Here is a 56,121-nt window from a genome sequence, read left to right as displayed (position 1 = left end):
ACAAGGATCATACCGGGTGGAGTGGCGGCACGACGCGCGGCGGATTAGCGATGTCACTTGTAGGGATCCGCGGCGTCCCGCAAGCCGTCCCCGAGGAAGTTGAACGCCAAGATGACGAGAATGACCGGGAGCATTGGCAAAAGCAGCCATGGATAGAACGCGATCACATTGACGCTGCGCGCCTCGGTCAGCAGGATGCCCCAGCTGGTTGTCGGCGCCCTCAGGCCGAGCCCGAGGAAGCTCAGCGCCGTCTCGCCCAGGATCATTCCGGGGATGGAGATCGTCGCCGTCGCGATCAGATGCGACATGAAGCCGGGAATGAGGTGCCGCCGGATAATGCGGCTGCTGCTGGCGCCCATCAACTGCGCGGCCAGAACGTAATCCTCCTCACGCAAGGCTAGAAGCTTTGAACGCACGGCCCGCGCCAGTCCGGTCCAGTGGAGCAGCCCGAGGATGACGGTGATGCCGAAATAGATCAGGATCGGACTCCAGGTTATCGGCATGATCGCCGCCAGAGCCAGCCATAGCGGAATGCTGGGGATCGATTGCAGAACTTCGATTATCCGTTGAACGATCAGGTCGAAGATGCCGCCGTGATAGCCGGCCAGTCCTCCGATGACTATGCCGAGCAGGAAGCTGAAACTGATGCCGACGAGGCCGATTGTCAGTGAAATGCGCGCGCCATAGATGATGCGCGAGAACACATCGCGGCCCAGCCTGTCAGTGCCGGCCAGAAAGAGCTGGCCGTTTTCGGCAGGGCAGGCAAAATGCCTGTCACCTTCGATCAGGCCCCAGAGCCGGTAACTGTCGCCCTTGCAGAAGAAACGGATCCGCTGAACATCATCCTGTTTGTCGACGTAGTTCCGCTTGAGCGTGTCCATGTCCAGCATCATCTGGCGGCCGTAGACGAACGGCCCGATGAACTGGCCGTTGTGGAACAGGTGCACCCGCTGCGGCGGCGAATAGATATAATCCATGTTGCGCGTATGCAGATTGTAGGGCGCCAGGAACTCGCAGATCAGTATGCTGAAATAAAGCGCTACCAGGAATATGCCTGACATAAGGGCAAGCCGGTGCCGTCGGAATTTCCACCACATCAGCCGCAACTGCGACGCCTGAAAGACCTTCGACTGCTCCGGAGTCATCGCCTCGACCGACTGCAGGTCAAAGGGCGCTATGGAAACGTAGTGTTGCAGTGGAGCACCCGGAGCAGGCAGCGGCGATTGCGTGTTCATTTGGTGCTGCCGCCCTGCAAACGAATTCGTGGATCGAGCAGCGCCAGCGCCAGGTCGGAAATCAGCACGCCGATGACCGTCAGGAAGGCGAGGAACATCAGGAACGACCCTGCCAGGTACATGTCCTGGCTTTGCAGCGCCTTGATCAGCATCGGCCCGGTCGTTTCCAAAGACAGCACGATCGCCGTGATTTCGGCACCGGAGATGATGGCCGGCAGGATAGAGCCGATGTCTGAAATGAAGAAATTGAGCGCCATGCGCAGCGGATATTTGACCAGCGCCTTGAAGGGATGAAGGCCTTTGGCGCGCGCGGTCACGACATATTGCTTGTGTAGTTCATCGAGCAGATTGGCCCGCAGCCGCCGGATCATGCTGGCCGTGCCCCCGGTGCCGATGATCAAGACCGGGATCCAGAGATGGGCGAGGATCGACTTCGCCTTGGCCCAGCTCATGGGCTCGCCGAGATATTGCTGGTCCATGAGATGGCCGATGGACGTGCCGAACCAGATGTTGGCGAAATACATCAGGATCAGCGCCAACATGAAGTTCGGAATGGCAAGGCCGAGAAGGCCGAAGAAAGTCAGGCCGTAGTCGCCCCAGCTATATTGATGGGTGGCGGAGTACATGCCGATCGGAAAGGCGATGAGCCAGGTGAAGATGATCGTGACGAACGAGACCAGCACGGTGAGCCACATTCGGTCCCCGACGACGTCGCGGACCGGCAGCTCATATTCGAAGGAATAACCGAAATCGCCGTGCAGCATCCCGCCTACCCAGTAGAAGTAGCGAATGACCGGCGGCTTGTCGAAACCATATTCCTTCCGCATCATCTCGATGCGGTCGGAATCCACCGCTTCGCCTTGAGCCTTAAGCTCGGCAACGTAGCTGTCGAAATAGTCGCCCGGGGGGAGTTCGATGATGGTGAACACCAGCGCCGATATGACCAGCAGCGTTGGAACCATTACGGCGATGCGCCAGACAATATATCGAAGCACGCTCAGGACTCTCCAAGCCAGAATGCATCCGGCATGTAGACACCGAAATATGCTGTCGGGTCGTAGCCGTAGAGCGCCTTGTCAGGCAGATTGCGCAGCCGCGAGGACGCCAGAATCGGCTGAGACGTTCCGTTCACCGTGCCGATCGAAAACACCTGGTCAGTGTAGATCGACAGCATCGAATTCCAGATTTCGGCGCGTTCCGTGGCTTCGGTCGATGCGTTCCAGCGCTTCAGCAGAGCCATCAAATCGACCACGGCTGGAAGATCGGGCGCTTCACCGAGCGTGCCGTGAGACAAGTAGTGGGCACCCCAGAGCGGCCATTGCAACTGGTCGTCGGTGGTGGGGGCCAACTGGTACGGGTTCATGTCGGCGGTCGGCACGCCATTGTCGATGCCCGACCATATCGACATCATGATCTGGCCGCCAAGCGCGCGGCTGCGGAATATGTCGCGCTGCGAAGTCCGGATGAACAGGGCGATGCCGACCTTGCGCCAGTGATCGGTGATGAGCTCGAGCGCGTCGGTTTCCAGCGTACTTTCGCCGGCCGTTTCCACTATGATCTGCGCCGGGCGTCCATCGGGAAGTATCCGCAGGCCGTCATCGCCACGCGTCTGAAGCCCGACCTCGTCGAGAAGGGCATTGGCCAGGTCAGGATCATGGGCGACCCAGGCCTTCGCGAATTCCGGCCGGTAGAGCGGGCTTTCCGGCAGGACCGTATCGGCACTTTCCTGCGCCAATCCGTAGAACACGGCCATATTGATCTCGCGCCTGTCCACAGCGAGTGAAAGTGCGCGGCGCACGCGCACGTCACGAAGAAGGCCACGCCACACCTGGTCGGAACAATTCAGATTGGGCAGCAGCGCCAGCCGCGAGCCCTGTGTGCGTTTCCAGAGATGCATCTTCACCGGGTAGCGCTTCTCCGCATCCCTCAGGAAGGCATAATCGGTGAAGTCAATTCCCATGCATTGCAGGTCGCTCTCGCCCGCACCGGTCTTGGCTGAAATGATCTCCGACGAACTGACATTCATGACAACCCGGTCGATATATGGCAGTTGCCGGCCATTCTCATCCATTCGATGGAAGAACGGATTTCGCTCGAAGACGAACTGCTCAGCCGGCGGCCTGGTTCGGTTCTGCCAGGGATCGAGCGTCGGCAGTTCCGGGTTCTCCGGGCGATATTGCCGCGACATTCGGATATGCAGGAGCGTCCATTTCTTGGCCCGGTTCTCCTTCATCAGGCCGGCTAGCCGGAATGGATCCTGGTATTTTCTGTGGAACTGCTTGAGATAGGCGGCCGGCAGGACAAGCGATAGCGGCGAAGCAGCGGCGAGCTTGGGCAGGAAATCGGGATTGGGAGCGTCCCAACTATAGCGGACCGTTAATGGATCGACGATCTCGAAGCGTGGCGGCTTGCCGTCGGCCAGCAGGGCCGGGGGGAGCCCGCCTTGCGAAAGCTCATTGTTCAGCCAGACATCTTCCCAGCAATAGCGAAAATCCTCCGGCGTCAGCAGGCTGCCGTCAGACCATTTATGTCCTTCCCGTATCTTGAAAGTGAAGTCGCGACCATCCGATACGTTGAAACTTTCGAGAATGTCGGCTTGCAGTTTAAGCTTTTCGTCATAGCCGACCAGGCGAGCATATCCATAGATCGTCATCAGCCGGATATCTTTCTGGCTACCGATGATCGTGCGCAGCGTGCCGCCATACTGGCCGGGCTGCCGGCCCATCGCGGCGAGGTTCAACGCGCGCGGGCTCTTGGGCAAGCGCTCGGCGAGTGCCGGCAGCGCCCTGGCCTTCAATTGCGGCTGAAGGAATTCCGGCTCCAGATCGCCGGCGCGCGACGTGCTCGGCAGAAATGCCGAAGCCATGAGCCCAAGAACGGTGCGCCGGCTGATCAATGGCGCAGCTCGCTGACATCGGCCGAACGACGGGCCAGCACGAGGTGGCCGCCGCCAAGATCGAGCGGCGACAGCATATCCTCCTCGCCCTCGTCGCGGAATTGCGGTCCCCAAGCGCTGGTGTCGGACGCGCCGCCGAGCTTCAGCGTCTTGAAATCCATCGGCCTGTCGAGATCGGGGAAAGGCACCGCGGCGACCAGTGAGCGCGTGTAGGGGTGGACCGGTTTCCTGAGCAGGATTTCGCGCGGCGCAAGCTCGACGATACGCCCGCCGCACATCACCGCGATGCGGTCCGCCATGTAGTCCACCACCGCCAGGTTGTGGGATATGAACAGATAGGTCAGGCCCAGTTCCTTCTGCAGGTCCTTCAGAAGGTTCAGGATCTGTGCCTGGACAGAGACATCGAGCGCCGAAACCGGCTCGTCGCAGATCAGGAGTTCAGGCCCCAGCGCCAACGCGCGCGCGATGCCGATACGCTGACGCTGCCCGCCGGAGAAACTGTGCGGATAGCGCTTGATGAAGCGCGGATCGAGCCCGATTGCCTGCATCAGGCTCTTGACCGTGGCGAGACGGGACGCGGCATTGCCACGTTGATGGATTTCCAGCGGCTCGCTCAAAATATTCTCCACCGTCATGCGGGGTGAAAGCGACGAAACCGGGTCCTGGAAGATCATCTGGATTTTCGCGCGCAGCGTGCGCAACGCGTCCTCCTCGGCCTCCAAGACGTCGATCGGCCCATCGCGGCCATTGAAGGTCACAGAGCCGCCGCTGGGGGTGACGGCCCGCATGAGGATCTTGCTGACGGTGGTCTTGCCGGAGCCGCTTTCGCCGACCAGACCGAGACACTCTCCCCGCCTGATATCGAAGCTCACGCCGTCCACGGCGCGAACAGAGGCTTGATGATCCCCGCCGAACCATCCGGACTTGCGGATGGTGAAGACCTTTTTCAGATCCCTCACCGACAACAGGATGTCGTCCGGCCCTTTCGATGCTGGCGCCGGCTGCTTGCCGAGCAGGTTCCCGACATTCACCGGCACCTCGCGAAGCGCCTTCAGCCTTTCGCCGGGCTTCAGGTCGAAATGCGGAACGGCTGCCATCAGACCCTTCAGGTAAGGGTGACCCGGGCGGCGGAATATCGCCTCGACAGGTCCCGCTTCCATGATCTCGCCGTGGTACATGACCACCACCTCGTCGGCGACATTGGCGACCACGCCGAGGTCGTGCGTGATCAGCAGCATCGCCATGTTCAGCTTGGTCTGAAGCCCGCGCAGCAATTGCAGGATTTGCGCCTGGATGGTGACGTCCAGTGCCGTCGTCGGCTCATCGGCGATCAACAGGGCAGGCCGGCAGATAAGAGCCATGGCGATCATGGCGCGTTGACGCAATCCTCCTGAAAGTTCAAAGGGATACATGTCGTAGGCGCGCTTGGGATTGGGAAAGCCGACAAGGCTGAGCATTTCCTCGGTCCGCGCCTTGCGCTCCGCCCGACCTAGAGGCGTATGAATTTGCAGGGATTCGTTGACCTGGTTGCCGATCGTGTGCAGCGGCGACAGCGATGTCATCGGCTCCTGAAAGATCTTGCCGATGCGGCTGCCTCTCAACGCCCGGATTTCCGGTCCATCACGCGACATCTGCAGGATATCCTGCGTCGTGCCGGGCTTTTCAGGATCGGAAAACAGGATACGGCCGTGAACATGGGCAGTGTTCGGCAAAATGCCCATCACTGCCTGGCTGAGAACCGATTTTCCGGAACCTGACTCGCCCACAAGCGCGGTAACCCTGCCGGGCAGGACGCGAAGATTCGCGCGCCTGACGGCACGCAACGGTCCCCCGATAATGGCAAAAGAGATGCCAACATCTTCGATCCGCAGCAGATCAACACCCGAATTCATGCGCACCAGGCCCACTCTGGCGGCCTGCCGGGCGGCAGGGCCAGTAAACGAGACTATCGCATTGCCAGCCTAGAGCAACTTGGATTCGAAACGATCGCCAGTTCCCTGGCGGAACCGTGACCGGACCACATGCCAAAGGCGTTCGGATCAGATTGCGGCTACTGGATCTTCCTGGGGTCGCCCGTCGGCATCCGCGCGGCATCGCGATGAAGCAGCATGACCTGCTCGGCGTCCGACATTCGGTCGTAAATCGTCTCCAGCGCACCGTCCTCATCGAGGGCAAGAGCACCCGACAGATCGGGTGCAAGCACCGTCAGCCTATGCTTGATGCCCGGCAGTTCCTCCTTGCCGAGCGTCAACCAACTGTTGGCGCCGCAGTAGCCGGCAAAGTCTTCGCTGGCGAGAACGCTGTGCGGATATTTCTTGGTCAGGGTCTGGAGGCGCTGGACCTCGTTTACAGCCGAGCCGAAGACAGAGAATGTGAGTCGGTCGGTAAGCCCGACATTGCCGAACATCACATTACCGATATGCAGGCCGATACCAAACTGTATGTCGCTCAACCCCCGCTCCTTTCTGCGCAGGTTGAGATCCATCATGCGCGCTGAGGCCTTGTGCGCGGCCGCAAGAGCGGCTTGGCAGGCGACCTCGGACTGCGAGCGGTGTCTTTCGCAAGGGTAGACGGCAATGAAGCCGTCACCTATGAAACTCATGATCTGCCCGCCCCTGCGATTGAAAGGTGCAGCAACGGCATCGAAAAATTGGTTCAGCGTGTCGATATAGATTTCGCGGCCCGAGGTTTCGGCAAGCCTGGACGACCCACGCATATCGGCCATCACCAGTGCGGCCCGAATTGTATCGCCCTCGCCTCGCCTGATCTGACCGTCCAGCACGCGCCTGCCGGCGTCGCCGCCGAGATAAGTGGTCATCATGTTGTCGGCGAGCTTGGTGAGCACCGCCATCTTGGTTGCGATCGCGAGATGGCTCTGGATGCGCAGCAGCGCCGAAATCATGCTGTCGCTGAAGCCTGCGGCACTGTCGGTGGACCAAGACCCCAGCATGCCCTGACTGGCGTTGCCGCTGAAGGGATGGACGAAAGCCATGTAATCGGTGACGCCCATAAGCCTGAGTTCATCGAAAACAGGAAACTCCGACGGCACCGACGGATCGAGCCGACGTCGCAGATGTTCGAGCTTGTTGCTGAGCAGATGATAGTATGGGCTGGTCAGGAATCTGTCAGACGGCGCGCCGGCCTTATTGCGAAAGCCTTCCACTTCCATGCCCTGACCGCGAAGCCAGGTGAAGCCAAGCGCGTCATAAAGCGGATGAAGCATCGAAAAGCTCAAATGCACCCGCTTCAACGGCAGGCCGGCAGCAGCCAGCCGTTCGCAAAAGCCTTTTATCAACGTTTCAAGATCATTGCCCGCCAGCGCCGACTGGGTCAGCCAATCGGCAACCTTATCCATGAGAATAGTGGAAATTTCTGCTTGTGCTGTGCTCATGCTATCTCGAAACCTGTCGAAAACGAACCCATTATCCTTTGATCCGCCATATCACAGTCTGCCGACGACCCAAAGATAAGACCCGGAAGTCAACAGGACCGACTACGGCGGCGAAAGCGGTGAGAATTTCCCGGATGACTGTCCTTGCGGCCAGGAGCCAAGCGTAACTGCACCTATATCCTGCGGCATATGTGGCGAAGCTGCCGGCGGAGTGCAATCACGATCCCGACATCGGGCAAAAAATTCGCCGGCTAAGACGCCCTCAGGCCTTCACCACCGTCTCTCGGGCCAGCTCGAGGCGGCCAAAAACATTGCGTGTGTCGACGATCAGAAGGGCGTGATCAGCGATCGTCCGATAGTCGATCGCGTCGTGGTCGGTTGCGATGACGACAGCATCGAAATGCTTCAAGGCCGCCTCTGTCAATTCGACCGAGCGGCGCCCCTTGATCGCCATATGCTCCCGTGTGGTCGGGATCTCGGTCACATGCGGGTCGTGGAATTCCGCCTTGCCGCCCCATTCCTCGATGAGTTCAATGAGCCGCAATGAGGGGCTTTCGCGGATGTCGGGCACATTCTTCTTATAGGCGAGCCCGATGATGAGAATGCGGGAGCGGCTGAGCGCCTTGCCGCAGCGCCGGTCCAGCGCCTTCGCCAGTTCATCGACCACATGACGCGGCATGGCCGTGTTGATCTCTGCCGCCAGCTCGATGAAGCGGGTCGGCAGTTCGTATTCGCGCGCCTTCCACGTCAGGTAGAACGGATCGATCGGAACGCAGTGCCCGCCAAGTCCGGGGCCAGGATAGAAAGGCATGTAGCCGAAGGGCTTGCTCTTTGCCGCCTCGATCACCTCCCAAATGTCGATGCCCATCGCGCCGAGCACGACCTTCAGCTCGTTGACGAGGGCTATGTTGACCGAGCGGAAGATGTTTTCCGTCAGCTTGACCGCCTCGGCCGTGGCCGTGGTGGAAACCGGAACGACGGTCTTGACCACGCTTTGGTAGAAAGCCTGCACGAGCGTCGCCGCTTCCATGCCGTCGCCTGCCACGACCTTGGGGATCGTCGCGACTTCAAAGCTGCGATTGCCGGGATCCTCGCGTTCGGGCGAGAAGCCGAGGAAGAAATCCGTCTTCGACCGCAAGCCGGTTTCTTCCAGTATGGGCTTGATCACGTCGTCGGTGGTGCCGGGATAGGTGGTCGATTCCAGCACGATCATCTGGCCGAGACGCAGATGTTTCGCGATCGTGCCTGCCGTGTTCCTGACAAAAGAGAGATCCGGCTCACGGTGTTTCGTCAGCGGTGTCGGAACGCAGATGATGATGACATCGCAGACGGCCAGCTCGGCAAAATCCGCGGTGGCGCGGAACCGTCCGCTCGCCACCTGGCTGGCAAGGGCTGTCGACGTCACCGCCTCGATATAGGATTGGCCGTTGTTCAGGCTCTCGACCTTCTGGGCTTCGATGTCGAAGCCGGAAACCGGGAAGCCGGCGCGTGCGATCGCAACCGCCAGGGGCAACCCGACATAGCCCAGTCCGATAACGCCGACTTGCGCGGCGCGCGTCGAAATCCGGTTTAGAAGTCGGTCATATATCGATCGTGAGGCGTCCAAAAATCTGCTTTCCCGTCATTCGCACAGGCTGTCCGTTCCCATGGAGACCCTCACTTGGTCCCAAGAACAATGGCCGAGGCATATTGCGGAAGATCGATTTCCGCAAGCCGTCATCAAACCGGCACCTTCGCCTTCAGGTTTGCGGCAGCCATCGCATAGCCGCCGGCCGCGCCATCGATGAAATGAAGGTGATCGCGCTGCAGCGGCGAGGCGACGAGGCATGTCATCAAGGCCGATTTCTGGCGGTGCAGGCCATAGTTGCAGATGCCCGCCTCTTCCGCCTGTTTCAGCCGGTTCTCGATCCGTTGCGACACATCCGCGTCAACGTCGACGGTCATCTTCAAGCCGTCGTCGAACTTCCGGAAATCCGAATTGCTGGCCACGTCGCGTTTGTAGATCTTCGGATCGAAACTGCCGATCGTCCAGCCATATCTATCGCTGACCGCCGTGAGTGTCATCAGGAACAATATCCACAGCTTCGGCAGCCACCGCCATCCTGCCGGCGCCATGGCGCGCGCCTCGATATCGAGGCCGGCGGGCGGAAAACTGTAGCTCGGCCCGTTCAGCGGCACCGGGTGGCCATCGCGTTCCTGGCTGCCGGTAAGGGCGATGATATCGGAGGCCAGAAACTGAAAACCGCGCAAGTCGCGCGACGGCCCCGGTACGGCTATGATCGAGACGATTTCGCCATGCCGGGCTTCGATCGGGTTCCAGCGGCAGGAGAGACCGGTCAGATCCGGCCGCGCGCCGGCCGGCGCGGGATCGATGCGATAGCGCCCCGCTTTCATCTCGGTTTCCGCCCAACTGCCGCCACCGCCGGCGAACATGGCAAACAAGACCGCTTCTGAGGCTTGGAACCTCGCCACGCGAACGTCGAGGCCTTGCGCTCTTATATCCTTTATCGGCACGATTGCGGCGCGCAAGGTCAGGTCCAGTTCGTCCGCCACCCATCTCTGGACAGCAGCCAGCGCGTTGCGGGTGACCTCCAGCGCCGAGCCGGGAAACGCGACGAGCGCGCCGTCGCCGCCGAAGACGAAGGGAAGGTCTTGCCGACCCAGTGCATTGAGCAGCGCCGAAATGACGCTGGCGCCGGCCATATTGACGGTTTTATAGCGCCCTGCCTCGATCGCCTTGGTCGAGCCGACGATGTCGGCGGTGGCCAGAGCCCAGCCATCGGGGAGAGGCCGATAATTGTCGATATAGGCAGCGCTTTCGAACTTCGCGAAGACCGGCAGAGAAGCGACAAACGGGTCGGACGCGGCAGCTGTTTCCATGAGCATCAGATAGCACATTCCTCTGCTTGAAGGTGAAGTCGATCGTGCTTCGAAATTGACTTGCGCCGGCTTTCCGATGATAGGGTCCGGCGATGCGAATTGCCTTCCACGCGCCGCTGAAGTCCCCCCATCATCCTGTTGCCTCCGGCGACCGCCAGATGGCACGGGCGCTGGTCAAGGCGCTGGAGCATGGAGGGCATAGCGTCGAACTGGCATCCGAACTGCGCTTCTATCTACGCGAACCGGAGCCGAAAAGTTTCGATGCGTTCAAGATCGAGGCCCGAGAGGAAGCCGCGCGGCTGACAAGGCTTTGGGATCGTGACGGCAAGCCCGATCTCTGGTTCTCCTATCATCCGTATTACAAGGCGCCCGACCTCATCGGGCCCGAGCTGGCATCGGCCTTTGCTGTTCCCTATGTGACAGCGGAAGCTTCCTATTCGAGGCGGCGCAACGCCGGTCTGTGGGCCGATACGCAAGCGTTGGTGGCGCGAGCCGTCGAACAGGCGGCGCTGAACATCTGCTTCACGCAACGGGATCGTCAGGGACTGGCGGATGCGATACCCGGCGCCACGCTCGGCATGCTTTCGCCCTTCATCGACACATCGGTATTCCGGGAAACGCCGGCACGGGGTTGTCCGACGCGCCTCGTAACCGTCGCCATGATGCGCCCGGGCGACAAAGTCGACAGCTATCGCATGCTGGCGCAAGCGCTCGGTTCAATCGGCCACCTATCCTGGACGCTGTCGGTCGTCGGGGATGGGCCTGCCCGTGAAGAGGTCAAAGCGCAATTCGCCGGCTTGCCCGTCGACCGTATCGAATGGCTTGGGGCGATCGAGCCCGCCGCCGTGCCGGATGTCCTCTACAGTGGGGGAATTTATGTCTGGCCGGGTTTCGGCGAGGCCTATGGCGTTGCCTATCTTGAAGCACAGGCCGCCGGCCTGCCGGTGGTGGCGCAGGACATCGCCGGCGTGCCGGAGGTCGTGCGGCATGGCAAGGCCGGGTTTCTGACCCCGCCGGGCGACGTGGCGGCGTTCGCTTCCGCCATTGAAAGGCTCCTGACCCGCAACGACGAGAGAACCATCATGGCCGTGGAAGCCAGGCGTTTCATCCTCGAAGAGCGCTCCCTCGGTGCCGCGGCGGCGCGTCTGGCCGAGCTTCTTGCGACGGTCCCGGTTTCATGACTTCCGATCAGATCTGGCGACCCTTGGTGGAAGAACTGGCGTGCCGGCGACGGGCGAACCGTAAGGCAGAGTTCTGGCTGCGCGACGATGACGCCGTGGATCCGACGCCTGCGCTTGATCGGCTGCTCGACCTCACCGGTGAATTCGCGGTTCCGGTCACCCTGGCCGTCATTCCGGCGCTGACCGACGGGAAGCTTGTCGCCCGGCTTGACGAGGCGCCGCATGCCATGGTCGCCATCCATGGCTGGGCGCACCGAAATCATGCGCCCGAGAATCAGAAAAAGCAGGAGCTCGGCCCACATCGGCCACGCGGGGTGGTGCTCGATGATCTGGCTCGCGGTCTGTCGCGCGTAACCGGCCTGCATGGCGCACGTGCCGTTCCGATGCTGGTGCCACCCTGGAACAGGATCGACGCCGGCTTGATACCCGACCTTGGATCGATAGGATTTGCGGCATTGTCGGTCTATGGGCCGCCGAAGCCGGCTTCGCTGGCGGTCATCAACAGCAATGTCGACATCATGGACTGGCATGGCACGCGCGGTTGCCGCGATCATGGCCTATTGGTTCAGGCTATCATCGCGCAATTGCAGCATGCATTCGACGGCGGCGAGCCGGTCGGCCTGCTTACCCACCATCTCGTGCATGATGAATCGGCCTGGCTTTTCCTCGAACGGCTGTTCACGGTCACCGCACAGGCCGAGGCCTGTGCATGGCTTCCGATCAGGACATTGATCGGGCGCGGCGCCGGCAAAGGAAAATAGCTCAGCGTCCTTTGTGCGATGCGACTGGAAATTCAAGCGTCTGGCCATCCCGCGCGGCAAATGCGCCGGCAAACCTGTCCTTGGCCAGTCTCTCCATCTCGTCCAGTTCCTCGTCGGTGCGTGACGGATCGTGATGAAACAGCGCAAGCCCCCGCGCACCGGCCGCCTCGCAGAGCTTGACGCCCTGTTGCCATGTCGAGTGCCCGTTGCCGCGGCGGCGTTCCATTTCCTCCTCGGTGTAGGTGCAATCGTAAATGACAAGGTCGGCATCTTCGATCAGGCCGAGCACCGCCTGATCGAGTTTGTCCGGCTGATGCTCGGTGTCCGTGATCACCGCCACGACACGGCCGCCCCATTCGACCCGGTAGCCTATGCAGCCGCCCGGGTGGGTGAGACTGCCGGTCCGCACCACCACTCCTTCACGCGGCCGGAGCACGTCTCCGGACACGAAATCGCGGCAGTCGAGGCTTGCCTTGCAGATATCGAGTTTCACCGGAAACCATGGTGGCCGTATGAATGCATCGACCATCTGCCGGGTCGTCATGCGTCCTGCGAGATGTCCGGACCAAAGCGTAATCTTGACGCTCGGGTCGTATATCGGCTTGAAAGCCGGCAGCCCGATGATGTGATCGTAGTGGCAATGGGTGAAGAACAGGTCGAAATCGGTCACGCCCGACGCCCGAAGTGCCCCGCCAGCGGGCCGCAGGCCGGAGCCCGCGTCGAACAGAAGCGTATGCTTGCCGCATCGCATCTCAATGCAGATCGTATTGCCGCCATAGCGAGAGAATTCTGGCCCCGATACCGCGATGCTGCCGCGCACACCCCAAAACCTGACCAGGAAAACGTCGTCGTCCATGCTAGCCCTTCGCAGTCCAGTCGCAGATGGCAGCCAGTGCCGTCACGATGGCGAGGATTAAGCGCACGTCACTCGTTACTTGGCGCTTCGTGCGTCGATCAGATCCGCGGTCGTATGGCTTAGGCGATCGGCAAGAACCCGCAACACCTCGATGGTCATTTCCGGGTACTCCTTCATAAGCCTCAGGAAATGATCCTTGCGGATTCTCAGGACCTCCAGCGGACTCGCGGCTCTGACGGTGGCAGTGCGAGAACTGTTGCACAATATGGCGATCTCGCCAACGATCGAATTTGGCACCATTTCGGCAACCTTTATCGGCCCGCTGTCGGAATCGACCAGAATATCCGCCCGGCCTGAGAGGATGACATAGGCGGCGTCCCCTTCGTCGCCCTGCCGGAAAAGGATCTGGCCGGCGCCGTAGCTGACGCGGTCGGATGTGAACGCAAGCAGCTTGAGCTTTGTCGGCTCTATGCCGGAGAACAAGGGGACGCGTTGCAGCATCCCAACCTCATCCTTGAGCAGCATCGTCGCAACCTTCCCAAATTCACGTTTGCGAGACTAGATCAAACGGCACCCAGATGGAATCAATTCTGTTCCGGATGGCGAGACGAACCACGCGAAAGGTGGCGAGCCCGATCAGCCGGAAACCTGAACCCCTTGACCTTGCGGCAAGTTCCCACCGGCGGAATGATCCCATCTGAATGTCCAATGCTCTATGACAGCAGCTCCTTGAAGACACCGTTCCCCGCCAAAAGTGTCTCGTGAGTTCCGTCTTCCGCCAAACGACCCGAGTCGAACACGACAACGCGATCGAACATCGTTGCCATTGCCGGATTCGTCACGACGCACACGATTGCCGGCGAACGGCCGTCGCGTCTGGCTTCCTCGATCACGTTTCGCAGCACCTTGTCCTGCACACGCTGGTCGAGCGCCGACAGCGGCCGGTTGAGAATGAGAAAATCGGGACGCTTGAGCAGGGCCCGGGCGACGTCGAGCTTCTGTCGCTGGCCACTAGTCAGACGCCTGCCGCCGGAGCCGACGTTGAAGTCCAGGCCGACATCAAGAAGTTCGGAATAAAGCCCCAGTTCGTCAAGGATGTCATAGACGATGGAGCGTATGCGGTCCGGCGCGTCGGGATGATTGTTGCCCACACGGCCGAACAGCACATTGTCCATGACGGTAGCCGCGGCAATGTATTTGGCAGGATCGTACCGTTCGACCGCATTTTGCAGCTCGGGCGGTAGGTTTTCGTAGAATAAATTGCGCGCAGCGACGATCTTGCTCATCAGCTCGTCGCTCAGCAGGCCGAAGCGGTGCCGGGGCTCGATATAGGCAAAGCTCAGGGTGACGATCATGGCGCGGTCGGCCTCCGAAACCGCCTCGTAGGGACGGTTCTTGAGCCGTTGCAGCAAGGTTTCGTAGGCGGGGATCTCTTCGGCGCTCATGAAGGCGAGCTGCTGGAAGAACTGGTGATCGGGCGGCAGGTCGGCAAACAGTTCGATCGCCTGCTCTGCGATCTCCATGCCCATTTCGTAGAGCGTGCGGTCGAGGCCGGCTTGCCTCAGCACGGAAGCGAAATACGGATTGGCCGCCAGAGCCCGGTCGGCCAGTTCGGGACCGGCGGCGGCGCCGAAGAGCAGGTTTTGGCCGATCGTTGCTTCCTTGTTGTAGGCGCCCGGTTCGAAAGGAACCACCAGGCCGCTCAGGCCTTCGCGTTCCAGCCGGGTTCGCAACGTCGCACGCAGTTCCACGATCCGCCCGGCAAACCCCTTGTGACGCGTCAGGTCGGCCGAAGAGCGCAAGCCAAGATCCAGAATGTCGCGCGACAGAACAACCGCGTCGAGCACCCGCCGCACGACTTCAAAGAGGTCGTGCGGGCCGGTAGCACCGGCGGAAGCATAGTCGATCCAGTCGCTTTGGATATCAATATCCGGATTGCCCGACCGGCGCGCTTCCTCGATATCCCAGCGGCGCTGGTCGGCCGCGGTGCCGTCATAGGTCACCGATGTCAGCGGCGCATGCTTCAACCCGTAGAGCAGGTTGTCGCGGAGGCTTGCCTGGAACAGGAAAACATCCGACGAGGCATAGGACATGCGCCTGCCGGTCACCGCTTCGGGGATTTCGAGCAGGTCGTCGGCTCCCGAAGCGACCCTTCCGCTGTCCGGCCAGTCCAGTCGCGCGAAGGCTTCTGCCAGCGCCTCCGCCCCACCCGTTGCGGTACTGACCAGCGCCACCGTCTCACCCGGGTTGATCTGGAGCGAGATACGGTCGAGGAGCATTGCACCGCCATCGTCCGCCATGGACAGACTGATCGCCGACAGCGGGCCGGTCATCGGAGGTGGATCTTCGATCGTCAATGCCTCGATTCTCGGCGCAATGACACCCTCGACGGTGAACTGTTCAACGACCTGCTGATACTTGACCTGGACATCCTGCCGGTCCTGATCCCAGTCGATCAGTTCCTTCATCGGTCCGGGCAGGTCCTTGTAGGCGCTGATCACCGCCACGAGCTGGCCGACATCCAGCCGCCCCTCGATCACCAGATATCCGCCGATCATGTAGAACAGGAAGGGCGTGACCTGCGCGAGAATATTGTTGAGGAACTTCACCATGAATTTCCATTGGTAAAGATCGAAGCGTATCTTGAAGATGAGCCCAAGCCGGGCAGCGATGTCGGCGCGCTCGTAGTTCGATGTATCGTGGATATGAACCGCGCCGATGCCGTCGACGATTTCGCCGACCCGGCCCGAAAGTGCACGCGCCGTCAGCTGTCGCCGGCGCCCGAGCACGATCAGCCGCCGCCGCATTCGCGGAATGAGCACGATCTGGATCACCACGATCACGACCGCTATCATTCCGAGCCAGGCGTTCTGGACCATGATGAACAGCATGGCCGTCAGCGCCTGGCCGCCCAGCAGTACCGGCTGCAGGAAGGCGTCGCCGATGAAGCCGCCCAGCGGCTCCACCTCGTCCTTCACCATGGTCGCCACTTCGGCGGATTTCACCCGCTTGAAGTAACGCGGCGGAAACCGCAGCACGAGATCGACCAGATCGAAGCGGATACGCCGCAGCATGCGTTCGCCGAGGCGGCCCTTGTAGGTGTTGATGTAGAGTTTGAACAGGCCGTTGATGATGACCAGAAGGAGGAACACGAGGCTCAGGGCAAACAGCGTCTCCTTGCGGTCGAGTTGAAAACCGGAGAAGAACTGAACGTCGCCAATGAACGGCAGGTTATAGTGTAGCCTCATGAATGGCCGCGTCGCGCCCGGTTGCTCGAAGCCGCGACCTTGGATAGGGCCGTTGACGATCAGCTTCGGCAGGTCGAAGGACATGAAATACGGGATCATCGAAAGCAGGACGATGATCAATATCCAGACCTGCTGCTTCTTGGTGTGCGTCCAGATATAGCGGGCTAGGCTGGGTTCCATATGCGACTGTGGGCCTTCAGTTGGACGGACGGATGTAAAAGCACCTGCTGGCGAGCGGCGTTATCGGCGATGTCTTCGCCGCCAGCGAGCCCCGGGGGATTGTCCTGCCGCCGGCGGACGCCGATGGTCCGAACCGACGCAACAGGCTCTCTCCGGCACCGGCCAAGGGCGAAGCGTCTTGCGGCACAGTCACGTCCGCGAACCAAACAGCATTACTGGAGGCAAGATTGCGTTGTGTCGCCCCAAATCCCAACATAGAAGACAACTATGATGGATGTCACGCAACCACGCAATGCCGGCATGAACGGGCATGAGCAGGCCCTGGACCTCACGCGGGGGATTGCCGCCTATGTCAACCACCCTCTCGTGGCAGGGCTGGCGCGCGTCATCACCAAGCATCCGAACGCCGATATCGCCAACGCCTTCAACCACAAGCAGGTCGCCTGCAAGATGTGGGCGCTCGACAGGCTGGTCGAAAGCTGCGGCGGCCGGTTCGGGCGCATATGGGTTCTGGGTGGATGGTACGGCGTATTGCCGGCAATGCTTTTCAACGATGCCCGTTTCGACATCGCGGCGGTCGATAGTATCGACATCGATCCCGAAGTCGCGCCGGTCGCCCGGACCCTTAACCGGGAAGCCGGCGACCGTTTCCGGGCGTTGACGGCGGATATGTACGCCCTCGACTATGCGGCCGGGCGCTCCGACCTGATCGTCAATACGAGCTGCGAACACATAGCCGATCTGCGCGCCTGGCTTGATCTGCTTCCGCGGGGCACGAATGTGCTGCTGCAATCCAACGACTATTTCAGCGAGCCTACGCATATCAACTGCGTGGCTTCACTTGCAGCCTTCGAAGCAATGGCGGCGCTGCGGGAGGTGCGGTTCGCCGGCGAACTACCGACAAAAAATTATACGCGCTTCATGCTGATTGGAACTGTTTAATGCGTTTCGCCCAAAAGTGCGTAGCGGTTTTGGGACGACCTGCATAAAAACAAGGACTTGAAGCGCGCCGCACTAATCTCACCCGACGCGACGCGCGTTAGGACCAATCGCCTGTTTCATCATGTACATTTCCGAAACCAGGCTCCATTTTCAGGGAACTGTTCGATACCGCTCGCGCAGGATTTGCGCCGAGTGACGCGCGCCTTCTAGATCGAGACGATGCGCGGTTGGCGTCGGTGCCAAAAGCGCCTGTTCGATCGCTTGCGTCAAACTTTCAGGCGTTAGGTCCTTTTCCATCAGCACCGTCGCAAGGCCGAGTTCTTCGAGCATCAGGGCGCGAACCGTTTGTTCGGTTTCACCGCCGGCTGCAAATGGAACGAGCAGGGAGCGACAACCCGCGCGCAGGACATCGCAGACCGTGTTGTAACCCGCCTGCGAGACCGACAGGCGGGCGCCGGTTAGCAGGCTGGCGAAATCCTCGCGGAACCGGAAAATGGACAGGCCCGGCGTGGCATCGCCAGCGATCGCGTCGAATTCGTCTTTCGGCAGGTTCGGGCCGGTGATCAGGCACCATTTCCAACCATTCTCGGCATTCCGCGCCGCTGCGACGGTGGATCTGACAAGGCTCTTTCCGGCAGCCCCGCCGCCAACCGACACAAGAACATCGAAGCGCTCGGAGGCCGCGGGCGACGGCGGCGCGGCGACGAGCCCTGTGTAGGTGATCTCGGCCCTGATCGCCCCAGCCAGTGGAAATGTCTTGTCGAGGGTTGCGAAAGCCGGATCGCCGTGGACCAAAACCAGGTCGAAATGCCTGTTGATGAGATCGACCGTTTCCTCGTTGCGGCCCGGCTTGACGCGCTCCTGAAGGATGTCACGGACCGACGTCGCCAGCAGCGGTCTGGGCGACGTCGCGTCGATGGCCTCGATCAACGGCAAGAGTTCGAAACGCATCTGCCGGCGTCCAAAGGGAAACGCCTCGACAATGACGATATCAGGCCTGCAATCCCGGAATGCCTGCAGCAGCATCTCCGCACGCCGCTTCTTGAAATCCTCATCGACCGGTTTGCCTTGCAGGTCGACCAGTCCGGAAAATCCTTCATCACCGGAAGTGACAGGTGGCAAGGTTACAGATTTTACTCCCGGTCCCGGAAACCCCGCGATCGGCGCTCCGCCGGTCACGACGGTTACGTCAAACCCGTCATCGACCAGAGCCGCCGCGATGCGGCTGGAGCGCGCGAGATGGCCGATACCGAGCAGGTGCTGGACATAGAGGAAGACGCGCTTCAATCGGCGGCCCGCCACTCACGCTCGAACAGTTCCTTGAGCTGTCCAATGCTTGCCATATGATCGAAATTGCCGCGCACGCGCCGCTCGGCGGCGTCGCCGAGGCGGGCGCGCAGCACGGGATCACGGATCAGGCGCTCCAGCGCCTTTGCCAGGGCAACTGGATCTTCCGTCGGAACCAGCAGCCCGGTTTCGTCAGGCGATAAGAGCTCCGGCACGCCGGAAATATCGGTCGACACGCAGGCAAGCCGCTGGCTGGCCGCCTCCACCAGAACGTTCGGCAGACCGTCCCGGTCGCCGTTTGCGGTGATCCTGCAGGCCAGGGCGAAGATGTCGGCACGGCGGTAGTGCTCAAGCACCTCCTCCTGCGCAAGCGCGCCTTTCCAGGAGACCCGACCATCCAGTCCATGCTTTTGCGCCAGCGCCCTCAGCCGTTTCAGTTCGTCGCCGTTGCCGATATGCTCGAAACGCCACGCCAAATCGCCAGGCAAGAGAGCAAGAGCCTCCAGCAAGGTGTCGTAACCTTTCTTTTCAACGGCGCGCCCGACACTTAGAATGACGACCGGTTCGCCCGGCGCGGAGCCGTCATACTGTTTTCGTGCTTCGCCGAAACTGCCGAAGCGATCAAGGTCGAGCCCATGGTAGCTCAGATGCACGGACGATTTGCCGTTAGCGAGTTCTTTCAGACGGTCGAAACCGGTTTTCGTGCAGGTGACCGTCCAGCGCGCCGAGGAAAGCTTGCCAGCTAGATCCCAGTCCGCCGAAGTCCAGATGTCCTTGGCATGGGCTGAGCAGCTCCAAGGCAGGCTACGAAGCTGGCTGGCATAGCGCGTCACCGATGCCGGCGTGTGCGCGAAATGCGCATGCAACCATTCCGCGTCTTCCGGCCATTCCGCCGCCAGCACAAGCGCTTGCCCGAAGCGGCGCACGCGATTGCGCGTAAAGTCGCGGCGGATGTCGCTGGCCAGCGATCCGAGCGCGCGCCAGAAGCCCGGCCGCAGCAGATGGGCAAACAGCGAGCGGGCCACACGCAGTGGCTCTTCATGCAGATATTCCGGCAGATAATGGACGGGCGCTTTGATCTCGTCATGCACGGGGTGGCGTTTTGCGTCGGTCGGCCGCCTGAGCGCGACGAGTATCAGGTCGAACCCCGCACGCTCCAGACCGAGCAGTTCCTGCGCGATGAAGGTTTCAGACAGCCGCGGATAGCCCTTCAGAACCACGACGATCTTGCGATATCGCAACTCAGTTCATTCCTTCAATGACCGAAAGGTGATGGCCGGCCCGCCGGTCGAGCAGTTCCGCGACGATTGCGGAAATATGAGGCAGCCCTTCCAGCGTCAGATGCGGATTGCTCTGTGATGGGCGGGGCCGGTCCGGCAGCACCATCAGTGCATCGGCAAACCGCTGCGAATCCTTGGCTTCTTCCGGCAAGAGCATCTCGATGAGGCCGAGTTCGGCCGCGCGCCGAGCGCGGATCAGTTGTTCCTCACGGGGCTCGACGCGCGGCACGATCAGCGCCGGCTTGTCGAAAGACAGGATCTCGCAATAGGTGTTGTAACCGCCCATCGCCACCACCGCCTTGGCGCCGGCAATCAGGTCTTCCATGCGGTTGTCGAACTCGATGATCTTGATGTAGGGGATCCTGGCCCCCTTCTTGAGCAGCTTGTTGCGCTTGCGCGCCGGCATGTAGGGGCCAAGCACGATCAGCGCCCGGTGCTGCAATTGCGGATCCTGCTGGTAGGCATCGATGACGTCGTGGATCAGTTCGGCGCCGTCACCGCCGCCGCCGGTGGTGACGAGGATATAGTCGCCCTCCGGCCGGTGGCCGGGCAACTCGTTCCGCGGCAGGCTCCGTTGCAGGAACCCGACGAAGCTCATCTTTGCCCTGACAGCCGGCGGCACATCCAGGCCGGTCAGCGGATCGTAGAAATCCGGCGGACCATAGGCCCAGACCTTGTCGTAGAACAGGCCTATCTTGCGCATCACATCCCTGCGTGCCCACTCCGCCTCGAGCAGATGCGGCGCATCCATCACCTCGCGCAGGCCAAGCACGAGCGTGGTACCCCGCGTCTTCAGATAGGACAGCGTGTCCTCGATCTCACCGCGCAGGCCGAGCGGTTCCTTGTCGACGATGAAGATATCCGGCCGGAAGCTCTCGGCTGTGTGGCGGATGATCGACTGGCGCATCCTTAGCGTCTCATGCAGATCGATATCCTTTTCCAGCGAGGTGTATTCGCCGTTGCGCAGCTTGATGACGCTGGGGATCTTCACGAAGTCGACACGGGCGCGGTAGTCGAAAGCGCCGGCGATGGTCGCACCCGAAATGATAAGCACCTGAAGTCCGCGGAAATCCTCGACCAGCGAATGCGCGATCGTCCGGCAGCGCTGCAAGTGGCCGAGCCCGAACGTATCGTGGCTGTACATGAGAATTCGAGCGTTTTGTACGTGCTGGGTCATTGTTGAACGTCTCTAGAATTCTCGTCTCGAGGACCGTGAGCGACCCGCAGGCTGCGAAACCATCCCCGGTCTACCGGCCTGTTGTGAAACATGAGGGCGCAATTTTCAATTTGTATTACCCAAAAAAGCGCAGATCGCCTCGCCATCCACGAACTCATCGCCTCCTACGCGCACTGCCCCGACCGGCGCAATGCGAAAGGCCAGACGGCGTTCTTCACTCCAGACCCACACTTCGTGGCGTACATGGACGCCACGAATCCGAAGCCTTCCATGGAGCTCACATTCGCGCGAAGCGCCCGCGCCGTCTTCGAGGGCCGTGGCAACCTTGCGATGCTCGGCCGCGGCGATGAAATGGCAAAGATGTCGAAACTCGATCATTTTCGGAAGTCGGTACGGTCAGCCGCGCGCTCGCTTGTGGGCGGCTTCAGTTGGGCTTCGGGAGGGCTAGTCACTCCAACGGACATAGAGGAGCATCGCGCGGCAGTGGCTTTCCGTCCAAAGATCGACGCCTTTCATGGGACCGTTCAACCATCGCGTCTTCACGTCAGCGGCAGCCTTTGCGGTGACTTCCTCAATCAACCGCTTGATCCCGGCTTGCTCATTGTCGCGCTCCTCTGCGAGAAGCTCTTTCATATTAATCTCGCCATGCACGCGCTTCACGGTTTCATAGACATCAAAGGCGTAGGCTTTTGTGAGTTCGACGTCACGACGGTGCCCAACATCGGCGGTGTGGCCGGAAATGAACGCCTCGAAGTCATAGGATAGAATTCTGTCAAACACGCCAAGATACACGAACATGTTGGCGGTGATGTCAAAATCGAGCAGTGGAACCCATCCCGGGGCGATGAGATCGACCGCCATCATCACTTTTTCCTTCGGCAGAAAGATGATGAGGTCACCTTCGGGGGAATGAAATTCATCCCGCTTCAGATCGATCGTTCTCGACCCGATTTGCAACGTCGTCTGATCCGTGAATACGCGGGTCGGAGGAAGACGACGGCCATCGTGTTTGTCGGCAATAAACTTCGCGACCCGCTCTTCCGCAATAATCTCCAGGCCAGGGCGTTGGAGAAGATACGCCCCACCAATATGGTCGGAGTGCCCGTGAGAGTAGACCAGTGTCTTTATCGGCTCGTCCGTCACGTCACTTACGGCGGGCTCGATGTACTGAACGAGCGGCTCGGGGGCGTCGACCAAAACGACGCCTTCGCCCGTCGTAACGAGAAGTGACTGATAATTCCCGTTGGTCAACATGAAAACGCCCCGGCTTACCTCACGGGTAAGAAATCCCCGAGACAGGTCTGTCATCCCCTCCGGCTCAACCGAGATACAGTGTTTGCAGACGTCAAGGCGCATCATCCAGTCTCCATATTTCGGTGTCGTTCTCGGAGGAGCAAAGTTTCGGGATTAGAACTCGAATCCACCGATGGTCATGCCTCCATCAACGATCAACATTTGCCCGAATACATAGCTCGAGGCACTTGAGCACAACCAAACGGCGGCTTGTGCGATTTCGCTTGGCTTGCCGCCTCGCTTGGCCGGAATCGCGTTGGTCGTCTGCGCGGCGAAGGATGGATTTTGAGCACTTGCGGTGAGGACCATCGGCGTCTCGGTCCAACCCGGCGCGAGGGCATTCACTCGAATTCCATGTGCGGCGTTCTCCATCGCCGCGACTCGTGTCAGCCCATGAATGCCGTGTTTTGATGCTGCGTAGGCGCACATTCCGCCGGGGCCGGTGAGCGCGGCGACCGAAGCCGTATTGCAGATGACACCGCCGCCGCTCCGCTTCAGCAGCGGTAGCTCATGCTTCATGCAGAGAAAGACGCTTCGGAGGTTGATCCGTAGAACGCGGTCGAAGTCATCCGTGGGATAATCCTCGATCCGGTGCGCGCCACCAGTAATTCCTGCATTGTTGAAAGCGGCGTCCAGACGGCCCGCTTCAGCATCGATGCGCGCGACAAAGGCCGAGACATCATCCTCCGAGGATACATCGACGCGGCCGACTTCCGCTCTGCCGCCTGCCTCCAAGATAAGACGCCGGGTCTCTGCAAGGCCTTGCTCGTTCAGGTCCGCGCCAAAAACAATGCCGCCACGAGCAGCAAACTCCAACGCCGCTTCGCGTCCGATGCCTGAGCCTGCACCGGTCACCAAGACCACTTTGCCATCGAAATCATCCATCATGGTCAAATCCCTCGACTGCGATCTGGAACGGTCAGCAAAGGTCACAGGGTCACCGCCCGCTACCTATTCCTTCGGCTGCCGGATCTTGATCGACACTGACTTGGATGAGGCCTCCCATGCCAGTCAGATTCCGTCGATGACGACGTTCTATCCGGTAGGCATGTAGCGAAGCGGCGAATCCCGTCCCATCCGCGGTTCAATGGTGGTCGGCCGCTCGATTTCGCCGCTGCGGCCGCAGGAATTCGAAGGCGAAGCAACTCACATGCCGGAAGCATGGAACACGGCGTTCGATGCTATCGGACTGGCTGAAGCGACTGGCGACGTTACCATTGCGGCTGTCAGTGAGAGGTTTTTGAACATGAGCGGAGAGAGTCTGGTTGACCCTGAACTGCGTCCGTTTCTCGCAAATGGGCCCAGCATTGGTCTTAGCGCCGCCAGTCTCGCAGACGCGCGAGCAACCGCGCAACAGTACTTCGAGCAACAGGGCATGGCGATCGAGCAGCCTCGGCTCGCTGTAACCGCGGGCATGAACGGGGCGCCTCCTGTTCAACTGCGCATTTATGCGCCGCCTGGTGCGGGACAAAAGCCAGCAATCCTGAACATTCATGGCGGCGGTTATGTCTTAGGTTCCGCGGCCTCGATCGACGGTCTGAATTGGCAAATGGCGATAGAGAATACGGCGGTTGTGGTGTCGGTGGAGTACAGGCTGGCGCCAGAGACGCCATTCCCCGGCCCGATCGAGGATTGCTATGCCGGGCTTCGCTGGCTCTTCGAAAATTCAGCTTCGCTCGGAGTGGACCCGCGACGGATCACTATCATGGGAGACAGCGCTGGCGGGGGACTGGCTGCAGCGACGACGCTTCTGGCACGCGATCGTAAGGAGTTTCTGCCGGCAGGCGCCATGCTGATCTATCCGATGCTTGATTGCCGGACGGGGTCCGACCAAGACGTTCAGCCCAATCCGACGACCGGCGGATTTGTCTGGACAGCGCAAGACAATCGCTTCGGGTGGTCGGCTATGAAAGGAGCCTATTCGGCAGATGACGATCGGGTGGGCTATTTTTCTCCGAGCCTGACCAGAAGCCTTGACGGCTTCCCGCCCCTGTTTCTGGCCATCGGCGCCCTGGACCTCTTCCTTGAAGAGGGTGTGAACTTCCTCATGCGCGCTTCGCGAGCGGGAGTACCCGTAGAATGTCATGTCTATCCCGGGGCCGTTCACGGGTTCGACTTAATGGGAGATACGGCACTCGGACGCCAATTCCGTCTTGATCGGCGCGCGGCCCTGAACCGATGGAATTCGCGTTTCGGGTAACTCCGCCTTGGCACAGCAATGCCGAGGTCGAGTGGGGCAAAGCCGAGGCTTTCGACCAGCTTGGCTGCCTGGGATTTTGCGACTGCCTCATAGCCGGAAGAACGACCACTCGGCGCCCGCCGGCCTGCTTGGGATATGCCGCCAGCCTGGCCGCCGGGATGGTGTTGATGGCGTTGACCACCTACGCGCCGGGAACGGCCTCAGCCACAATCTCCCTCGACTGGCGTGATGCTCGTGCTTAAATCACGGCCAGATCCGTCAGGGTGGAGGGGCGGCGGCTGTTGGCCAGCCTGACCTCGATTCGGTGCTTGGCGAACTGAATTGCGAGGGCGCTGCCAATCGGGCCGGACCCGACATTGCGTGCGTCATTCCTTATCGCGCTTGTTATGGACCCTGCAAAACCAGACCCGGTTGACTCTGTACGCCAAAATGCGAGTATTTGCCCGGTTGATTAGCAAATGCTCATTCGTGCGTTGGGAGGAAATCGATATGTCTGATCCGGGGACGCCGACTTTCGACCAATTGCGGGTGTTTCTCGCGGTTGTCGACGTGGGCAGTTTCGCCGGAGCAGCGCGGCAGCTAAACCGGGCGACATCCGTCATCAGTTACACAATCACCAATCTGGAGGCGCAACTGGGCGTCATGCTTTTCGAGCGGGATTCCACCCGCCGCCCCCAGCTCACCAGCGATGGCCGCGCGTTGCTGACGGCGGCCCGCGACGTGGCATTGGGCTTTAACCGATTACGCGCGAAGGCCAAGGGCCTTCATCAAGGCATCGAATCAGAAGTCCACGTCGCCCTCGACGTGATGCTACCCGCCGCCCGCGTGGTTGAAGCCCTGAGGAATTTCCACGATGAGTTCCCAACGGTCCCGCTCCGGCTGAGAGCCGAGGCTCTTGGCGCCGTGACCCAACTCGTACTCGATCGGACTTCGATGATCGGCGTTCGCGGCCCTCCAGACGTCGAAATCGACGGTCTGGAGCGCATCGGTGTCGGCTGTGTTCACCTTGTTCCGGTCGCCGCGCCCTCTCATCCGCTGGCACTGGGCGTCAACGCACTCGGCGCCGGGCGCCATCATGTTCAGTTGGTCCTTACCGATCGCTCGCCGCTGACCGCAGGTTCGGATCTCGGCGTCATGGCCACCCACACTTGGCGTGTAGCGGATCTTGCCACCAAACATATGCTGCTTCGCGAAGGCATAGGCTGGGGTACGATGCCAGAACCGATGATCGTTGAGGACCTCGCCTCCGGCAGGCTCGTGCTGCTGGACATGCCGGACTTCAAAGGCGGCCATTATCGCTTCTTTGCGATTCACCGAACGGACATGCCTCCTGGCCCCGCGGCGTCGTTCCTGATCAATCAGTTCATGCGCCAATCGCATGGCATGAATGGTGGCACTTTGCCGGCCTTTGCATCGACTGACGCCGCCGCTCCCATCGTTTTACGACACGAGCATACTAGCGACGACATGGGGTGCAGTGAGTAGCCTCCTCAAAGGTGGCTCGCCTCGATTGAGTTCGGCGAACCGGTCGCGCCGCCAAACTTCCAGTTGCGAAATGCATCGAGGCTATAGCGGCCCGCACCGAAGGCCATGACCTGCATCAAACCGCCAGCCATGGTCATGTTTTTCCAAAAATGCATCAACTGATTCACATCAGACCAGGCGTTATGGAAGAAGATGGCGGTGGCGAAGCAATAGACTACAATAATCGCGGCCATCATACGCGTGCGGTAGCCGACCAAAAATGCCACCGTCACGACTGTCTCGATGACGATCCCTATCGCTAGCCCCAATTGCGGAAACGGCAGACCGACGGAACTGATGAAGGCCGTGGTTGCAGTCGGCGCGCCAAGCTTGCTGATCCCCGAGATGATGAAAACGCCGCTGATAAAAATCCGGCCAACCAGCGCTGCAACGTCAGTCATCCCATTTCGTTCGGATTTGCCGACGCGCATTGATATCGCGGGCGTTGCCGGGTCGAGCATGAACCATCCTCATCCTGACGGTCGCAGCCAGGATGGCGCGCCAGATGGTGAATGAATGTCAGCAGTCGGCTCTCTGGAACAGCCGCATAGTTTTGACGTGCGAGTTCGATCAATTCGAATAGTTCGCGTAGCGGACGCCGCATCGTGGTGGCGGGCGGAAGCATCGATCGCCTGAGCGGATGGCTTGTCGATTACGTCGAACGTCGCTCGCGACCTTATCCGGCTGTTCGCGAGCGATGACTGCGGCAAATCCTAGAGATGCAACCAACACCGGAGCGAAGGTCATGATCCGATCCCCCTGTGGAGCGCATCGATGAACGAAAATGACGTCATGTCCAAGTGGACGAGCAGGCGAGGAATCCTCCGCGGCGCTGGGGCCATGGCTGGAGCATCACTGGTCACAGTTGGAGCATCACTCAGTTCCGCCTCCTTTGCTCAGGCACAGGAACCTCCTTCAAAAGGAGTATGGAAGTTTGCTGAATGTGCCCTGTTGCTGGTTGACTACCAACCCGAAATGCTCAGAGCAGTCCGATCCGAAACGAGTTCGGCGCTTATCGAACTGAATGTCAGATTCCTGATCAGGGCTGCGAAGGCATTTGGCGTACCGGTAATTCTAAGTACTGTGGGGGTTGGCGGCAAAGTAAACAGCCCCACGGTCCAGGCCATCGCGGGCGAGTTACCCGGAACAACTGCTATCGATCGTTCGACTATGGACGCGTGGGAAGACGTCAATATTCGCTCCGCCGTCGAAAAAATAGGCCGGAAGCGCTTGGTCTTCGCAGCACTCTGGACGGAAATCTGTCTCGCATATCAAATCATCGATGCCCTCCGCGATGGCTATGAGGCGATGTTCGTCGTGGACGCCGTGGGCGGCCTCTCCCAGGTAGCTCATGAGACTGCCATAAGACGTCTGATTCAGGCCGGCGCTATACCTAACACCTCGCGGGCAATGATTGATGAGTGGTTTCGGGATTGGAAGACCCCTCAGGGAACTGAGTACCGCGCCATCTCTGCGTGGTATGGGTCCGAGCTGCAGAAATTGGCGGGAGCATCTGGGTCGATGGGTGGGTGAACTTCGGATTTGTGCCTTGCGACGAATCCACACCCACCGCGACATGAGCGCCACGCTCGGCAAGCAGCCATGCGGCGTCGAACGTCGCTCGCGGGGTGTTCTACCAAATCGCGGACGGCAAGCTCGCCGAGCACTGGGAAGTCGCGGATTTGCGAAATTCCAGGAGCAGCTCACCGCCAATCCGGAAGCCAATGCCTTCAAGGCATTCCAATGCAAGTCGACGGCCTATCAGGCAAGGAACCCAGGAGAATCGTATGAGCGACATATTGAAGGGCAAAGTGGTTGTCGTCACCGGCGCGTCTAGCGGCATTGGCCGAGCAATTGCCCTCAAGGCGGCAGAACACGGCGCGAAGGCCGTGATTGTCTCCGACGTGACCGAGACACCACGCGAAGGTGGCGCGCCAACCGCGGTCGAGATCGAAAAGCTGGGCGTGTCCAGTCTTTTCGTGAAAGCCGACGTCAGCAAGCGGGCAGACAATGATGCGCTGATTGACGCGGCCGATGCGTTCGGCGGCGTTGACGTCATGGTCGCCAACGCGGGAATCACGCTCAAGGCAGACGGACCCGACGTGGCGGAAGATGACTACCGACGGCTGATGTCGGTGAATCTCGACGGTGTACTGTTCGGATCGCAGGCAGCAGCGCGTCAGATGAAGGCGAAGGGCAAGGGCGGTAGCATCGTGCTGATGGCCAGCATGGGCGGAATCCACGGGGCCGGAATCACCGTCGCGTATTCCACCAGCAAGGGTGGCGTCGTCTTGATGGCGAAATCCCTGGCGGACGCGCTCGGTCCCGATGGCATCCGCGTGAACGCGGTGGCTCCGGGGACCATCGACACGGTGCTGCTTCGGACCAGTCCCGGCATCGCCGAGGCGTCCGAAGGCTTTCGCAAACGCACCCCGCTCCGTCGTCTTGGTCAACCCTCCGAGATAGGTGATGCAGTCGCCTTCCTGGGCTCGGATCTGTCGAGCTACATCACCGGCATTGCGCTTTTCGTGGACGGAGGGCTTCTTTCGGTACTCTGAGGTCGTCCTCTCATTTCCATTCCATTGCCGCCTCGACCCAAGTGGAGAGGCGTTTGCCTAGAGCATGATGCCGAAAAGTGTGAAGCGGTTTTCGGACGACATCATGCTCTAACTTTTTGATTTAGAGGCGGATTCAGATTTCAGGTCGACTCGACCTGAAATCATCCGGCTCTAGGGGTCAAGAGACGTGCTTGCCTTCATCCGCAATGGCTGGGGCAATCACGTGCCGGCGGTCACCTGCCGCGCAAGTCGCCAAACTGCGAGAAAGACCGACTCGACCAATGATCAGTTCATCATCCTGAAAATGTAGTGATGGTCCACTTGCCAATGTCTGCCAGCAGCAAAACTCTGCCCCTTCGCGTTGCCGTCCTCCTGCTGGCCGCAGGCCTGGTGTTCCTTTTCACCATGAATTGGAACGTCTGGATCGGCTCCGCCAGGACACAGAGCACCGACGACGCGTATCTTGAATCGGACATAACGCCGCTTGCGGCCAGGGTGAGCGGCTATGTGCGCTCCGTTGCGGTCAAGGATTTCCAGCGCGTGAAGGCGGGCGACCTTCTCGTCCAGATCGAAGACGATGACTACAGCGCGCTGGTGGATCAGTCCGAAGCGAATGTCGAGGCCGGCAAGGCGGCGATCGCCAACATCGAAAATCAGAAAATCCTGCAACAGGCCTTCATTCGTCAGGCGGAAGCCACCATCGCCGCAACAGAGTCGGATGTGTGGCGCTACGAGCGGGATTCGAAGCGCTATCAGTCTCTTCTCACCACGGACGCCGTCTCGCATCAAGCCGCGGAGCAGGCGCTGAACAGCTACAGCCGAGCTACCGCGACGCTTGATCTCAACCACGCGCAGCTCGATCAGCAGCGCCAGCAGTTGAAGGTGCTCGATACGCAGCAACAGCAGGCCGAAGCGACCCTGAAGGCCCAGCAGGCCGCTTTGGCGCTGGCGCGCTTCAATCTTGGTCATACCAGGATTCTCGCACCCGTCGACGGGATGGTGGGCCTGCGCCAGGTGCGGCCTGGGCAGTATGTGGGTATCGGCACCCAGGTGATCTCGATAGTGCCACTTCCCGACCTGTGGGTCGTGGCGAACTACAAGGAAACGCAATTGACGCGTGTCCGCGCCGGGCAGCTGGCAACGGTGACAATCGACAGCGTTCCCGGCGTCGTTCTAAAGGGTCGCGTCGAGAGCTGGTCACCCGCCACCGGATCGAGATTCAGCCTGCTGCCGCCCGACAACGCGACAGGCAATTTCACCAAGGTGGTGCAGCGCATTCCGGTGAAAATTATCCTCGATCACGACAGTTCGCAGCTCGAGCTCCTGCGTCCGGGGATGTCGGTGACCGCGACTGTCGACACGGGCGGCGCAAGCGAGGACGGCCGGGCGGCGGCGGACGGCCTGCCATGACGGACGTCAGCTTCGGCTTGTCACGATCGGTCTCGACCTCACCGTCTCTCGCACCCCACGGGAACGCATCGTCCACTCCCGCTGTTTGCACCCGGCCTTATATCGGTATCCTCGCTGTGCTGATCGGCTCGATCATTTCCACGCTTGCCGGGCGTATCACGACCTTCGGGCTTGCCGACATTCGCGGCGCCCTCCACGCCGGTGTTGACGAAGGCGCGTGGATCAGCACCGCGCTGACCGTCGGCCAGATGATGATGGGACCGGTCGCGGTGTGGCTCGGCGGCACTTTTGGTGTGCGGCGCGTCCTTCTGGGGGCCACCGCGGCCTTTACCCTCCTGTCAGTGTTCATTCCCTACTCCGCGAACCTACCCATCTTCCTCACGTTCTATTTTCTGGGCGGACTGTCTTCGGGAACATTCATTCCACTGACGCTCAGCTTCGTTCTGCGCAATCTGCCGGCGCACCTAGCGGTCTACGGCATTGCCGCCTATGCGATGAACACCGAGTTGTCACTGAACATCTCGGCCTCGATCGAGGGGTGGTTTATCGAGAATCTGTCATGGCGTTGGATTTTCTGGCAGAACGCCATAATCACGCCGCTGATGATGCTATGCGTCTGGTTTGGCATCCCACGGGAGCCGATCAATCGCGACTACCTGCGAGGGGCCGACTGGTTCGGCCTAGTCTATGCCAGTGTCGGATTCAGCTTGCTCTATGCCGCGCTCGATCAAGGCAACCGGCTCGATTGGCTGAACTCGGGACTGATTTGCGGGCTGCTCCTGGCCGGATTTCTGCTGGTCATCGCCTTCGTCATCCATGAGCTTCGCCATGATCAGCCGCTGATCAATCTGCGCTTCGTCGTATCCGGGAACATTCCGCTCCTGGCCGCGCTTTTGATCGCGTTCAGGTTTGTCCTGCTTTCAACGGCGCTGATCATTCCGCAATATCTGGCGACGGTGCAGGGCTTCAAATCGCTTCAGACGGGCGACGTGCTGTTATGGATCGCGGCCCCTCAGCTTGTGCTTGCCCCCTTGATCGGCAAACTGCTTAAGCATGTCGACGCCCGGCTTCCCCTCGCGGCGGGTTTCGTGCTGATCGGCGTGGCGTGTTTCATGGCCACTGGCCTCACGCAGGATTGGGCAAGCGACGACTTCCTTCCGTCCCAGATCGTGCAGGCAATTGGCCAGTCGCTTGGTTTCATATCCCTGATCTGGTTCTCCACCAGACACATTTATCGCGGCGACGCCTTTACTTTCGGCGCTTTCCTGCAAACGTTCCGGCTCTTCGGCGGGGAGCTCGGCGTTGCCTTCATTGGGACGTTCCTCAGGGTGCGCGAGCAGTTCCATTCGAACCTGATTGGCCTCCACGTAGCCGCTGGCTCCTATCTCACCGACCAACGACTCGACCAATACAGGGCCGCGGTCACCACCCGGTCGGTGGGGCCAGATGAAACCAATGCGCGGGCCGCGGCTCTTCTGGCACGCGTCGTGCAAACGCAATCCAACCTGCTGTCTTATATCGACGGCTTTGTCGTGATCGGATTTTCCACGGTCGGCTGCCTCGCTCTGATCGCTTTGCTCCGATCCCCGCCCGCGGAATAGCGCCCATAGGCTGAAAGCTGTTCGCCTAGCATCAATCAAGCGAGGCATAAACAACCGCAAGTGGGGAACAACAGAAGCCCTATCGTCGGCCGCACTCTCATCGGCTCGCTTTTCCTCCTTTCCGGCGAGAGGCTACCCGCAACTTTTATCGTTACCGCGATGGCGAAAGCGAGAGGGGCAAAAGGAAGTCCGGATGCAGCGATCATTTCGACTGTAGCTGCGGGTGCCCCGAGCTTCGCGACGCTCATCGCAGGCTATCGTGCGCGCATCGTCGCCGCACTGTTCACGATCGCGACCGCGTTTCATTCCAACCTGGCGGATCAACACGGGTTTCCTCACTTCTTCAAGAACATTGCCATTGCCGGTGGACTTCTTCAGGTCGTCGCCTTCGGCGCTGGCCGCCTTAGCCTCGACGCGCATCGGCGCTGACAGACAGTCTGCCGCGCGTCGGCTCGTGGCAATGCAAGCGTGGCATGCCTTGGTGAAACAGACGCGCCGCGCCGGCAAAACTCCCGACTTCGACGACGGTCAAAAGGATCCTCAGCTGGTCAAGGGTCGGCATACCAAGCCCTGAGCGCATATCGAATTCCTCGAACGTAACAACCGATATTATGCCGGTTTTCTGGGAAATGCAGCGGGCGTAGATCTTTCCCATCGAACATGGCCGGCACGTCGGCATCGGTGAGGAACAGCAATATGACCCAGTGGCGCGCCGATGGTGGAATCATGTTCGGGTTTCAGGCTTGGCTTGCGTTGCCGCAGGCGCCGATGGGGCGAAGGCCCGTGACAGCTCTGAACGCTAAATCGAGGAGATTCCAGTGACCGACAATCTCAACCGCAGTGCCAAGGACATCGTTCGCCGTAACACCGAAGAGGTGCAAGGCGGAGGGAATTGGGCTCTGTTCAATGAACTTTTTTCGGACGACTTCTTCGATCATACACCTCAGCCCGGCGGCACCCGCGACAAGGCCGGCGTCCTCGTCCTCTACAAGCGCTTGCGCGAGGCGTTCCCGGATTTCACGCCAGAAATCCATTGGCAGCGCATCGACGGTGACGTGGTCACCACCTTCAAGACATATCATGGCACGCATCGGGGAAACTTCCTCGGCGTCGCCGGCACCGGCAAGAAGGTCAGCTTCGAGACCGTCGATGCGATGCGCGTCGTCAATGGCAAGATTACCGAGCACTGGGGCGTCGCCAACCTCTACTCCGCCATGCAGCAGTTGGGCGCGATCGCTCCGCTCCCGCAAGCCTGACGGGGGAAGGCATGAAGTCTCTTATCGCATTGATCGCAGGGTCGTTGCTCGCTGCTCAGGCGAGCGCGGCGCCCCTGTCCAACGACCCGAAACACATCGCATCGCAATGGTACCAAGCGTTTGCACGCCATGATGCAAAACTGCTTGAGAGCTTACTGGCGTCGAGCTGGGTCGACATCCCGTCGCCACCGGGCACTCCACACGGTCCCGAAGCCGCAAAAGCGGCTATGGCGATGCTTGTGGGAGCATTCCCCGATTTCGACATCAAGATCGATGACGTTATTCAAGAAGGAAACAAAGTCGTCGTGCGATCGACCATCACTGGAACGCAGCGCCAGATTTTTGCCGGTCTGCCCGCAACCGGCCAATCGATGAATATCCAGGCTGTCGACATCCACGAAATCGAGAACGGCAAGATCGTTCGCACATGGCACACCGAGGACTGGATGACCGGTCTGCGGCAACTGGGCCACCTGCCTCGATAGGAAATCGAGATCACAAGGACAAACGCCATGTCTGCTGTCATCCGTATACGCCGCACTGGAGACCCGTCGGTTCTCGTTCTTGAGGAGGATGCGGTCGGTGCCCCCGGTCGAGGTCAGGTCAAGCTTCGCCAGGACGCGATCGGCGTGAATTTCATCGACACGATGTTCCGTTCGGGAGCCTTTCGAACGGAGTTACCCTTCGTACCCGGAGTCGAGGCCGCCGGCGTTGTCGCGCAGACGGGCCCAGAGACGGAGGGCTTCAAGGTCGGCGATCGAATTGCCTATTTCTTTGCACCCGGCGCCTATGCCAGCGAGCGGCTTATCGACGTCGCGCCTCTTGTGCATCTGCCGGACGACGTGCCTGCCGAAATCGCGGCGGGATTACTGACGAAAGGCATAACGGCGTGGCTGGCCGTCAAAAGGCTGCATGAAGTGCGGCCGGGCGACACGGTTCTCGTTCAGGGCGCAACGGGTGGCGTCGGCTCGTTGGTTGCGCGCTGGGCCAAAGCGTTGGGCGCGATCGTCATCGCCGTTGGCTCAAGTGCCAAACTTGGGCGCATTTCGGCCGACGCGGATCATGCCCTTGCGTCCGATCAGGCCAACCTTCCTGACCGGATTCGCGCCATCGCCCCCAAAGGCGTCGACGTCGTCTACGAATTCGTCGGCAGGGCAACGTTTGCGGCCTCGGCTGGCGCGGTTCGGAATGGTGGAGCAATTTTCACCATCGGCGCTTCTTCAGGCCCTCCGGATATCGATCAGCAGGCACTCGCCGCGCGCGACGTCAAGATCGGCCAGGCGAGCGCCGCCGCGATCGTGAAAGGCTCAATGCTGGCCCAGGCGGCCACCGAAGTCTTTGATCAGTGGAGGGACGGCATCTTCGGGGAAATCGAGCTTCATCGCTACCGGCTGGCGGAGGCGGCGCAGGCGCACGCAGACTATAGCACTCGCAGGATCGGTCCAAATCCGATCCTCTTACCTTGAGGGCGCCCCGGCCAGGAAGCAACATTGCCTGCATCAGCCGGCAGGTCGTCCAACGCCGCAAGAGCGGTGGAGCACTCATATTCAGATCGTCAATCAAACCCAACACGGAGAAGTCTCATGACCATCCTCGTCATCGGCGCTACCGGCAATGTCGGCAGCCAAGTCGTCGCGCAACTCGTCGGGCGCGGTGCCGACGTGCGAGCACTTGTCCGCGATCCCGCAAAGGCCAAAGTCCCAGCGGGCGTCACCGTCGTGCGGGGCGATCTACTCGACGTCGATTCGCTGCGAAGTGCAATATCCGGCGTCTCGACGCTGTTCCTGCTCAACGGCATGGTTGCCGACGAGTTCACACAGGCGCTGGTTGCGCTCAACGTGGCTCGTGAAGCCGGCATCGAGCGGATCGTCTACCTCTCGGTGATCCATAGTGACCTTTATGCGAACGTGCCCCACTTCGCGGGTAAATTCGGCGTCGAGCGGACGATCGAGCAGATGGGCCTCAACGCCACGATCCTGCGCCCGGCCTACTTCATCAACAACGACGTTGCCATCAAGGACGTGATCACCGGCCATGGCATTTACCCGATGCCGATCGGCAGCAAGGGCCTGGCGATGGTCGATATACGCGATGTCGGCGAGATCGCGGCGATCGAGCTGGTCCGCCGCGAACGGGCCTCCATGCCGCTTCCGCTCGATCGTATCAACGTCGTCGGTCCCGACACGCTGACCGGCGAAGACGTCGCTGCCATCTGGACCGAAGTGCTAGGCCGCACGATCGCCTTCCCCGGCAACGATACCGCCGGCTTCGAGCGGAACTTTCGCCAGTTCATGCCGAGTTGGATGGCGCTGGATATGCGCCTGATGGCCGAGCGCTTCATCACCGAAGGCATGGTGCCCGATGCGGGCGACGTCGAACGCCTCACCAAGCTCCTGGGACGCTCCCTGCGGTCTTACCGCGACTTCGCCTCCGAGATCGCGGCGTCGGCCTGACAGCGACGGCACCGTGCGATCCAAAAACGGGGAATACCAACTCGGCATCGCCTTGATCGATCTGGACGCGTCGGCCTTGGAGTTTCAGCTCCAACTCGACAAGACCGTTTCCATTTCAACGGTTTCAACCTGCTGTGCGAACCTCTGGTGATAGACTGTCATGAGCGCATCGTGCGTCGCGTCCGAAGAGCTGCACAGCGCGTCTGTTACCAGCACGACGCGATAGCCGATGTCGATCGCGCCAAGGACGGTGGCCAGGACGCAGACATCCGTCTCGCCGCCGGTTACGACGAGCGTATCGATCCGGCGCTTTGAAAGCAGCGCTTGAAGATTGCCCTCCGGCCATGGCGAATAGACGTGCTTGTCGACGACGACCGCTGGCGGGCAATGGATCGCCAGTTCGGGCAGAAGCTTGATCATTTCGGGGCCGACGTGGTCGATCGTCATTGACGCCCACCGTTCATAGTAGCGCTTCCATGAACCGACGCCATGCCCCGGTTTTTGTGCCGGCAGGAAACGGGTGAAAACCGTCTCGGCAGCTCGTCTTTCAACAAGCTCGACGATGCGAGGAAGGACGCGGGAAATCCACGGCGTTGCCCATTGCGAGGGTTCCGCGAACAGCCGCTGCATGTCGACACAGAGATGGACACATCGGTCGCCCAAGGGGCCGTATGCCAAGCCCGGCGCCGACATCAAGGCACACTGATTTCGAAAAAATCCGCGCCGCGCCCGCGCAATACGAAATTGGCGGCAGGTCGGTCTGCGCGCGATGGCAAAACCCTGTTCAAATCCGGCGCTCCAGCTTGGGTTGGTGCCGGACAACGCTATGCGTTCGAACTCGTTCCTCTCGTCGAAACCACATCCTGCGTCGGACGTTCCGCTGCAACGACCCTCGAAACGACAGGATCCAAATGACAGATGCGGAACGAAATGGAGGATGTCTATGCGGCAACATTCGTTACCGCGTCACATCCCAGCCGCGTGTCCATTACTGCCATTGCGATATGTGCCGCCGCGCGACCGGCAGCGCCTTCGCGGTGCTGGGCTGGGTGCCGTCGGCCAGCCTTTGGTGGCTCAAGGACAAACCATTCCACCGCCGGTCATCGCCGATCGCGCAAAGAGGTTTTTGCCGCGATTGCGGATCTCCCATCACATTGGCTTACGACGCATCGCCGAGTGAAATTGCCCTGCATATCGGAACGTTCGATGACCCCTCGGATCTCACACCCCATTACAATTACGGATCGGGCCAGCGGCTAGGCTGGATCTGCTGCGGGATCGATCTGCCGCACCACGACAGGGAAGAACGATGGTAGTCGCCGTCAAAAACCCGTTTACCCTGCCTCTGGACACGCCTCCAATGGAAGCCAAGGCTGCCGACACGCTTCCGCGCGACGACGGTGCTTGGCAGTACGAGCCGAAATGGGATGGCTTTCGCTGCCTTGCTTTCAAAAACGCGGAGACTGTCGATCTGCGCGCGAAATCGGGTAAGCCGCTTGGCCGGTATTTTCCGGAGCTGGTGGCGATGCTCGGCGAGATCGAAGCCCACGATTTCGTTGTCGATGGTGAAATCACGATCGAAATCGACGGACGTCCTTCCTTTGACGCGCTGCAAATGCGCTTGCATCCGGCTGAAAGCCGAATCCGCAAACTGAGCGTGGAAACTCCTGCCCGGTTCATCGTATTCGACATTCTGGTCGCGCCGGGCGGCAATATCTTGCTCGACCATCCGCTGACAGAGCGACGCGCTGTCCTCCAAGACTTCATAGCCGGGGCGGCGCGCGCCGCATTACGGCTGTCGCCCTGCACCACCGATGCACCGGTCGCCGCACGTTGGCTGCAAGAAACCAGCCACGGCTCGACCGACGGCGTCGTTGCAAAACCGCGCGCTGAGCCCTACCGGCCGGGCGAACGCGCGATGATCAAGGTGAAACGGCTGCGCACGGCCGACTGCGTGGTCGGCGGGTTCCGCTATCTGACCGGCAGCAGGGAGGTCGGCTCCCTCCTGCTCGGCCTTTACAACGACCAAGGCGAGCTCGACCATGTCGGCTTCACATCAACGATCGCCAGGGACGACCGGGCTGGACTCACCAGAAAGCTCGAAAAGCTGCGCGGCGGTGCTGGTTTTACCGGGAAAGCGCCGGGCGGCCCGAGCCGCTGGAGTACGGAGCGCAGCGGCGAGTGGGAGGCGGTGCGGCCGGAACTTGTGGTCGAGGTCCGGTTCGACCATGTCACCGGCAATCGGTTCCGGCATGGAACCAAGCTGTTGCGGTGGCGGCCGGACAAGGCCCCGCGGCAGTGCACGTTCGAACAGATCTATTGATGGAGGCAGAGATGAGCATGCTTTTTCGAGCGGCGAAAATCGCCGAGGAAGCGCACCAGGCGCAGACCGACAAGTCCGGGCGGCCATATATCGAACATTGCAGACGCGTTGCGGATGCAGTCGAAACGCTTGATCAGAAGATCGTCGCCTATCTGCACGATGTCCTGGAAAAGGGCGAAGGCTGGACACCGCACCACCTGGAAGAGGCAGGCTTTAGTCCTGCGATTGTTTCGGCCGTCGACGCATTGACGAAACGGGATGGCGAGGACGACGCCGCTTTCGTGCGCAGGGCCGCGTCGAACAGATTGGCATTACCGGTCAAACGGGCGGACCTCAACGATAACCTATGGCAGGTCCGCCAAACGGGTGCCTCGACCGCCAAATACGAGGAAGGTCTGCGCATTCTCTCCGAAGAATTCGCCACGCGACCTGGCGTTTGAAAGCAAACAGCCCGACCTTCTCGCGTTCTCGTCGAAGGCGAACAGCCATTGCGTTTCTTTGTGATTTGAGCCGGAACAACCCGCACGGTCGCAGGTTAACGAAGGACTTCACCCGCCAGGTGAAGGCCTCAACACGATCCATGGGAGACCAATCATGGCGACTGCCAAGAGAACGACGAAAGCGGAAACGAAGGGGCTTGAAGCCCTGTTCCTCGATGGCCTCAAGGACATCTACTACGCCGAAAAGAAAATACTGAAAGCGCTGCCGAAAATGGCCAAGGGCGCCGAGGCCGAGGAGGTGGCAGCGGCGTTCGAAAAGCACCGGACGGAAACCGAGGGCCAGGTCGATCGTCTCGAGCAGATATTCGACCTTCTCGACAAACCGGCGCGGGGCAAGGCATGTCCGGCCATTGACGGCATTCTCGAAGAGGGGGCGGAGATCCTCGAGGATTATGGCGGCGCTCCAGCGCTTGACGCCGGCCTCGTGGGCGCCGCGCAGGCCGTGGAGCACTATGAGATCGCCCGCTATGGCACGCTGATCGCCTGGGCCGAGCAGCTCGGCAAGAAGGATATCGTCCAGCTCCTCAACCAGACGTTGGAAGAGGAGGTGGCGACCGACGAAGCCTTGACCGAACTTGGCGAGGGCGGCGTCAATGAGCGTGCGTTGCAGCAAGCCGCGTGATGCCTGATTTTGCCCCGGCGCAAGGCGCCGGGGCGCGCACCGAAAGGCGCAGGATTGGAGGATGAAGATGGCCCCTCGCGACAAACGAGCCGAAAAGGACCAGACGGACGCTCCGTCAATCGCGCAACAGGACTGGGATGCCATTAAAGGCGCAAAGATTCTTCCCGACAGCGTTTCGGACGATGATGACGAGCCGTCCGACATCGAGAAGGACGGCGAGTTGCCGGAAGAAGACGACGACAACGCCTACCAGAACAGCGATGAAGCCTTGCCGGATGACGACGAGGAACGCGCGATCGGACGTGACCCGTCCAGGGAGGGCCGGCGGTTCGACGAGGAATGAAGGCAAGGCCGGCCAGTCTGGCCGCCATTTCCGCTGCGGACGGCATCCGCCGCGAGTGGGGCGAGTTCAGCCCGCCACTCCTGGATAATTTTCGGCCTTGAGCAGCTTGGCCAGATGGGCCGCGTTCGACGCGGCCATCTCGATCATCTCGACGACGGCCTTCGGCGTCCCCGGCAGGTCGACATAGTTGGTGTCGCCCATCGCTTCACCAACCCAATAGATGCCGCCATTGGCGGGTACCGTGAAACCAACATCGTTCAGCGCCTGGAAACAAGCAGCATGGCAAGCATGTGCGCCATCCTCGTTGCCGACGATCGCAACCAGCGCCACCTTGCCGGCTGCCGGCATCCGGCTTCTGTTGTCGGTCTCGGACAGAAACGCGTCCATGCGTTCGAGAACGCGCTTGGCGACGCTCGACGGCTGGCCGAGCCAAATCGGCAGGCCAAGAATGAAGATATCGGCATCGATGATCTTCCTGCGTAGTTTTGGCCAGTCGTCATCCTTGCCCATGTCCGACAGCACACCCGGCTTGATGTCATGATCGAGCGCGCGGACGATCTCGCCCTTCACGCCGTGCGGTACCATCGCCGCCAGCAAATCCGCCAGCAGCCGGTCGGTCGATGATTTCTCGGTGCCGTCGGAGTTTTTCAAAGTGCAGTTGAGAGCAAAGGCGGTAAGTGACATCGGGCAAATCCCTGGGTTTCCAGCCCAACGCACGGGATGGCGTGAAGTTGCCGCCGATATGGTTGGCCTCATACTCGCGGCTATTGCCCGACCAAAGTCAGCCCAAACAGAATTACCAGCCACAGCCCGACAGCCGCGACGACGAGCCTCGGAAGACCTTTGCTTGTCAAATGCATGAACGACAGCGCAATCACCGCTGTCTTGGCGGCTGCTATCGCGAGGTTGATAGCGGAATTGAACCCGCCGAGATCGACAAAGGACGAACCCACGGTCAGCCCCAGCAGGGTCAGAAGTCCGGCATAAGCGAAAGAAAGTTTTCGAATTTCGCCCATCGTTCCGTCACCCTCGGTTGATCAGATAGAGGATCGGAAACAGGAAGACCCAGACGATGTCGACGAAATGCCAGTAAAGACCGACGGCTTGTATCCGGCGAGCCCTGCCGGCTGGATTGGCATGAGACCACAACGCAAGCACCCCGGCGATAGCGAGAATGCCCGCAATCAGATGCAGGGCATGCAGGAAGGTCATCGCGAAATAGAGGCCGAAGAAGAATTCGGCGTGAACGGGGTCCGGTCCGGTATAGCTGAACGGCGCGCCGAGAACGGGCGCCAGCCCGTCGCTGAACTCCTTGCTGTATTCGACCGCCTTGACGGCCAGGAAACCAAGTCCGAGCAGAGAGGTCGCCGCCAGCGACCAGATTGCCGCGCGCCAGCGACCGTCCGCCGAATACATATGCGCCAGCGCCATGGTAAAGCTGCTGGTGATCAATATGGCTGTGTTCAACGTGCCGAGCCGAAGCGACAGATGTTTGGATGCTGCTGCGAAGGCAGCGCCATAATTCATATGCGCGATGAGAAAAACCAGGAAAATGGCGCCAAATAGCATCGCCTCGGAGCCGATGAAAACCCACATGGCCAAGATGTCGGCTGCCTTCTCGCGAGATGCCTTGTCGAAGGCGATGCTCTGCGTCTGGCCACTCACTGGCCCGCCTCCAGATGCGGGCTGAAGCGTTCATGCTCCAGCCCCTTCATGTCGTAGGCGTAAGCCGGCCGCGTCACCACCGGCATCGTCTCGAAATTGTGCGGCGGCGGCGGCGAACTCGTCTGCCACTCCAAGCCGGTTGCCTGCCATGGATTGTCCGGGGCCCGCGCGCCGCGAAACAGCGACCAGGTGAGATAGAACAGCGGCAAGAGATAGCCGATGGCCAGCACGACGGCGCCCCCCGACGACAGCACGTGCCAGAATTGGAACTCCGGCGGGTAGGTGTGGTAGCGCCGCGGCATGCCGAGGAAACCCAGGACATATTGCGGGAAGAAGGTGAGGTTGAAACCGAGAAACGTGACTGTCGCCGCGATGCGCCCCCAGGTCTCGGAATACATGCGGCCGGTGAGCTTCGGCCACCAGAAATGCAGGCCGGCCATATAGGCGGTCACCATGCCGCCGACCATGATATAGTGGAAATGGGCGACGACGAAGTAGGTGTCATGGACATGCTCGTCGATGGCCAGAGCCGCCAGGAACAGGCCGGCCAAGCCGCCGAAAGTGAACAGCGCCAGGAAAAACAGCGCATAGAGCATCGAAGTCTCGAAGCTGATCTCGCCCTTGCGCAATGTCAGGCTCCAGTTGAAAACCTTGATCGCGGATGGGATGGCGACGCAGAACGACAGGAACGAAAACACCACGCCGGCATAGGCCGATTGCCCGCTGACGAACATATGATGGCCCCAGACCAGGAAGCCGAAGACGGCAATCGCCATCGAGGACAGAGCGACCGCCTTGTAGCCGAACAGCGGCCGGCGGCTGAAGCAGGGCAACACTTCCGACACGACACCCATGCCGGGCAGGATCATGATGTAGACCGCCGGATGCGAGTAGAACCAGAACAGGTGCTGGAAGAGCAGCGGATCGCCACCAAGCCTGGGGTTGAAGATGCCGATGCCGAAGACGCGCTCCAGAACGATCAGGATCAGCGACGCGGCGAGCACCGGCGTCGCCAGCACCATTACCAGGGCCGTCGCATACATCGTCCAGACGAAGATCGGCAGCCGGAACCAGGTGAGGCCCGGCGCGCGCAGCGTGTGCACGGTGACGATGAAATTGATGCCGGTCATGATCGTCGAAAACCCGACGATGAAGACGCCAAGGGCGGCGGACGAGACGAACCCGTTGGCATAGAGCGTCGACAGCGGCGTGTAGAAGGTCCAGCCAGTGTCGACGCCGCCGGCAACGACGGAGAACAGGGCGAAGAAGCTGCCAAAAATGAACACATACCAGCTGGCAAGGTTGAGGCGCGGGAAGGCAAGATCGCGCGCGCCGATCATCAGCGGCAGCAGGAAATTGCCGAGCGTCGCCGGAATCGACGGCACCAGGAAGAACCAGACCATGATGATGCCGTGCAGCGAAAACAGCCTGTTGTAGACATCATCGGAGACGAGATCGCCGGCCGGCGTCGCAAGTTCGATGCGGATCAGGACGGCGAAGGCGCCGCCAAGGAAGAAGAAAGCGGTCAGCGAAACGAGGTAGAGCCAGGCCACCCGCTTATGGTCCGTCGTCAACAACCAGGCGCGCGGGCCACTGCCTTCGCCCAGATAGTTTGCGGCCGCTGCGGAAACGCTCATCGGACTGCCTCGTTTTTTGCCGGCTCCCGAGGTGAAAGCGACTTGAGATAGGCGAGCAGCATCTGCAGTTCCCCCTCGTCGACCAACCCGTCGAAACTCGGCATCACCGGTTCGTAGCCGGCGGCGATCTCCTTGTTGGGGACAAGGATGGAATCGCGCAGATAGCGTTCGTCGGCGATCACCGTCTGCTGGTTGGCCAACGCCACCGGCCGGCCGAAAATACCCGCAAGCGAAGGCGCCCTGACCTTGCTCGAATTACCGTGGCAGCCCGAACAGCCAAGCGCTTGGAACAGCTTTTCGCCGCTCGCTGCCAGCGTTTCCCCCTCGCCTTGGCTCTCCAGCCAGGAGGCATACTGCTCCGGCGCCATCGCGGTCACCCAGCCGCCCATTTCGGAGTGCTGCGTGCCGCAATACTGGGCGCAGAACAGATGGTAACGGCCTGGTTCCGTGGCGATGAACCAGACATGGGTGGTGCGCCCCGGCACGGCGTCCTGCTTGACCCTGAAGGCGGGAACGAAAAACGAGTGGATGACATCCTGCGATGCCAGCGACACCACCACGGCTCTGCCGACCGGCACGTGCAATTCGTTGATCTCGCGCTGGCCGCCGGGATGGCGAAACTCCCACATCCACTGCTTGCCGAGGCCGGCGATCTCTATGGCATTCGGCGGCGGATGGTCGCGGCGGACAAACAGCACGGCGCCCCAGCCGAAAAAGATGAAGGCGATGACCAGGCTGGCGATGGTCCAGGTCAATTCCAGGGGCAGGCTGCGCGCTCGCTCCCCGGTGCGGCCGGCAGGCGAACCGACGCGGTATTTGACGGCATAGCCGACCACGAGAAAGGTGAGCGAGAGACCAAGCGCGATGGCAAAGGCGAGCAACGTATAGAACAGCGCATCGACGCTGCCCGCGGCGGACGACGCTTGCTGCGGAAAAAACGGAATGCCGAAGCTCATGCGCGCCTCCCGCGCATCAGCCGCAGGATCGTCATTGCGAGTCCAAGAACCGTCGCGATGCCCGCCACCTTCAGGACAGCCCAGATCGCCGGCGTGTACTGGCCTCTCGACGTGTCGAAGCCGGCACAAAGCAAAAAGACATGGTCGGCAATCGAGCCAAGCTTGCCCGCGGACGCCTCGACCAGTGCCAGTTCGAGATCGCGCGGCGTGAAGGTCAGTGCCGGCAGCACCTGCGCTATACGGCCTGCCGGCGTCAGCGCAATGATGGCGATCGGATGAACGAACTGGTCGATGCCGGCGCGTCGGTCGAAGGCAATGCCGGCTTGCGCGGCAAGAGCCGCGCCGGCGCCGTCGGCACTGGTGAGGAACCGCCACGAAGACAGTCCATCGCCAGCTACAGGCGCGATCGCGGCCTGCATGTCGGCGGCATCGCCAATTGTTTCGGCGGCATGAATGGAGACGAACAGCGCAAGGTAGCTTGCCGGACTGAGCGATATTTTCTTCAGGTCCGAGGCAACCGCTTGTTGGGTGACGCCGCAAAGATTGGGGCATTTGTCGTAGCCGAAGATAAGCAGCGCGGGGCGCCCGCCGAGCGTTTCGCCGAGCGTTCGCTGTTTCCCGGCCACATCGCGAAGCGACCGGCCAAGGTCGAGTTGCGCGCCGATTTGCGGATCGAAGGTCGGGCGCTCGGCCGCGATGGCCGGCATGGCGATGAGCAGACCCAGTGCAACAAGCCAGCCTTTCATGGACCACCCCCGCCATTGCCCGATGCCGATCCACGGCAGCGATCCGCCTGCGGCGTGCGCGGCACGCCCTCTGCAAGCAATGGACAATTGCCGCCGCCGGTCGTTGCTGCATGCTGGCCCCAATCGGGCAGGCCATGGCTGGCGAGCGCCGACATCGCCTCGTCGATCGGTATGCGGGCAATGCCGACGGCGCGATCGACCCAGCCAAGTTCCTGCAATTCCCGATCCTCTTGCGCTCGGAAACCGGCGAGATCGCTTTCCGGCGCCGGCTGCAATGCCGGACTTGCCTGATTGGACAATGTCGAAGCGCCAGGCGACGGCCAAAATGGCGATGTGTCGAAGACGAGCCTGATGGCGATTGCAGCTACGGCCAAAAACAACAGCAGCCCGGCACCAAAACCGAGCAGCGCGCGCGGCCATACATCGCGTTTTTCGGGGTGGCGGGCGACCTTAGCCATGTGCAGGCCTCCGCCGCCAGAGAGCGATCACGTCGGGTCGCTCAGCCAAGAAGAACAGCAGCGCCAGCCAGAGTCCGCCGGCGCCCGCCATCGCTGCCAGATCGCACCAAAGCTCCTGCGCACCGCCATTGAAAAGCGCCGGCCGGATCCGCCAGAAAATATCGATGAAGTGACCGGCAAGCACGATGCCGGCGAGCCCGAGCAGACCTGCATGGCTGCGCTTTACATCCCGGCTGAGGAAAGCGGCCAGCGGCAGGGCGAACTGACCCGCGATCAGAAGCCAGAGCAGATACTGCCAGCCATGGCTGCTGCGGATGACATACCAGTGGATCTCCTCCGGCAGGTCGCCGCCCCAGATCACCAGCCACTGCATGAAGGCGAGATAGGCCCACATCAGCATGAAACCGAACGCCATGTTGGCGACGTCTTCGCTCAGTGCCACGTCCTCCTCGCCGCCAGGCAGGATCTCGATGGCGCGCTTTGCCGCGAGCATGATCATGGCAAGGGCGAAGGCGCCCACCACTTCCGAGGCTGCTTCCAGGAAGGCGTAGATGGTCGAGGTGAACTCCGGCTCGAGGGACAGCATCCAGTCGATGGCGAAGACCGTGACCGCCACACCGTGGACAATCAGCCCGACGGCGCAACCTTTGCCCGCATCCCGACGATCCCTGCTTTCGTCCTCCGCTGTCCAGCCGAGCACAAGCCACGCCAACGAAAGCCAGATCGCGGCACAGACCGCGAAACGCAGCAGGAAAAACGGGACGTTCAGATAGGCCAGTTTCTCGCGCACCGTCTCGGGCAGCGCTGCCCCATCGGTGCTTGCCCAGGGAAAGACGAGGTCGAGCCGGAGCAGCACCGGCAGGAGAAAAAGCAGGCCCAGCGGCAGTGTCGCCACCAACGCGCGCAGCGGCTGGCGGACCGCCTCGCCCCACCGCCCGCCGGTCAGCCCATGCACCGTCAATATGGTCAGCGCGCCAAGTGGCAAGCCGAGCAGGAAAAGCGCCGTGGTGAGCCAGGCAGCCAGCATCGCCCGGACATCGGCAATCCCTTCTGCCCCGCAGGACAGCAATCCTGCTGCCGCGGCGGCCAGCGCCAACCCTGTACAACGATCGACGGCAAACCGCATCATCGCGCCGCCTCCGCCTCGAGCCGGGCGCGCAGGCGTTCGGGAAGCCCGGCAACGGGCGCGTCCCGCGAATACTGCAAGGCCCTGACATAGGCGACGATCGCCCAGCGATCGGCAGGCGCCACACGCGCGGCATAGGAATACATCGCACCATAGCCGTCCGTGATGACATCGTAGATGTGTCTGTCGGTTGCCTTGCGCAGGGCGTCCTGGTGATAGGAAGGTGGCGCCGGAAAACCGCGCTGGACGATCATACCGTGGCCGTCGCCGGTGCGGCCATGGCAAGGCGAACAGAAGATGTCAAAACGCTGCCGGCCGCGTTGCAGCAGCGCCATCGTGATCGGATAGGGGAAAGTATCGGGCACCGACGAGAGGTCGGCGTCGCGCGCGACCGTTCCCTTGGCCGGCATTCGCGCCGACATGCCGTCGGCGAATTGGTCACTTTTCGCGAGCGGATTGTAGCGCGGCTGGTCTTCCATGTCCTGGCGGCAGCCGGCGATGAGCATGGCAGCCAGAAGCAGGGCGAACCGCGCCTTCACGCTTCCACCTCCTCGACGCTTTGCGCGCCCAGCCGCGTCAGTTGGCCTTTGGTCACCCCTTTGCGGAATTTCGGATCGGCGGCCTCGATGAAGAGGTAGAACTTGCCGCCGCGCGCATAGCTGAAGCTGCCGGCGTTGAACACTGGATGGTAATATCGCGGCAGCCGGTTGGCGCTGAGCATGCCGACAAAACCGGCTAGGGCCGCTCCCAGTATCGCAGCCTCGAAGGCGATAACGGCGAAGGCCGGCCAGGAATGCAGCGGCCGGCCGCCGACATTGACGGGATAGTCGATCTCGACCGAGTAGAGGATCAGTGCGTAGACCAAAACCGCGCCCAGAATGCCGCCGCCAAGAACGACCCAGGGCAGGCGCGATTTTGGCATGCCGAGTATTTCGGCCAGCCCGCGCACCGAGAAGGGCGAGAAGGCATCCATGCGCCGGTAGCCGCGCGCGCGCATCGTGCATGCCGCTTCGGTCAGCGCTTCGGGATCGGCGAACACCGCGATGATGCCGTGCAGGCTCATGTCGCCTGTGCCTTTTCCTCGGCCAGTTCCTCGACCTCGAAGATGGTGATGGCAGGGAGAATGCGAATGAACAGGAAGACGAGCGCGAAGAAAGTGCCGACCGAACCGAACAGGATGCCGAAATCGAGCCAGGTCAACGACTGCTCGCCCCATGACGATGGCAGGTAATCACGGCTCGGCCCGGTGACGACGATGATGTAGCGCTCGAGCCACATGCCGATGTTGATGACCAGCGCGATCGCGAACAGCAGCGGCATGTTGAGGCGCACGCGCCGGAACCAGAGCAATTGCAGCGCGCCGCAATTGCAGGCCAGCATCACCCAAAACAGCGGCGCGTAGGGGCCGAAGGCGCGCTGCCACATCATCGCGCGCTCGTAGGGCTCGCCCGAATACCAAGCGAAGAAGGCTTCCGACGCGTAGCCGTAGATGACGATCATGCCCGCGGCGATCATCAGCTTGCCGGCATTGTCCATGTGCTTGAGCGTGATCAGGTCCTCGACCGAAAAAGCCCAGCGCAGCGGAATGGCGATGGTGAGCACCATGGCGAAACCGGAGAGCAAGGCACCGGCGACGAAATAGGGAGGGAAGATCGTGGAGTGATAGCCGGGCGTGATTGCGAAGGTGAAATCGAGCGCGACGATCGAGTGCACCGAAACGACCAAGGGCGTGGCCAATGCCGCCATCAGGAAATAGACCGTCTGATAGCGCGCCCAGTGGAAGGCCGAGCCGCGCCAGCCAAGCGCCAATATGCCGTAGAAGAGCTGCCCGGCGCGCGACTTCGCCCTGTCGCGCAGCACGGCAAGGTCGGGCAGCAGCCCCATGTACCAGAAGAGCAGAGAGACGGTGGCGTAGGTAGAGATCGCCGCGAAATCCCACACAAGCGGACTTCGCCACTGCGGCCAATGCATATGCGTGTTTGGCAACGGCAGCAGCCAGTAGAAGAACCAAGGCCGTCCCAGATGCAGGATCGGGAAGAGACCGGCCATGGCGACCGCAAACAGCGTCATTGCCTCGGCGAAGCGGTTGATCGAGGCACGCCATGGCTGGCGCAGCAACAGCAGCACGGCCGAAATCAATGTGCCGGCATGACCGATGCCGATCCACCAGACGAAATTCGAGATCATCGTGCCCCAGGCGACAGGGATGTCGATGCCATAGGCACCGACGCCGACCGAGATCAGGTAGGTGATGGAGTAAAGGAAGACGAGCACCAGGAGAAAGCAGAAAAAGAACGCTGTCCAGAAATGGCGCGGCAGCCGGCCATCCAGCACGATCGCGCCGATGCGCCCGCTGATTTCGGGAAAATCATGACGGCCGCGCAGCACGGCCGTGCTCCTGGCGGCCGCCTCAGCCATCGGTCTTCTCGCCCAGCTGAGCAAGCTTAGGGTTGCTGTTCCTGATCTTGCCGAGATAGGTGGTGCGCGGCCTGGTGTTGAGCTCTTCGAGCAGCGCATAATTATGCGGCGCGCTTTTCTCCTGGACGACCTTGGCGGCCCTCTTGTTCTGGTCGCCGAAGGTTATGGCTCGTGTCGGGCAGGCCTGCTGGCAGGCCGTCACGACCTCGCCGTCTACAATGTCGCGGTTTTCGATCTGTGCCTGGATGCGCCTGGCGCTGATCCGCTGGACGCAATAGGTGCATTTTTCCATCACGCCGCGCGAGCGCACGGTGACGTTCGGATTGTGCACGGCCTGCTCGGGGCCGGCCTCGTCCTTGTCGAAAGATTGGTGGTCGAGGAAATTGAAGCGCCGAACCTTGTACGGGCAGTTCTGCGAACAGTAGCGGGTGCCGATGCACCTGTTGTAGACTTGTGCGTTCAAGCCGTCATGGGTGTGCACGGTCGCGTTGACCGGACAGACCACCTCGCATGGCGCCTTCTCGCAATGCATGCAAGGCACAGGCTGGAAGAACAGATCAGGCGTATCGATCGGTCCGGAATAGTAGCGATCGATACGCAGCCAGTGCATCTCGTGGCCGCGCGCGCATTCGTCCGGGCCGACAGTCGCGATGTTATTCTCGGACTGGCAGGCGGACACGCAGGCCATGCAGCCGATGCAGGCCGACAGGTCGATCGCCATGGCCCAGGCCTCTTCGTCATAGTTCCAGTCGGGGTAGAGCGACTCCGTCGGCATGCGCGGAACGCCCTCACGGACAAAGCCTGGGTTCTCACGGAAACCATCGAGCGAAGTGTGCCGGATGATGGCACGGCCTTCCATCGCCTGGTGGTGCTGTGTGGTGATGACCTCCGCCTTGCCCTCGCGAGCGACGATCGTGGCGCCAGCGGCTACCCAATTCGCGCCGCTGGTCCGCAACCGAAATGCATCGTAGCCATGAGCAAGCGTCGCGACCGAGCCGATCTTGCGCCCAAAGCCAAGGGAAAGCGTCACCGTGTCGTCCGGGTGCCCCGGCGTGATCCAGATCGGGGCATCTATGTTGGAGGTGCCTTGCGCGATGTTTATGATCCCGCCGTTCTCGAGCTTCAGCCGCTCGGCGCTCGCGGGCGACATCAAGGCTGCGTTTCCCCAGACGAGTTTGGTCAGCGGCCGAGGCAGCTCCTGCAGCCAGGAGGCGTTGGCGTAGCGCCCGTCGCGCAGCCATGGATCGGCAACGAAACGGATATCGAAGCCGTTCGCGGTCACCGGGTGGTGCTGCAACCCGCCCAGATCCGGCGCCATTGTGATCGGCACTGGCTTGGACGCGCTGTCCGGCACAACGCCGTCGCGCAGGGCCTTGCGCCAGGCTGTGTCGTCGAGGGCTTTCCAGGTCTGGCGGACCAGCGCCAGCGCATCGGCATCGAAGCGGCCACTGAGAGCAGCGAGAATCTCATGAATGGTCTTGCCGCCGAAAAGCGGTTCGATAAGCGGCTGCACGATCGAGGCGGTGCCGTCATAGGCACGACTATCGCTCCAGCTTTCGAGCTCATGCGCGGCCGGCGCGTGCCAGTGGGCATGAAGGGCCGTTTCGTCCCTGTAAAGGCCGAAGTGGAGGAGCAGCTTCAATTCGGAGAACAAATTATGGACGTCGAGATCGGACGGCGCGGTGTGCAACGGGTTTGCGCCGAGCACCACGACCGTATCGACCGAGTGGTCGGCGATCGCGCTGCAGAGTGCCGCCAGATCGCCGTCGGAGCGAACCTCATCCGGCGACTCGATGAATTCCACCGTGCTGCCGACGGATCCAAGCTTTGCATTGGCGGCAAGAGCGCAGGCATGCACGAAGGCGCTTTGATGCGAGCCGGGCACGACCAGCGCCTTGGCGCCCGCCGCCCGCAAATCCTGCGTCAGCGCCGCCATCCATGCAGGATCGACAATAGAAGGCGTCGAATTTGCTTGATCGCCCAGCACAGCATCCAGTGCAGCCGCAACAGCCTCGATTTCGCTCGGCCGCATTGCGAGACGATGATCGGCGGCCGCTCCCGTGATGGTCGGCGTCGATTCCACCGCATAGAGCCGGTTCATGCTGTCGTTTGGGGCGCGCACCCGCCGCCGCGCGGCGAAATCGCGCGCATAGGCAAGCCGGCCAGGCCCCTCCCCCAGGAAATCCGCGTCGAGGCTGAAGATCGTCTCCGCGCGGTCGAAACGGTAGACGGGCATCAACGCTTTACCGAACAGTGCCATCGATGCCTGAGCGCCAGCAGTCGTTGCAAGTGGATCGTGACGGAAGATCTTCAACCGCGGATATTGTGCCCGCAGGGCTTCGACCTGGACCTTCGCTGTCGGCGACGTCGTCGCTTCCATCAGCACGGCCGCGCCCAGGCCGCCCGACCCAGCCAGCCTGGAAGCGAGCGCCGCCATATCCCCGAGGAAATCGCCGTAGGCCGCCGGCTCGCCATCTTTCAGCGGCGTGCGGGAGCGGTCGGGATCAAACAGGGTGAGCACAGCCGCCTGCATGATGGCATCGGTGGCACCGCGCGAGGCTGGGTGGTCGGGATTTCCCTCGACCTTGGTCGGGCGTCCCTCATGGCTTTCCACGACGGCGCCGATGCCGAAGCCGTCGCTTGAAAGCGTCGTTGCATAATAGCGTGGCTTGCCGGGAACGACATTTTCAGGCTGACGCACATAGGGAACGATGCTCCGCGCCTTGCTGCAGGCGGTAAGCCCGGCAAGCGACAGCGAAGCGCCCATCACTTTCAGCATCGTGCGCCGGTCGAGGCGGCTTGGGAGGCGGTCGGCCAATGCCGGGAATTCGGCTTCGACGAAGCGCAGGAATTCAGCTGTGCGGGCAATCTCGTCGAGGCTCCGCCACATGTCATGGCCGCTCGAAAGTTGCTCGCGCAAGGCGGCGATCCCGGCGGTCGGAATTGGCCTGATATCAGCGATGGCAGACATAGCAATCCGTCATCGTTTCGGGGTGGATGTCGAGCAAACTGATCAGTGAGCGTCTGATCCGCGCGATGTCGTCAGGCGGCTTCCAATGCATCAGGAACACGTCCTGCGGTGGCCGCAGATTGGGCTGGGGATCGCGATGGCAATCGAGGCACCAGCCCATGTTCAGCGAATGCGCCCGCGCGGTCAGCGGCATGTCGTCGACCTCGCCATGGCATGTCTCGCAGGCGACGCCCTTGGCGATGTGAATCGAATGATTGAAGTAGACGAAGTCGGGAACGCTGTTGACGCGCTGCCATTCGAGCGGATGCCCTGATGCCAGGCTCGCCCGCACCGGTGCCAGCATGTCTGCGTTGGTGAACAGCTGCGAATGGCACGTCATGCAGACTTCGGTGGCCGGCAGCCCGGCCGATGACGAGGTCTCGACGCCGTTGTGACAGTACCGGCAGTCGAGCCCGAGTTGGCCGACATGGTGCTTGTGGCTGAACGGGACGGGTTGAGCCACCGCCTGGCCCACGCCGGTCACGAAGCCTGAACGCGGCAGGGCGATGCCGATCACGATGGCTAGAAGCAACGCCGCGCATGTGGCCCAAACCACGAAGCGGGCGACACCATTGGCGCTCTTGGAAAAGACCTGCGGCATCCCCTCGCCGAATTTGCTGAAACGCGCGTGTGAGCTAACGGCGCGTCATAGGGATGGTTCCGGCGCCACGCCGGCAGTCACAAATTTTTGACCCCATCAGTCTGCAACAAATCGACTGGTCGCAATGCAGCGGCGTGCCCGGGAGACGGATGTGCTCGCCCTTTCGCAAGCGACGAAACGCCGGCGACGCGGTTCGAGGCCGGATATGTCAAAGTTTAATGCACATGTTGGTTTCAGATGGTAGGTAGGACCAAGCGGGGGGCTCTCTTGGGAGGAGATCAGTCCGATGGAAGTTAGAGAGCTGCTTGAGCGATTGTCGGCCGCTGTGTTGCGCCGGCGTGCCGCTGCTTCACCAAAACCTGTCAGGCCGATTCGAAACTCGCTCTCCGATGTCCCGGTAAAGCCACGCCAGGTGCCATCCTACCGCCCACGGCCACCATCCCGGCCGGCGAGCAACATGTAGCCGGATAGGGAAGCGGCGAAAGGCCCGCAAATGACCTGGCCAAGGATAGATTGCGCTCGGGGTATGAAAAGCCGGCGCTGATCTCGAATTGTGGCGCCGTCGATTAGAAGAGGTCACCAACCAGTAGGTGCCCTGGCCGTTGATCCGGCAAGGCCTCATTTCACCTTCCAGTGAATGGGCAAATTGCAGGGGAACTTTCTCACAATCGTCCGGTTGTTTTCCGAGCGCCAGCTGGCGGGAAGGAACTCCAAAATGGACAGGGAAAACCCGAGATCGACGGCCAGAATTGCCGGCCATCCAATTCATCCAATGTTGGTCACGATTCCGATAGCCTGCTTCGTCGGAACGTTTCTCACCGACATGACCTACTGGCGGACGGCAGAGATGATGTGGGCCGACTTCTCGGCCTGGCTGGTCACCATAGGTGTTATTATCGGTATCCTGGCGGCCATTGCAGGTCTCGTCGATTTCATCGGCGAGCGCGAGATCCGGGCACAACCGGTCGCCTGGCTGCACATGGCCGGCAACCTTGTTGCGCTCATCCTGGCCTTCTTCAACATGCTCGTTCACACGCGCGACGCATGGACCTCGGTCGTGCCGACAGGGCTGATCCTGTCGACGCTGGTCGTATTTATCCTGATTGTTACAGGCTGGCTCGGTTGGGCCCTGGTCTATCGCCATCATGTGGGAGTGGCCGATGAGACACTGTGATCGAGCCTTCAAATTGACGATGGCAGCGCTTCTGTGCGCCACGGCCTTTGGTGCCGCCGGCTGCAGCGACGACAACACCGACCCGAGCACGCAGATCGGTGCGAACCCGAAACTGCCTGACATAAACCAGTATCTGTTCCCGCCGATGCATCTTGCCTCCGTGGTGGGATGGAAGAACGACGAGAAACCAACCGTAGCCCAAGGCTTGCAGATCAAGGCGCTGGCCAAGGGGCTTCAGCACCCGCGCTCGCTTTATATGCTGCCCAATGGCGACATTCTGGTCGTGGAATCCAAGGCACCGCCCGCGCCATCGATCAAACGGCCGAAGGATCTGGTGATGGGCTGGATCGAATCGCTCACGACCTCGGGCGGCGACACCGGCCCGAGCAATCGCATCACCTTATTGCGCGACGCCAATGGCGACGGCGTGCCGGAGTATCAGGGCGTATTCCTCGACCATCTGAACTCGCCATTCGGCGTCGCGCTGGTGGGCAACGATCTTTACGTCGCCGACACCGACGCGATCTTGCGTTATCCCTATCAACCGGGCGACACCAAGATCACAGCGCCGGGGACGGTGCTGACGGAGCTGCCGGGCGGACCGATCGATCACCATTGGACGAAAAGCCTGGTCGCCAGCCGCGACGGCTCGCTGCTCTATGTCGGCGTCGGTTCGAACAGCAACATCACCGAGAACGGCATCCAGGCCGAGAAGGACCGCGCCGCGATCTGGGAAGTCGACCGGGCGACGGGCCGTTCGCGTATCTTCGCCAGCGGACTGCGCAATCCCAATGGTCTGTCGCTTGAGCCTGAGAGCGGAGCGCTCTGGGCGGTCATCAACGAGCGGGACGAACTCGGTCCGAACCTGGTCCCGGATTACCTGACATCGGTGAAGGATGGTGCGTTCTATGGCTGGCCCTACAGCTATTACGGACAACATGTCGACCCGCGCGTCATGCCGCAGCGGCCGGATCTGGTTGCAAAGGCAATTCCGCCCGACTACGCGTTGAGTTCCCATGTCGCGCCGCTTGGACTGGCTTTCTACACCGGGACCAGCCTGCCGCAATCCTATCGCGGGGGCGCCTTCATCGGCGAGCACGGCAGTTGGGACCGCGCTCGCTTCAATGGGTACAAGGTTGTCTTCGTGCCGTTCAGCGGCGGTCACCCAAATGGAATAGCGCAGGACGTCGTCACGGGTTTTCTAAACGACAAGGGCGAAGCGAGAGGGCGGCCGGTTGGTGTGGCGATCGACAAGTCGGGGGCGCTGCTCATAGCGGACGATGTCGGCAATACGGTGTGGCGCGTGACGTCATCTGGTCCGTAACGGGTCTCGGTTGCCGATGAACGTTTCCTGGATTTTGTATGGAACGGATGACCATTCACGGGATTACGAAAAATCAACCCGTGAGGAGGCACGACTATGGATCACACCAATCACGTCCGGCTCAGCGCCAGCGAATTGACGCCGACAATTCTCGAAGACGCCGCTGTTTACGGTCCTGACGACGAAAAAATCGGTTCCGTCTCGCACGTCCATGGTACCGGCCCGGCAACCGAAATCGTCATCGATGTCGGCGGTTTTCTGGGCATCGGCGCCAAACCTGTCGCTGTTCCTGCCAGCCAATTGGACTTCATGCGTGACGAAGACGGAGAAGTGCACGCCGTCACGACATGGACGAAGGACCAGCTCAAAGACATGCCCGAACATCACGACCAAGGAGGCTTGATCATGACAGGCTCGCGTAACGCTGCACAAGGCACCACGAATGAGAAATCGTGCTGGGAAGGCCCGCCGGAAAACCGTCCTCGCGGATATCGTCCGGCAAAGGACGACCCCGATATCGACAGGGATGCCAGCGGCGAAAACCTGCAGGATCCCGACAAGCGGGATTTGGGCGACGCACTGAAAACGAAGGGCGATAAATAGCAAGAATACCTGACGGCACCGTTCCGGCGGGATCGGGCAAGGTCCGCCACGGTGGCGGCCGGCGGGTTTGAGTTGTCCATATCGGGCCGAGGGAGTCCTATCGCTCTTGGACTTCCCCTATGGGCGCCTTCGCTCTCCGACACTTTCAAGCTGGATCCGGCCTCTCCGGAGCCGCGACGCTTGGCCGGCAACAGCATCGGCGCATGCATTTCGTCTCGTAACATTGCCCCCGCATCACTGCCGATCAGCGCCCCGTGCATCGAAATTAAGTGTAACTCCAACCACTACGGCTCCGGATCTGTCACGGACCGTCACCCGTAATTCGTGGTGATCCCCGTCCGGTAAGGCATCGCGCGTCATGTCCACGATCGCTCGGATGGCTTCTTTCTTGGCATGATCGAAGTCGGCGCAATCGATGCCGTGCCGGTCTCGCGCCAGGTTGCCATTCTCTTCCACGTCGAAATAGAAAATTGTCATGGTGCCGCCAACGTCGGGCGTCCGGAAAAGTTCCCGTAAGCCCAAACCGGGCGTGCTCCGTCCTACACCGTCTGGGACAAGCATTTGAAGACGCGCAGATTCGAAGAATGTGGTATCTCTGACAGGGGGCGCCTTTCAGCTCCCGCCCATCCGTTGTGCCCGATCCGCATCAGCGGCCTATGCGTTCGATCGAGGCTAAAGATGATGCTTGACCCCCTTTATCTGCAGCTCGGCCAACATGACGACCTTTCCAATGAGGAAAAGACCCTCCTGGCCGGCATCATATCCACGGGTCGGGACTTCGCCGTCGGTCAGGACATCGTTGCCGCCGGATCCCGCCCCGCCTACAGCACCTTGATATTGGATGGCTTTGCGGCGCGCTACAAGGTGCTGGAGAACGGCGGACGTCAGATCACTTCATTGCAGGTGACCGGTGACTTTGTCGATCTCCATGCATTTCTCTTGAAAACCATGGATCACGGCATCATCGCCCTTTCGCCTTGCCGCGTGGCCTTTGCCGACCACGGCA

56 protein-coding genes and 1 pseudogene (1 of these 57 running past the window's edge) are annotated in these 56,121 nt (G+C 61.1%); 24 read left to right on the top strand and 33 right to left on the bottom strand.

The genetic code is table 11. The annotated features are described in order from the left end of the window. Positions 1 to 53: 53 nt before the first annotated feature. The 7 genes from FJ930_RS22230 to FJ930_RS22200 form a co-directional block, all read right to left on the bottom strand. On the bottom strand, positions 54 to 1,235 hold the full coding sequence (locus FJ930_RS22230) for an ABC transporter permease (protein WP_141840106.1): 1,182 nt from the start codon (positions 1,233 to 1,235) through the stop codon (positions 54 to 56). Then, on the bottom strand, positions 1,232 to 2,230 hold the full coding sequence (locus FJ930_RS22225; protein ID WP_140744847.1) for an ABC transporter permease: 999 nt from the start codon (positions 2,228 to 2,230) through the stop codon (positions 1,232 to 1,234). The genes FJ930_RS22230 and FJ930_RS22225 overlap by 4 nt, the downstream gene beginning before the upstream one ends. Positions 2,231 to 2,232: 2 nt before the next feature. Next, entirely contained in the window at positions 2,233 to 4,131 is a 1,899-nt protein-coding gene (locus FJ930_RS22220; RefSeq protein WP_141840105.1) for an ABC transporter substrate-binding protein, read from the bottom strand. After that, positions 4,128 to 6,023, bottom strand: coding sequence for an ABC transporter ATP-binding protein (locus tag FJ930_RS22215; protein WP_141840104.1), 1,896 nt, complete (start codon positions 6,021 to 6,023; stop codon positions 4,128 to 4,130). Before FJ930_RS22215 ends, FJ930_RS22220 begins: the two co-directional genes overlap by 4 nt. A gap of 158 nt (positions 6,024 to 6,181) precedes the next feature. Then, complete coding sequence (locus FJ930_RS22210) at positions 6,182 to 7,522, bottom strand: adenylate/guanylate cyclase domain-containing protein (protein ID WP_140744844.1); 1,341 nt, start codon at positions 7,520 to 7,522, stop codon at positions 6,182 to 6,184. Positions 7,523 to 7,784: 262 nt separating this feature from the next. Continuing rightward, entirely contained in the window at positions 7,785 to 9,128 is a 1,344-nt protein-coding gene (locus FJ930_RS22205; RefSeq protein WP_141840103.1) for a nucleotide sugar dehydrogenase, read from the bottom strand. A 113-nt stretch (positions 9,129 to 9,241) separates the two neighbouring features. Beyond that, positions 9,242 to 10,402 (bottom strand): DUF3095 domain-containing protein, encoded by a 1,161-nt coding sequence (locus FJ930_RS22200; RefSeq protein ID WP_140744868.1) that lies wholly within the window; start codon positions 10,400 to 10,402, stop codon positions 9,242 to 9,244. 92 nt (positions 10,403 to 10,494) lie between these two features. Between FJ930_RS22200 and FJ930_RS22195 the strand changes: the two genes are divergently transcribed. Then, positions 10,495 to 11,583 carry a glycosyltransferase family 4 protein gene (locus tag FJ930_RS22195; RefSeq protein ID WP_141840102.1) on the top strand — a complete coding sequence of 363 codons (1,089 nt, stop codon included), beginning with the start codon at positions 10,495 to 10,497 and terminating at the stop codon, positions 11,581 to 11,583. Continuing rightward, complete coding sequence (locus tag FJ930_RS22190) at positions 11,580 to 12,344, top strand: polysaccharide deacetylase family protein (RefSeq protein WP_141840101.1); 765 nt, start codon at positions 11,580 to 11,582, stop codon at positions 12,342 to 12,344. Before FJ930_RS22195 ends, FJ930_RS22190 begins: the two co-directional genes overlap by 4 nt. 1 nt (position 12,345) lies before the next feature. Here the strand turns inward: FJ930_RS22190 and FJ930_RS22185 are convergent, their stop codons facing one another. From FJ930_RS22185 to FJ930_RS22175, 3 genes are all read right to left on the bottom strand, one after another. Next, a complete protein-coding gene (locus FJ930_RS22185; protein ID WP_141840100.1) occupies positions 12,346 to 13,200 on the bottom strand; it encodes an MBL fold metallo-hydrolase in 855 nt (284 codons plus the stop codon). A gap of 75 nt (positions 13,201 to 13,275) precedes the next feature. Beyond that, entirely contained in the window at positions 13,276 to 13,725 is a 450-nt protein-coding gene (locus tag FJ930_RS22180) for a cyclic nucleotide-binding domain-containing protein (protein ID WP_140744839.1), read from the bottom strand. A 188-nt stretch (positions 13,726 to 13,913) separates the two neighbouring features. Then, positions 13,914 to 16,628 carry an ABC transporter ATP-binding protein gene (locus tag FJ930_RS22175; protein WP_141840099.1) on the bottom strand — a complete coding sequence of 905 codons (2,715 nt, stop codon included), beginning with the start codon at positions 16,626 to 16,628 and terminating at the stop codon, positions 13,914 to 13,916. Positions 16,629 to 16,898: 270 nt separating this feature from the next. Here FJ930_RS22175 and FJ930_RS22170 point away from each other — a divergent pair, with 270 nt between their 5' ends. Continuing rightward, positions 16,899 to 17,570: a class I SAM-dependent methyltransferase gene (locus FJ930_RS22170; RefSeq protein ID WP_141840123.1), complete on the top strand. Its 672-nt coding sequence runs from the start codon at positions 16,899 to 16,901 to the stop codon at positions 17,568 to 17,570. A gap of 150 nt (positions 17,571 to 17,720) precedes the next feature. On the opposite strand, the gene FJ930_RS22165 is transcribed toward FJ930_RS22170, so the two are convergent. The 6 genes from FJ930_RS22165 to FJ930_RS22140 form a co-directional block, all read right to left on the bottom strand. Continuing rightward, complete coding sequence (locus tag FJ930_RS22165; protein ID WP_246676989.1) at positions 17,721 to 18,857, bottom strand: glycosyltransferase family protein; 1,137 nt, start codon at positions 18,855 to 18,857, stop codon at positions 17,721 to 17,723. Beyond that, positions 18,854 to 20,098, bottom strand: coding sequence for a glycosyltransferase (locus FJ930_RS22160; protein WP_141840097.1), 1,245 nt, complete (start codon positions 20,096 to 20,098; stop codon positions 18,854 to 18,856). Before FJ930_RS22160 ends, FJ930_RS22165 begins: the two co-directional genes overlap by 4 nt. Before the next feature lies 1 nt (position 20,099). Next, a complete protein-coding gene (locus FJ930_RS22155; RefSeq protein ID WP_140744835.1) occupies positions 20,100 to 21,314 on the bottom strand; it encodes a glycosyltransferase family protein in 1,215 nt (404 codons plus the stop codon). A 105-nt stretch (positions 21,315 to 21,419) separates the two neighbouring features. Further along, positions 21,420 to 21,692, bottom strand: a complete 273-nt coding sequence (locus tag FJ930_RS22150; RefSeq protein ID WP_141840096.1) for a hypothetical protein — start codon at positions 21,690 to 21,692, stop codon at positions 21,420 to 21,422. Between the two features lie 66 nt (positions 21,693 to 21,758). Further along, complete coding sequence (locus tag FJ930_RS22145) at positions 21,759 to 22,673, bottom strand: MBL fold metallo-hydrolase (protein ID WP_141840095.1); 915 nt, start codon at positions 22,671 to 22,673, stop codon at positions 21,759 to 21,761. A 48-nt stretch (positions 22,674 to 22,721) separates the two neighbouring features. Beyond that, positions 22,722 to 23,495: an SDR family oxidoreductase gene (locus FJ930_RS22140; protein ID WP_140744833.1), complete on the bottom strand. Its 774-nt coding sequence runs from the start codon at positions 23,493 to 23,495 to the stop codon at positions 22,722 to 22,724. 199 nt (positions 23,496 to 23,694) lie between these two features. Here FJ930_RS22140 and FJ930_RS22135 point away from each other — a divergent pair, with 199 nt between their 5' ends. Together FJ930_RS22135 and FJ930_RS22130 are read left to right on the top strand one after the other, a co-directional pair. Next, positions 23,695 to 24,807 carry an alpha/beta hydrolase gene (locus FJ930_RS22135; RefSeq protein ID WP_210245372.1) on the top strand — a complete coding sequence of 371 codons (1,113 nt, stop codon included), beginning with the start codon at positions 23,695 to 23,697 and terminating at the stop codon, positions 24,805 to 24,807. A 489-nt stretch (positions 24,808 to 25,296) separates the two neighbouring features. Beyond that, positions 25,297 to 26,292, top strand: coding sequence for a LysR family transcriptional regulator (locus FJ930_RS22130; RefSeq protein WP_141840094.1), 996 nt, complete (start codon positions 25,297 to 25,299; stop codon positions 26,290 to 26,292). Positions 26,293 to 26,297: 5 nt separating this feature from the next. Here FJ930_RS22130 and FJ930_RS22125 read toward each other — a convergent pair whose 3' ends face one another. Continuing rightward, positions 26,298 to 26,792, bottom strand: a complete 495-nt coding sequence (locus FJ930_RS22125; RefSeq protein ID WP_210245371.1) for a DoxX family protein — start codon at positions 26,790 to 26,792, stop codon at positions 26,298 to 26,300. Positions 26,793 to 27,105: 313 nt separating this feature from the next. On the opposite strand from FJ930_RS22125, the gene FJ930_RS22120 reads away from it, so the two are divergent. The 5 genes from FJ930_RS22120 (at position 27,106) to FJ930_RS22100 (ending at position 32,329) form a co-directional block, all read left to right on the top strand. Then, positions 27,106 to 27,864, top strand: a complete 759-nt coding sequence (locus FJ930_RS22120; RefSeq protein WP_141840093.1) for an isochorismatase family protein — start codon at positions 27,106 to 27,108, stop codon at positions 27,862 to 27,864. A 254-nt stretch (positions 27,865 to 28,118) separates the two neighbouring features. Further along, complete coding sequence (locus FJ930_RS22115; protein WP_141840092.1) at positions 28,119 to 28,889, top strand: SDR family oxidoreductase; 771 nt, start codon at positions 28,119 to 28,121, stop codon at positions 28,887 to 28,889. 327 nt (positions 28,890 to 29,216) lie between these two features. Beyond that, positions 29,217 to 30,299 (top strand): HlyD family secretion protein, encoded by a 1,083-nt coding sequence (locus FJ930_RS22110; RefSeq protein WP_141840091.1) that lies wholly within the window; start codon positions 29,217 to 29,219, stop codon positions 30,297 to 30,299. Then, positions 30,296 to 31,900: an MFS transporter gene (locus FJ930_RS22105; protein ID WP_141840090.1), complete on the top strand. Its 1,605-nt coding sequence runs from the start codon at positions 30,296 to 30,298 to the stop codon at positions 31,898 to 31,900. The genes FJ930_RS22110 and FJ930_RS22105 overlap by 4 nt, the downstream gene beginning before the upstream one ends. Positions 31,901 to 32,059: 159 nt before the next feature. Continuing rightward, on the top strand, positions 32,060 to 32,329 hold the full coding sequence (locus FJ930_RS22100) for a DoxX family protein (protein WP_141840089.1): 270 nt from the start codon (positions 32,060 to 32,062) through the stop codon (positions 32,327 to 32,329). Here FJ930_RS22100 and FJ930_RS30550 read toward each other — a convergent pair. Then, the gene (locus FJ930_RS30550; RefSeq protein ID WP_246676988.1) at positions 32,304 to 32,555 is read right to left on the bottom strand and encodes a LysR family transcriptional regulator; all 252 of its coding nucleotides are present in this window, start codon (positions 32,553 to 32,555) and stop codon (positions 32,304 to 32,306) included. The two genes, FJ930_RS22100 and FJ930_RS30550, sit on opposite strands and share 26 nt — an antisense overlap. Positions 32,556 to 32,718: 163 nt before the next feature. On the opposite strand from FJ930_RS30550, the gene FJ930_RS22090 reads away from it, so the two are divergent. From FJ930_RS22090 to FJ930_RS22075, 4 genes are all read left to right on the top strand, one after another. Beyond that, entirely contained in the window at positions 32,719 to 33,156 is a 438-nt protein-coding gene (locus FJ930_RS22090; protein ID WP_140744827.1) for an ester cyclase, read from the top strand. 11 nt (positions 33,157 to 33,167) lie between these two features. Next, positions 33,168 to 33,641: an ester cyclase gene (locus FJ930_RS22085; RefSeq protein ID WP_140744826.1), complete on the top strand. Its 474-nt coding sequence runs from the start codon at positions 33,168 to 33,170 to the stop codon at positions 33,639 to 33,641. Between the two features lie 27 nt (positions 33,642 to 33,668). Continuing rightward, a complete protein-coding gene (locus FJ930_RS22080; RefSeq protein ID WP_141840088.1) occupies positions 33,669 to 34,622 on the top strand; it encodes a zinc-binding dehydrogenase in 954 nt (317 codons plus the stop codon). A gap of 117 nt (positions 34,623 to 34,739) precedes the next feature. Then, positions 34,740 to 35,609: an NmrA/HSCARG family protein gene (locus FJ930_RS22075; RefSeq protein ID WP_141840087.1), complete on the top strand. Its 870-nt coding sequence runs from the start codon at positions 34,740 to 34,742 to the stop codon at positions 35,607 to 35,609. A gap of 84 nt (positions 35,610 to 35,693) precedes the next feature. On the opposite strand, the gene FJ930_RS22070 is transcribed toward FJ930_RS22075, so the two are convergent. After that, positions 35,694 to 36,302, bottom strand: coding sequence for an isochorismatase family cysteine hydrolase (locus FJ930_RS22070; protein ID WP_141840086.1), 609 nt, complete (start codon positions 36,300 to 36,302; stop codon positions 35,694 to 35,696). A 218-nt stretch (positions 36,303 to 36,520) separates the two neighbouring features. On the opposite strand from FJ930_RS22070, the gene FJ930_RS30160 reads away from it, so the two are divergent. From FJ930_RS30160 to FJ930_RS22045, 5 genes are all read left to right on the top strand, one after another. Further along, the gene (locus tag FJ930_RS30160; protein WP_181763446.1) at positions 36,521 to 36,925 is read left to right on the top strand and encodes a GFA family protein; all 405 of its coding nucleotides are present in this window, start codon (positions 36,521 to 36,523) and stop codon (positions 36,923 to 36,925) included. Further along, on the top strand, positions 36,919 to 37,932 hold the full coding sequence (locus tag FJ930_RS22060; protein ID WP_141840084.1) for an ATP-dependent DNA ligase: 1,014 nt from the start codon (positions 36,919 to 36,921) through the stop codon (positions 37,930 to 37,932). The genes FJ930_RS30160 and FJ930_RS22060 overlap by 7 nt, the downstream gene beginning before the upstream one ends. Before the next feature lie 11 nt (positions 37,933 to 37,943). Continuing rightward, on the top strand, positions 37,944 to 38,372 hold the full coding sequence (locus FJ930_RS22055; protein ID WP_141840120.1) for an HD domain-containing protein: 429 nt from the start codon (positions 37,944 to 37,946) through the stop codon (positions 38,370 to 38,372). A gap of 154 nt (positions 38,373 to 38,526) precedes the next feature. Next, on the top strand, positions 38,527 to 39,054 hold the full coding sequence (locus FJ930_RS22050; protein ID WP_141840083.1) for a ferritin-like domain-containing protein: 528 nt from the start codon (positions 38,527 to 38,529) through the stop codon (positions 39,052 to 39,054). Positions 39,055 to 39,121: 67 nt separating this feature from the next. Then, the gene (locus FJ930_RS22045; RefSeq protein ID WP_246676987.1) at positions 39,122 to 39,397 is read left to right on the top strand and encodes a hypothetical protein; all 276 of its coding nucleotides are present in this window, start codon (positions 39,122 to 39,124) and stop codon (positions 39,395 to 39,397) included. A 66-nt stretch (positions 39,398 to 39,463) separates the two neighbouring features. Here FJ930_RS22045 and FJ930_RS22040 read toward each other — a convergent pair whose 3' ends face one another. From FJ930_RS22040 to FJ930_RS21980, 13 genes are all read right to left on the bottom strand, one after another. Next, a complete protein-coding gene (locus tag FJ930_RS22040; protein WP_141840082.1) occupies positions 39,464 to 40,081 on the bottom strand; it encodes an NAD(P)H-dependent oxidoreductase in 618 nt (205 codons plus the stop codon). 80 nt (positions 40,082 to 40,161) lie between these two features. Continuing rightward, positions 40,162 to 40,413, bottom strand: coding sequence for a cytochrome C oxidase subunit IV family protein (locus FJ930_RS22035; protein WP_141840081.1), 252 nt, complete (start codon positions 40,411 to 40,413; stop codon positions 40,162 to 40,164). A gap of 7 nt (positions 40,414 to 40,420) precedes the next feature. Further along, the gene (locus tag FJ930_RS22030) at positions 40,421 to 41,062 is read right to left on the bottom strand and encodes a cytochrome c oxidase subunit 3 (RefSeq protein ID WP_141840080.1); all 642 of its coding nucleotides are present in this window, start codon (positions 41,060 to 41,062) and stop codon (positions 40,421 to 40,423) included. Continuing rightward, on the bottom strand, positions 41,059 to 42,699 hold the full coding sequence (gene ctaD, locus FJ930_RS22025; RefSeq protein WP_141840079.1) for a cytochrome c oxidase subunit I: 1,641 nt from the start codon (positions 42,697 to 42,699) through the stop codon (positions 41,059 to 41,061). The genes FJ930_RS22030 and ctaD overlap by 4 nt, the downstream gene beginning before the upstream one ends. Further along, positions 42,696 to 43,655 (bottom strand): cytochrome c oxidase subunit II, encoded by a 960-nt coding sequence (coxB, locus tag FJ930_RS22020; RefSeq protein WP_141840078.1) that lies wholly within the window; start codon positions 43,653 to 43,655, stop codon positions 42,696 to 42,698. Before coxB ends, ctaD begins: the two co-directional genes overlap by 4 nt. After that, positions 43,652 to 44,401 (bottom strand): hypothetical protein, encoded by a 750-nt coding sequence (locus tag FJ930_RS22015; RefSeq protein WP_141840077.1) that lies wholly within the window; start codon positions 44,399 to 44,401, stop codon positions 43,652 to 43,654. The genes coxB and FJ930_RS22015 overlap by 4 nt, the downstream gene beginning before the upstream one ends. Next, positions 44,398 to 44,859, bottom strand: coding sequence for a hypothetical protein (locus FJ930_RS22010; RefSeq protein ID WP_141840076.1), 462 nt, complete (start codon positions 44,857 to 44,859; stop codon positions 44,398 to 44,400). Before FJ930_RS22010 ends, FJ930_RS22015 begins: the two co-directional genes overlap by 4 nt. After that, positions 44,852 to 45,988 (bottom strand): hypothetical protein, encoded by a 1,137-nt coding sequence (locus FJ930_RS22005; RefSeq protein WP_141840075.1) that lies wholly within the window; start codon positions 45,986 to 45,988, stop codon positions 44,852 to 44,854. The genes FJ930_RS22010 and FJ930_RS22005 overlap by 8 nt, the downstream gene beginning before the upstream one ends. Then, positions 45,985 to 46,524: a cytochrome c gene (locus FJ930_RS22000; RefSeq protein WP_246676986.1), complete on the bottom strand. Its 540-nt coding sequence runs from the start codon at positions 46,522 to 46,524 to the stop codon at positions 45,985 to 45,987. Before FJ930_RS22000 ends, FJ930_RS22005 begins: the two co-directional genes overlap by 4 nt. Beyond that, a complete protein-coding gene (locus FJ930_RS21995) occupies positions 46,521 to 47,048 on the bottom strand; it encodes a DUF3341 domain-containing protein (protein WP_141840074.1) in 528 nt (175 codons plus the stop codon). Before FJ930_RS21995 ends, FJ930_RS22000 begins: the two co-directional genes overlap by 4 nt. Beyond that, positions 47,045 to 48,403, bottom strand: a complete 1,359-nt coding sequence (nrfD, locus tag FJ930_RS21990; protein ID WP_141840073.1) for an NrfD/PsrC family molybdoenzyme membrane anchor subunit — start codon at positions 48,401 to 48,403, stop codon at positions 47,045 to 47,047. Before nrfD ends, FJ930_RS21995 begins: the two co-directional genes overlap by 4 nt. Then, the gene (locus FJ930_RS21985; protein WP_141840072.1) at positions 48,396 to 51,374 is read right to left on the bottom strand and encodes a TAT-variant-translocated molybdopterin oxidoreductase; all 2,979 of its coding nucleotides are present in this window, start codon (positions 51,372 to 51,374) and stop codon (positions 48,396 to 48,398) included. Before FJ930_RS21985 ends, nrfD begins: the two co-directional genes overlap by 8 nt. Next, complete coding sequence (locus FJ930_RS21980; RefSeq protein ID WP_141840071.1) at positions 51,358 to 52,014, bottom strand: cytochrome c3 family protein; 657 nt, start codon at positions 52,012 to 52,014, stop codon at positions 51,358 to 51,360. The genes FJ930_RS21985 and FJ930_RS21980 overlap by 17 nt, the downstream gene beginning before the upstream one ends. A gap of 715 nt (positions 52,015 to 52,729) precedes the next feature. Here FJ930_RS21980 and FJ930_RS21975 point away from each other — a divergent pair. The 4 genes and pseudogenes from FJ930_RS21975 to FJ930_RS21960 all read left to right on the top strand — a co-directional run bounded on the left by FJ930_RS21975 (position 52,730) and on the right by FJ930_RS21960 (position 55,115). After that, positions 52,730 to 53,188, top strand: a complete 459-nt coding sequence (locus FJ930_RS21975) for a DUF2231 domain-containing protein (protein WP_141840118.1) — start codon at positions 52,730 to 52,732, stop codon at positions 53,186 to 53,188. A gap of 19 nt (positions 53,189 to 53,207) precedes the next feature. Further along, on the top strand, positions 53,208 to 54,512 hold the full coding sequence (locus FJ930_RS21970; protein WP_246676991.1) for a sorbosone dehydrogenase family protein: 1,305 nt from the start codon (positions 53,208 to 53,210) through the stop codon (positions 54,510 to 54,512). Between the two features lie 96 nt (positions 54,513 to 54,608). Further along, a pseudogene (locus FJ930_RS21965) lies at positions 54,609 to 54,899 on the top strand (PRC-barrel domain-containing protein); the annotation flags it as partial. A gap of 12 nt (positions 54,900 to 54,911) precedes the next feature. Next, positions 54,912 to 55,115 (top strand): hypothetical protein, encoded by a 204-nt coding sequence (locus FJ930_RS21960; RefSeq protein ID WP_181763448.1) that lies wholly within the window; start codon positions 54,912 to 54,914, stop codon positions 55,113 to 55,115. Positions 55,116 to 55,349: 234 nt separating this feature from the next. Here FJ930_RS21960 and FJ930_RS21955 read toward each other — a convergent pair whose 3' ends face one another. After that, positions 55,350 to 55,592, bottom strand: a complete 243-nt coding sequence (locus FJ930_RS21955; protein WP_141840069.1) for a hypothetical protein — start codon at positions 55,590 to 55,592, stop codon at positions 55,350 to 55,352. Between the two features lie 204 nt (positions 55,593 to 55,796). Here FJ930_RS21955 and FJ930_RS21950 point away from each other — a divergent pair, with 204 nt between their 5' ends. Beyond that, positions 55,797 to 56,121, top strand: partial view of a Crp/Fnr family transcriptional regulator gene (locus FJ930_RS21950; RefSeq protein WP_141840116.1) — the beginning only. The gene runs 395 nt beyond the window's last position; 325 of the gene's 720 nt are visible here — the first part of the coding sequence; it begins with the start codon at positions 55,797 to 55,799; the stop codon falls past the right edge of the window.

The sequence above is a fragment of the Mesorhizobium sp. B2-4-15 genome (assembly GCF_006658505.1).
Lineage (GTDB): Bacteria > Pseudomonadota > Alphaproteobacteria > Rhizobiales > Rhizobiaceae > Mesorhizobium.
The sequence above is the reverse complement of the archived record's forward strand: the minus strand, read 5'-3'. Positions and strand labels throughout refer to the sequence as shown.

Excerpts from the sequence above, each read along its gene's own strand:
- FJ930_RS22230 (WP_141840106.1), bottom strand. The coding sequence starts at position 1,235 with ATGAACACGCAATCGCCGCTGCCTGCTCCGGGTGCTCCACTGCAACAC.
- FJ930_RS22215 (WP_141840104.1), bottom strand. The coding sequence starts at position 6,023 with ATGAATTCGGGTGTTGATCTGCTGCGGATCGAAGATGTTGGCATCTCT.
- FJ930_RS22210 (WP_140744844.1), bottom strand. The coding sequence starts at position 7,522 with ATGAGCACAGCACAAGCAGAAATTTCCACTATTCTCATGGATAAGGTT.
- FJ930_RS22200 (WP_140744868.1), bottom strand. The coding sequence starts at position 10,402 with ATGGAAACAGCTGCCGCGTCCGACCCGTTTGTCGCTTCTCTGCCGGTC.
- FJ930_RS22195 (WP_141840102.1), top strand. The coding sequence starts at position 10,495 with ATGCGAATTGCCTTCCACGCGCCGCTGAAGTCCCCCCATCATCCTGTT.
- FJ930_RS22190 (WP_141840101.1), top strand. The coding sequence starts at position 11,580 with ATGACTTCCGATCAGATCTGGCGACCCTTGGTGGAAGAACTGGCGTGC.
- FJ930_RS22185 (WP_141840100.1), bottom strand. The coding sequence starts at position 13,200 with ATGGACGACGACGTTTTCCTGGTCAGGTTTTGGGGTGTGCGCGGCAGC.
- FJ930_RS22180 (WP_140744839.1), bottom strand. The coding sequence starts at position 13,725 with ATGCTGCTCAAGGATGAGGTTGGGATGCTGCAACGCGTCCCCTTGTTC.
- FJ930_RS22175 (WP_141840099.1), bottom strand. The coding sequence starts at position 16,628 with ATGGAACCCAGCCTAGCCCGCTATATCTGGACGCACACCAAGAAGCAG.
- FJ930_RS22170 (WP_141840123.1), top strand. The coding sequence starts at position 16,899 with ATGGATGTCACGCAACCACGCAATGCCGGCATGAACGGGCATGAGCAG.
- FJ930_RS22155 (WP_140744835.1), bottom strand. The coding sequence starts at position 21,314 with ATGACCCAGCACGTACAAAACGCTCGAATTCTCATGTACAGCCACGAT.
- FJ930_RS22150 (WP_141840096.1), bottom strand. The coding sequence starts at position 21,692 with ATGATCGAGTTTCGACATCTTTGCCATTTCATCGCCGCGGCCGAGCAT.
- FJ930_RS22145 (WP_141840095.1), bottom strand. The coding sequence starts at position 22,673 with ATGATGCGCCTTGACGTCTGCAAACACTGTATCTCGGTTGAGCCGGAG.
- FJ930_RS22140 (WP_140744833.1), bottom strand. The coding sequence starts at position 23,495 with ATGATGGATGATTTCGATGGCAAAGTGGTCTTGGTGACCGGTGCAGGC.
- FJ930_RS22135 (WP_210245372.1), top strand. The coding sequence starts at position 23,695 with ATGGTGGTCGGCCGCTCGATTTCGCCGCTGCGGCCGCAGGAATTCGAA.
- FJ930_RS22130 (WP_141840094.1), top strand. The coding sequence starts at position 25,297 with ATGTCTGATCCGGGGACGCCGACTTTCGACCAATTGCGGGTGTTTCTC.
- FJ930_RS22125 (WP_210245371.1), bottom strand. The coding sequence starts at position 26,792 with ATGCTCGACCCGGCAACGCCCGCGATATCAATGCGCGTCGGCAAATCC.
- FJ930_RS22120 (WP_141840093.1), top strand. The coding sequence starts at position 27,106 with ATGAACGAAAATGACGTCATGTCCAAGTGGACGAGCAGGCGAGGAATC.
- FJ930_RS22115 (WP_141840092.1), top strand. The coding sequence starts at position 28,119 with ATGAGCGACATATTGAAGGGCAAAGTGGTTGTCGTCACCGGCGCGTCT.
- FJ930_RS22110 (WP_141840091.1), top strand. The coding sequence starts at position 29,217 with ATGTCTGCCAGCAGCAAAACTCTGCCCCTTCGCGTTGCCGTCCTCCTG.
- FJ930_RS22105 (WP_141840090.1), top strand. The coding sequence starts at position 30,296 with ATGACGGACGTCAGCTTCGGCTTGTCACGATCGGTCTCGACCTCACCG.
- FJ930_RS22100 (WP_141840089.1), top strand. The coding sequence starts at position 32,060 with ATGGCGAAAGCGAGAGGGGCAAAAGGAAGTCCGGATGCAGCGATCATT.
- FJ930_RS30550 (WP_246676988.1), bottom strand. The coding sequence starts at position 32,555 with ATGGGAAAGATCTACGCCCGCTGCATTTCCCAGAAAACCGGCATAATA.
- FJ930_RS22085 (WP_140744826.1), top strand. The coding sequence starts at position 33,168 with ATGAAGTCTCTTATCGCATTGATCGCAGGGTCGTTGCTCGCTGCTCAG.
- FJ930_RS22080 (WP_141840088.1), top strand. The coding sequence starts at position 33,669 with ATGTCTGCTGTCATCCGTATACGCCGCACTGGAGACCCGTCGGTTCTC.
- FJ930_RS22075 (WP_141840087.1), top strand. The coding sequence starts at position 34,740 with ATGACCATCCTCGTCATCGGCGCTACCGGCAATGTCGGCAGCCAAGTC.
- FJ930_RS22070 (WP_141840086.1), bottom strand. The coding sequence starts at position 36,302 with ATGTCGGCGCCGGGCTTGGCATACGGCCCCTTGGGCGACCGATGTGTC.
- FJ930_RS30160 (WP_181763446.1), top strand. The coding sequence starts at position 36,521 with ATGACAGATGCGGAACGAAATGGAGGATGTCTATGCGGCAACATTCGT.
- FJ930_RS22060 (WP_141840084.1), top strand. The coding sequence starts at position 36,919 with ATGGTAGTCGCCGTCAAAAACCCGTTTACCCTGCCTCTGGACACGCCT.
- FJ930_RS22055 (WP_141840120.1), top strand. The coding sequence starts at position 37,944 with ATGAGCATGCTTTTTCGAGCGGCGAAAATCGCCGAGGAAGCGCACCAG.
- FJ930_RS22050 (WP_141840083.1), top strand. The coding sequence starts at position 38,527 with ATGGCGACTGCCAAGAGAACGACGAAAGCGGAAACGAAGGGGCTTGAA.
- FJ930_RS22045 (WP_246676987.1), top strand. The coding sequence starts at position 39,122 with ATGGCCCCTCGCGACAAACGAGCCGAAAAGGACCAGACGGACGCTCCG.
- FJ930_RS22040 (WP_141840082.1), bottom strand. The coding sequence starts at position 40,081 with ATGTCACTTACCGCCTTTGCTCTCAACTGCACTTTGAAAAACTCCGAC.
- FJ930_RS22035 (WP_141840081.1), bottom strand. The coding sequence starts at position 40,413 with ATGGGCGAAATTCGAAAACTTTCTTTCGCTTATGCCGGACTTCTGACC.
- ctaD (WP_141840079.1), bottom strand. The coding sequence starts at position 42,699 with ATGAGCGTTTCCGCAGCGGCCGCAAACTATCTGGGCGAAGGCAGTGGC.
- coxB (WP_141840078.1), bottom strand. The coding sequence starts at position 43,655 with ATGAGCTTCGGCATTCCGTTTTTTCCGCAGCAAGCGTCGTCCGCCGCG.
- FJ930_RS22015 (WP_141840077.1), bottom strand. The coding sequence starts at position 44,401 with ATGAAAGGCTGGCTTGTTGCACTGGGTCTGCTCATCGCCATGCCGGCC.
- FJ930_RS22010 (WP_141840076.1), bottom strand. The coding sequence starts at position 44,859 with ATGGCTAAGGTCGCCCGCCACCCCGAAAAACGCGATGTATGGCCGCGC.
- FJ930_RS22005 (WP_141840075.1), bottom strand. The coding sequence starts at position 45,988 with ATGATGCGGTTTGCCGTCGATCGTTGTACAGGGTTGGCGCTGGCCGCC.
- FJ930_RS21995 (WP_141840074.1), bottom strand. The coding sequence starts at position 47,048 with ATGAGCCTGCACGGCATCATCGCGGTGTTCGCCGATCCCGAAGCGCTG.
- nrfD (WP_141840073.1), bottom strand. The coding sequence starts at position 48,403 with ATGGCTGAGGCGGCCGCCAGGAGCACGGCCGTGCTGCGCGGCCGTCAT.
- FJ930_RS21985 (WP_141840072.1), bottom strand. The coding sequence starts at position 51,374 with ATGTCTGCCATCGCTGATATCAGGCCAATTCCGACCGCCGGGATCGCC.
- FJ930_RS21980 (WP_141840071.1), bottom strand. The coding sequence starts at position 52,014 with ATGCCGCAGGTCTTTTCCAAGAGCGCCAATGGTGTCGCCCGCTTCGTG.
- FJ930_RS21975 (WP_141840118.1), top strand. The coding sequence starts at position 52,730 with ATGGACAGGGAAAACCCGAGATCGACGGCCAGAATTGCCGGCCATCCA.
- FJ930_RS21970 (WP_246676991.1), top strand. The coding sequence starts at position 53,208 with ATGGCAGCGCTTCTGTGCGCCACGGCCTTTGGTGCCGCCGGCTGCAGC.
- FJ930_RS21955 (WP_141840069.1), bottom strand. The coding sequence starts at position 55,592 with ATGACAATTTTCTATTTCGACGTGGAAGAGAATGGCAACCTGGCGCGA.